General features: G+C 64.2%; 54 protein-coding genes and 1 tRNA gene (1 of these 55 running past the window's edge). 30 read left to right on the top strand and 25 right to left on the bottom strand.

Annotated elements, in window-relative coordinates; all coding sequences use genetic code 11:
• Positions 1–40: 40 nt before the first annotated feature.
• Positions 41–907 carry a branched-chain amino acid aminotransferase gene (locus AC5STI_RS14035; RefSeq protein WP_475048660.1) on the bottom strand — a complete coding sequence of 289 codons (867 nt, stop codon included), beginning with the start codon at positions 905–907 and terminating at the stop codon, positions 41–43.
• A 163-nt stretch (positions 908–1,070) separates the two neighbouring features.
• Here AC5STI_RS14035 and AC5STI_RS14030 point away from each other — a divergent pair, with 163 nt between their 5' ends.
• The 6 genes from AC5STI_RS14030 (at position 1,071) to dxs (ending at position 6,596) form a co-directional block, all read left to right on the top strand.
• Entirely contained in the window at positions 1,071–1,583 is a 513-nt protein-coding gene (locus AC5STI_RS14030; protein ID WP_495447111.1) for a MarR family winged helix-turn-helix transcriptional regulator, read from the top strand.
• The gene (locus AC5STI_RS14025; protein ID WP_495447110.1) at positions 1,580–2,281 is read left to right on the top strand and encodes a response regulator; all 702 of its coding nucleotides are present in this window, start codon (positions 1,580–1,582) and stop codon (positions 2,279–2,281) included. The genes AC5STI_RS14030 and AC5STI_RS14025 overlap by 4 nt, the downstream gene beginning before the upstream one ends.
• A 282-nt stretch (positions 2,282–2,563) precedes the next feature.
• Entirely contained in the window at positions 2,564–3,490 is a 927-nt protein-coding gene (locus tag AC5STI_RS14020) for a histone deacetylase family protein (protein WP_495447109.1), read from the top strand.
• Positions 3,487–3,729 carry an exodeoxyribonuclease VII small subunit gene (locus tag AC5STI_RS14015; protein ID WP_019297546.1) on the top strand — a complete coding sequence of 81 codons (243 nt, stop codon included), beginning with the start codon at positions 3,487–3,489 and terminating at the stop codon, positions 3,727–3,729. The genes AC5STI_RS14020 and AC5STI_RS14015 overlap by 4 nt, the downstream gene beginning before the upstream one ends.
• A 3-nt stretch (positions 3,730–3,732) precedes the next feature.
• Positions 3,733–4,617, top strand: coding sequence for a polyprenyl synthetase family protein (locus tag AC5STI_RS14010; protein WP_495447108.1), 885 nt, complete (start codon positions 3,733–3,735; stop codon positions 4,615–4,617).
• 50 nt (positions 4,618–4,667) lie between these two features.
• Complete coding sequence (dxs, locus tag AC5STI_RS14005; protein WP_495447107.1) at positions 4,668–6,596, top strand: 1-deoxy-D-xylulose-5-phosphate synthase; 1,929 nt, start codon at positions 4,668–4,670, stop codon at positions 6,594–6,596.
• A 74-nt stretch (positions 6,597–6,670) separates the two neighbouring features.
• Here dxs and AC5STI_RS14000 read toward each other — a convergent pair whose 3' ends face one another.
• Positions 6,671–6,991, bottom strand: a complete 321-nt coding sequence (locus AC5STI_RS14000) for a hypothetical protein (protein ID WP_495447106.1) — start codon at positions 6,989–6,991, stop codon at positions 6,671–6,673.
• A 3-nt stretch (positions 6,992–6,994) separates the two neighbouring features.
• Positions 6,995–7,864, bottom strand: coding sequence for an SDR family oxidoreductase (locus AC5STI_RS13995; protein WP_495447105.1), 870 nt, complete (start codon positions 7,862–7,864; stop codon positions 6,995–6,997).
• Positions 7,865–7,938: 74 nt separating this feature from the next.
• On the opposite strand from AC5STI_RS13995, the gene AC5STI_RS13990 reads away from it, so the two are divergent.
• On the top strand, positions 7,939–8,574 hold the full coding sequence (locus AC5STI_RS13990) for a class I SAM-dependent DNA methyltransferase (RefSeq protein ID WP_495447768.1): 636 nt from the start codon (positions 7,939–7,941) through the stop codon (positions 8,572–8,574).
• Positions 8,575–8,776: 202 nt separating this feature from the next.
• Here AC5STI_RS13990 and AC5STI_RS13985 read toward each other — a convergent pair whose 3' ends face one another.
• The 4 genes from AC5STI_RS13985 to AC5STI_RS13970 form a co-directional block, all read right to left on the bottom strand.
• Positions 8,777–9,574: a carnitinyl-CoA dehydratase gene (locus tag AC5STI_RS13985; protein ID WP_495447104.1), complete on the bottom strand. Its 798-nt coding sequence runs from the start codon at positions 9,572–9,574 to the stop codon at positions 8,777–8,779.
• Between the two features lie 50 nt (positions 9,575–9,624).
• A complete protein-coding gene (locus tag AC5STI_RS13980) occupies positions 9,625–11,655 on the bottom strand; it encodes an acetate--CoA ligase family protein (RefSeq protein ID WP_495447103.1) in 2,031 nt (676 codons plus the stop codon).
• Positions 11,656–11,898: 243 nt separating this feature from the next.
• Complete coding sequence (locus AC5STI_RS13975; RefSeq protein WP_495447102.1) at positions 11,899–12,195, bottom strand: Rdx family protein; 297 nt, start codon at positions 12,193–12,195, stop codon at positions 11,899–11,901.
• A gap of 3 nt (positions 12,196–12,198) precedes the next feature.
• Positions 12,199–13,362: an acyl-CoA dehydrogenase family protein gene (locus AC5STI_RS13970; protein ID WP_495447101.1), complete on the bottom strand. Its 1,164-nt coding sequence runs from the start codon at positions 13,360–13,362 to the stop codon at positions 12,199–12,201.
• 79 nt (positions 13,363–13,441) lie between these two features.
• Between AC5STI_RS13970 and AC5STI_RS13965 the strand changes: the two genes are divergently transcribed.
• Positions 13,442–14,401, top strand: a complete 960-nt coding sequence (locus AC5STI_RS13965) for a GlxA family transcriptional regulator (RefSeq protein ID WP_495447100.1) — start codon at positions 13,442–13,444, stop codon at positions 14,399–14,401.
• 21 nt (positions 14,402–14,422) lie between these two features.
• Here the strand turns inward: AC5STI_RS13965 and AC5STI_RS13960 are convergent, their stop codons facing one another.
• Positions 14,423–15,613, bottom strand: coding sequence for a hypothetical protein (locus tag AC5STI_RS13960; RefSeq protein ID WP_495447099.1), 1,191 nt, complete (start codon positions 15,611–15,613; stop codon positions 14,423–14,425).
• 83 nt (positions 15,614–15,696) lie between these two features.
• Positions 15,697–16,119 carry a VOC family protein gene (locus tag AC5STI_RS13955; protein WP_495447098.1) on the bottom strand — a complete coding sequence of 141 codons (423 nt, stop codon included), beginning with the start codon at positions 16,117–16,119 and terminating at the stop codon, positions 15,697–15,699.
• Positions 16,120–16,260: 141 nt separating this feature from the next.
• Here AC5STI_RS13955 and ade point away from each other — a divergent pair, with 141 nt between their 5' ends.
• The 7 genes from ade (at position 16,261) to msrA (ending at position 22,995) form a co-directional block, all read left to right on the top strand.
• Positions 16,261–18,063 (top strand): adenine deaminase, encoded by a 1,803-nt coding sequence (gene ade, locus AC5STI_RS13950; protein WP_495447097.1) that lies wholly within the window; start codon positions 16,261–16,263, stop codon positions 18,061–18,063.
• The gene (locus tag AC5STI_RS13945) at positions 18,060–19,526 is read left to right on the top strand and encodes an AMP nucleosidase (RefSeq protein ID WP_495447096.1); all 1,467 of its coding nucleotides are present in this window, start codon (positions 18,060–18,062) and stop codon (positions 19,524–19,526) included. The genes ade and AC5STI_RS13945 overlap by 4 nt, the downstream gene beginning before the upstream one ends.
• Positions 19,527–19,666: 140 nt before the next feature.
• Positions 19,667–19,954 (top strand): HU family DNA-binding protein, encoded by a 288-nt coding sequence (locus tag AC5STI_RS13940; RefSeq protein ID WP_008553440.1) that lies wholly within the window; start codon positions 19,667–19,669, stop codon positions 19,952–19,954.
• 385 nt (positions 19,955–20,339) lie between these two features.
• The gene (locus tag AC5STI_RS13935) at positions 20,340–21,245 is read left to right on the top strand and encodes a DMT family transporter (protein WP_495447095.1); all 906 of its coding nucleotides are present in this window, start codon (positions 20,340–20,342) and stop codon (positions 21,243–21,245) included.
• A gap of 110 nt (positions 21,246–21,355) precedes the next feature.
• Positions 21,356–21,919 (top strand): DUF4202 domain-containing protein, encoded by a 564-nt coding sequence (locus tag AC5STI_RS13930; protein ID WP_495447094.1) that lies wholly within the window; start codon positions 21,356–21,358, stop codon positions 21,917–21,919.
• A gap of 114 nt (positions 21,920–22,033) precedes the next feature.
• Positions 22,034–22,483 (top strand): peptide-methionine (R)-S-oxide reductase MsrB, encoded by a 450-nt coding sequence (gene msrB / locus AC5STI_RS13925; RefSeq protein WP_495447093.1) that lies wholly within the window; start codon positions 22,034–22,036, stop codon positions 22,481–22,483.
• On the top strand, positions 22,480–22,995 hold the full coding sequence (gene msrA / locus AC5STI_RS13920; protein WP_495447092.1) for a peptide-methionine (S)-S-oxide reductase MsrA: 516 nt from the start codon (positions 22,480–22,482) through the stop codon (positions 22,993–22,995). Before msrB ends, msrA begins: the two co-directional genes overlap by 4 nt.
• 151 nt (positions 22,996–23,146) lie before the next feature.
• Here the strand turns inward: msrA and AC5STI_RS13915 are convergent, their stop codons facing one another.
• From AC5STI_RS13915 to AC5STI_RS13885, 7 genes are all read right to left on the bottom strand, one after another.
• On the bottom strand, positions 23,147–25,153 hold the full coding sequence (locus tag AC5STI_RS13915; RefSeq protein ID WP_495447091.1) for a hydantoinase/oxoprolinase N-terminal domain-containing protein: 2,007 nt from the start codon (positions 25,151–25,153) through the stop codon (positions 23,147–23,149).
• 72 nt (positions 25,154–25,225) lie between these two features.
• Positions 25,226–26,269, bottom strand: a complete 1,044-nt coding sequence (queG, locus tag AC5STI_RS13910) for a tRNA epoxyqueuosine(34) reductase QueG (protein WP_495447090.1) — start codon at positions 26,267–26,269, stop codon at positions 25,226–25,228.
• A 71-nt stretch (positions 26,270–26,340) separates the two neighbouring features.
• Complete coding sequence (gene fzlA, locus AC5STI_RS13905) at positions 26,341–27,006, bottom strand: FtsZ-binding protein FzlA (protein WP_475048611.1); 666 nt, start codon at positions 27,004–27,006, stop codon at positions 26,341–26,343.
• A 65-nt stretch (positions 27,007–27,071) separates the two neighbouring features.
• Positions 27,072–27,809 (bottom strand): monofunctional biosynthetic peptidoglycan transglycosylase, encoded by a 738-nt coding sequence (gene mtgA / locus AC5STI_RS13900; protein WP_495447089.1) that lies wholly within the window; start codon positions 27,807–27,809, stop codon positions 27,072–27,074.
• Between the two features lie 242 nt (positions 27,810–28,051).
• A complete protein-coding gene (gene gltB / locus AC5STI_RS13895; RefSeq protein ID WP_495447088.1) occupies positions 28,052–32,584 on the bottom strand; it encodes a glutamate synthase large subunit in 4,533 nt (1,510 codons plus the stop codon).
• A complete protein-coding gene (locus AC5STI_RS13890) occupies positions 32,581–33,015 on the bottom strand; it encodes a GFA family protein (RefSeq protein WP_495447087.1) in 435 nt (144 codons plus the stop codon). The genes gltB and AC5STI_RS13890 overlap by 4 nt, the downstream gene beginning before the upstream one ends.
• Positions 33,016–33,122: 107 nt before the next feature.
• Entirely contained in the window at positions 33,123–34,562 is a 1,440-nt protein-coding gene (locus AC5STI_RS13885; protein ID WP_495447086.1) for an NAD(P)-dependent oxidoreductase, read from the bottom strand.
• Positions 34,563–34,803: 241 nt separating this feature from the next.
• Between AC5STI_RS13885 and AC5STI_RS13880 the strand changes: the two genes are divergently transcribed.
• A complete protein-coding gene (locus AC5STI_RS13880) occupies positions 34,804–35,610 on the top strand; it encodes an undecaprenyl-diphosphate phosphatase (RefSeq protein ID WP_495447085.1) in 807 nt (268 codons plus the stop codon).
• A 61-nt stretch (positions 35,611–35,671) separates the two neighbouring features.
• Here the strand turns inward: AC5STI_RS13880 and AC5STI_RS13875 are convergent, their stop codons facing one another.
• The gene (locus AC5STI_RS13875) at positions 35,672–36,661 is read right to left on the bottom strand and encodes a complex I NDUFA9 subunit family protein (protein ID WP_495447084.1); all 990 of its coding nucleotides are present in this window, start codon (positions 36,659–36,661) and stop codon (positions 35,672–35,674) included.
• 239 nt (positions 36,662–36,900) lie between these two features.
• Between AC5STI_RS13875 and AC5STI_RS13870 the strand changes: the two genes are divergently transcribed.
• On the top strand, positions 36,901–37,311 hold the full coding sequence (locus AC5STI_RS13870; RefSeq protein WP_495447083.1) for a globin domain-containing protein: 411 nt from the start codon (positions 36,901–36,903) through the stop codon (positions 37,309–37,311).
• 88 nt (positions 37,312–37,399) lie between these two features.
• Positions 37,400–37,486, top strand: a tRNA-Leu gene (locus AC5STI_RS13865).
• A gap of 144 nt (positions 37,487–37,630) precedes the next feature.
• On the opposite strand, the gene AC5STI_RS13860 is transcribed toward AC5STI_RS13865, so the two are convergent.
• From AC5STI_RS13860 to AC5STI_RS13850, 3 genes are read right to left on the bottom strand one after another with little or no spacing between them, the layout of a single operon-like run.
• Positions 37,631–39,127 (bottom strand): heme biosynthesis protein HemY, encoded by a 1,497-nt coding sequence (locus AC5STI_RS13860; protein ID WP_495447082.1) that lies wholly within the window; start codon positions 39,125–39,127, stop codon positions 37,631–37,633.
• Between the two features lie 10 nt (positions 39,128–39,137).
• Complete coding sequence (locus AC5STI_RS13855; protein WP_495447081.1) at positions 39,138–40,553, bottom strand: COG4223 family protein; 1,416 nt, start codon at positions 40,551–40,553, stop codon at positions 39,138–39,140.
• A 51-nt stretch (positions 40,554–40,604) separates the two neighbouring features.
• Positions 40,605–41,330 carry a uroporphyrinogen-III synthase gene (locus AC5STI_RS13850; protein WP_495447080.1) on the bottom strand — a complete coding sequence of 242 codons (726 nt, stop codon included), beginning with the start codon at positions 41,328–41,330 and terminating at the stop codon, positions 40,605–40,607.
• Between the two features lie 74 nt (positions 41,331–41,404).
• On the opposite strand from AC5STI_RS13850, the gene tsaD reads away from it, so the two are divergent.
• From tsaD to AC5STI_RS13825, 5 genes are read left to right on the top strand one after another with little or no spacing between them, the layout of a single operon-like run.
• Positions 41,405–42,502 carry a tRNA (adenosine(37)-N6)-threonylcarbamoyltransferase complex transferase subunit TsaD gene (tsaD, locus tag AC5STI_RS13845; protein WP_495447079.1) on the top strand — a complete coding sequence of 366 codons (1,098 nt, stop codon included), beginning with the start codon at positions 41,405–41,407 and terminating at the stop codon, positions 42,500–42,502.
• On the top strand, positions 42,499–43,461 hold the full coding sequence (locus AC5STI_RS13840) for an NAD(P)H-dependent glycerol-3-phosphate dehydrogenase (protein WP_495447078.1): 963 nt from the start codon (positions 42,499–42,501) through the stop codon (positions 43,459–43,461). The genes tsaD and AC5STI_RS13840 overlap by 4 nt, the downstream gene beginning before the upstream one ends.
• Before the next feature lies 1 nt (position 43,462).
• Positions 43,463–43,735, top strand: a complete 273-nt coding sequence (locus AC5STI_RS13835) for a YciI family protein (protein WP_495447077.1) — start codon at positions 43,463–43,465, stop codon at positions 43,733–43,735.
• Positions 43,735–44,157, top strand: a complete 423-nt coding sequence (locus tag AC5STI_RS13830) for an EVE domain-containing protein (RefSeq protein ID WP_259971312.1) — start codon at positions 43,735–43,737, stop codon at positions 44,155–44,157. The genes AC5STI_RS13835 and AC5STI_RS13830 overlap by 1 nt, the downstream gene beginning before the upstream one ends.
• Before the next feature lie 46 nt (positions 44,158–44,203).
• Positions 44,204–44,599, top strand: coding sequence for a DUF1761 domain-containing protein (locus AC5STI_RS13825; RefSeq protein ID WP_495447076.1), 396 nt, complete (start codon positions 44,204–44,206; stop codon positions 44,597–44,599).
• A gap of 388 nt (positions 44,600–44,987) precedes the next feature.
• On the opposite strand, the gene AC5STI_RS13820 is transcribed toward AC5STI_RS13825, so the two are convergent.
• From AC5STI_RS13820 to AC5STI_RS13810, 3 genes are all read right to left on the bottom strand, one after another.
• The gene (locus AC5STI_RS13820) at positions 44,988–45,386 is read right to left on the bottom strand and encodes a hypothetical protein (protein ID WP_495447075.1); all 399 of its coding nucleotides are present in this window, start codon (positions 45,384–45,386) and stop codon (positions 44,988–44,990) included.
• 214 nt (positions 45,387–45,600) lie between these two features.
• Positions 45,601–46,989, bottom strand: a complete 1,389-nt coding sequence (gene ahcY / locus AC5STI_RS13815; RefSeq protein ID WP_495447074.1) for an adenosylhomocysteinase — start codon at positions 46,987–46,989, stop codon at positions 45,601–45,603.
• 152 nt (positions 46,990–47,141) lie between these two features.
• Entirely contained in the window at positions 47,142–47,456 is a 315-nt protein-coding gene (locus AC5STI_RS13810) for a hypothetical protein (RefSeq protein WP_475048575.1), read from the bottom strand.
• A 234-nt stretch (positions 47,457–47,690) separates the two neighbouring features.
• On the opposite strand from AC5STI_RS13810, the gene AC5STI_RS13805 reads away from it, so the two are divergent.
• Positions 47,691–48,287: an HD domain-containing protein gene (locus AC5STI_RS13805; protein ID WP_495447073.1), complete on the top strand. Its 597-nt coding sequence runs from the start codon at positions 47,691–47,693 to the stop codon at positions 48,285–48,287.
• A gap of 3 nt (positions 48,288–48,290) precedes the next feature.
• On the opposite strand, the gene AC5STI_RS13800 is transcribed toward AC5STI_RS13805, so the two are convergent.
• Both AC5STI_RS13800 and AC5STI_RS13795 read right to left on the bottom strand, forming a co-directional pair.
• Complete coding sequence (locus AC5STI_RS13800; RefSeq protein ID WP_475048571.1) at positions 48,291–48,845, bottom strand: ActR/PrrA/RegA family redox response regulator transcription factor; 555 nt, start codon at positions 48,843–48,845, stop codon at positions 48,291–48,293.
• A gap of 78 nt (positions 48,846–48,923) precedes the next feature.
• Positions 48,924–49,544, bottom strand: coding sequence for an SCO family protein (locus AC5STI_RS13795; RefSeq protein WP_490397866.1), 621 nt, complete (start codon positions 49,542–49,544; stop codon positions 48,924–48,926).
• Positions 49,545–49,660: 116 nt separating this feature from the next.
• Between AC5STI_RS13795 and regB the strand changes: the two genes are divergently transcribed.
• The 6 genes from regB to addB form a co-directional block, all read left to right on the top strand.
• The gene (gene regB / locus AC5STI_RS13790) at positions 49,661–51,055 is read left to right on the top strand and encodes a sensor histidine kinase RegB (protein ID WP_490397865.1); all 1,395 of its coding nucleotides are present in this window, start codon (positions 49,661–49,663) and stop codon (positions 51,053–51,055) included.
• Positions 51,056–51,144: 89 nt separating this feature from the next.
• A complete protein-coding gene (locus AC5STI_RS13785) occupies positions 51,145–52,692 on the top strand; it encodes a PAS-domain containing protein (protein WP_495447072.1) in 1,548 nt (515 codons plus the stop codon).
• A gap of 50 nt (positions 52,693–52,742) precedes the next feature.
• On the top strand, positions 52,743–53,219 hold the full coding sequence (tsaE, locus tag AC5STI_RS13780; protein ID WP_475048563.1) for a tRNA (adenosine(37)-N6)-threonylcarbamoyltransferase complex ATPase subunit type 1 TsaE: 477 nt from the start codon (positions 52,743–52,745) through the stop codon (positions 53,217–53,219).
• Positions 53,216–54,214, top strand: a complete 999-nt coding sequence (locus AC5STI_RS13775; protein ID WP_495447071.1) for an aminoglycoside phosphotransferase family protein — start codon at positions 53,216–53,218, stop codon at positions 54,212–54,214. Before tsaE ends, AC5STI_RS13775 begins: the two co-directional genes overlap by 4 nt.
• The gene (locus AC5STI_RS13770) at positions 54,214–54,906 is read left to right on the top strand and encodes a nucleotidyltransferase family protein (RefSeq protein ID WP_495447070.1); all 693 of its coding nucleotides are present in this window, start codon (positions 54,214–54,216) and stop codon (positions 54,904–54,906) included. The genes AC5STI_RS13775 and AC5STI_RS13770 overlap by 1 nt, the downstream gene beginning before the upstream one ends.
• Positions 54,896–55,949: the 5' end (the start) of a double-strand break repair protein AddB gene (gene addB / locus AC5STI_RS13765; protein ID WP_495447069.1), read on the top strand. The gene runs 1,880 nt beyond the window's last position; 1,054 of the gene's 2,934 nt are visible here — the first part of the coding sequence; its start codon is at positions 54,896–54,898; the stop codon falls past the right edge of the window. Before AC5STI_RS13770 ends, addB begins: the two co-directional genes overlap by 11 nt.

Here is a 55,949-nt window from a genome sequence, read left to right as displayed (position 1 = left end):
GCACGCAGGCGGGGGTTTTCCGGTCTGTCCTGGCGGGCGCTTAAGCGCGGACCAGTTTCTCGTAGTCCTCGGCGATCTCGCGGGTCAGGTCGCCGACCTCGAACGTGTACTCACCGATCTGCCCGACCGGGGTCACCTCGGCGGCGGTGCCGGTCAGCCAGCACTGCTCAAAGCCTTCCATCTCTTCCGGCTTGATGCGGCGCTCGTGCACAGTAATGCCCTTGTCCTTGAGCATCTGGATCACGGTCTGGCGGGTAATGCCATTGAGGAAGCAATCCGCCAGCGGGGTGTGCACTTCGCCGTCTTTCACAAAGAACACGTTGGCGCCGGTGGCCTCGGCCACATAACCGCGCCAGTCCATGAACAGCGCGTCGGAGCAGCCCTTGGCCTCCGCCTTGTGCTTGGAGATGGTGCAGATCATGTAGAGGCCCGCCGCCTTGGCATGGACCGGAATGGTTTCCGGGCTCGGACGTTTCCACTCCGCAATGTCGAGCTTGGCGCCCTTCATCTTGGCATCGCCATAGTAGGCGCCCCAGCCCCAGACCGCGATCGCCATTCGGACCGGGTTCTTGGCCGACGCCACGCCCATGTCCTCACCCGAGCCGCGCCACACCAGCGCCCGCACATAAGCGTCCTGCAGGCCGGAGGCCTTGAGGGTTTCCTCCTTCGCCGCCTCGATCTGGTCGACGGTATAGGGCATCGGCATATCCAGCGCCTCGGCCGAGGCGATAAGGCGCTCGGAATGCTCCCTGCTCTTGAAGATCTTGCCGTTATAAGCGCGCTCGCCCTCGAAAACGGATGAGGCATAATGCATCGCATGGGTCAGGATATGCACCTTGGCATCCCGCCAGTCGACCAGCTCTCCATCCATCCAGATCACACCGTCGCGGTCGTCATAACCTGCCATGCCGCACCCTCCTGAAACTCTGCGGTGATTTTCAATAATTGCGCAATTTACGGCCGCAACGGACATAATATTGCGCCAAAGCTGGGATTCGATACATCTTCACCCTTGGAATGTCAACAACACTGACATAAACTGACCGGCAAGACAAATGAGGGGGCACCGAATGCCTGAAGGCCGGACAGGGCAGGGATACAGCGGCGAAAGCCTGCTGTTTCTGACAGATGAGCAGCTGCGCCAGGGGATCGAGGCGATGTTCTTTGCCTACCGCGGCTTTACTGCCGATCCGGACCGGATCCTCGCGGAAATGTCCTATGGCCGGGCGCACCACCGGGCGATCCATTTCATCAACCGCTCCCCCGGCACCACGGTGAACAACCTGCTCAGCATTCTGGGCGTCACCAAGCAATCGCTGAACCGGGTGCTGCGCACCCTAATCGGCGACGGCCTGGTCGAAAGCAAAGTGGGCGAGCTGGATAAGCGCGAACGCCACCTCTACCTGACGGAGCAGGGCGCAGCGCTGGAGGCCACCCTGTCGGACGCCCAGCGCGCCCGCATGCGCGCCGCCTACAAGGACGCAGGCCCCGAGGCGGTGCAGGGTTTCAAGAAGGTGCTTGAGGCAATGATGGACGCCGACATGCGCCGCGCCTATGCCAAGCTGCGGGAAACGGGTGCATGAGCATGAATGACGCCCATCTCCTGATCGTTGACGATGATGAGCGGATCCGCGGCCTGTTGAAGAAATTCCTGATGCGCTCGGGCTTCCTGGTCACCGCGGCGCGCGATGCGGCCCATGCCCGGCGGGTGCTGGCGGGGCTGGATTTCGACCTGATCATCATGGACGTGATGATGCCGGGCGAGGACGGCATCTCGCTGACCCAATCGCTGCGCGAGACCATGGCCACCCCAATCCTGCTGCTGACCGCCAAAGGCGAGACCGAAGACCGCATCGCGGGGCTGGAGGCTGGCGCGGACGACTACCTGCCGAAACCGTTCGAGCCCAAGGAGCTTTTGCTGCGGGTGAACGCCATCCTGCGGCGGATGCCGGACACGGTTGCGCAGGAGGCCGCCCCCAAGGTGCTGCATCTGGGCACGATCCGCTATGACATCGAGCGCGGCGAGATGTGGCAGGGTGACGAGCTGATCCGCCTCACCGGCACCGAAAGCCAGCTGATGAAAATTTTCTCGGCCCAGCCCGGCGAGCCGGTGAGCCGCACCAAGCTGGTCGAGGATCTGGGCCGCGACCGCGGCCAGGCGCAGGAGCGCGCGGTGGACGTCCAGATCACCCGCCTGCGCCGCAAGATCGAGCCGAACCCGAAACAGCCGCAATACCTGCAAACCGTGCGCGGCGCGGGCTACATGCTGGCGCCCGACTAGAACCGGCCCACCTCTTTTTCTGGCCGGAAATATCCCGGGGGGTGAGGCCCGTCCAGGAAACCGTCCAGGGGACGGTTTCAGGGCCGAACGGGGCAGATCCCCACTCCGCCAGGGCCGGGGCAGCGCGCCCTCCAGTCCGGTCAAGCAGCACCGCGCCGGTGCACAGGGGGTGCACAGGGGGTGCACGCCCGGTGCACGCATGCCACCCCCCGATTCCCCTTGCAGCCACAGCCCCCCGCCCCCTAGGGTCGCGCCAAGCCCCGCAGCCGGAGGAACGCGCCCATGACCACCGCCCTGATCACCCACGCGGATTGCCTCAATCACGTGACGCCCGAAGGCCACCCCGAACGGGTGGCGCGGCTGGAGCACATCCTGCACGCGCTGGAGCCGCTGGACCTGAAACGGGTCACCGCGCCGATGGCCGCCGAAGACGACATCCTGCGCATCCACCCGGCGTCCTATCTCTCGGACCTGCGCAAGGCCTCCCCGGCGGAGGGCTGGGCGCAGATCGACGGCGACACCTTCCTGTCCCCCGGGTCGCTGGACGCGGCTTTCCGCGCGGCGGGCGCCGTGGTGCGCGGCGTCGACATGGTGCTGGGCGGCGAGGTGCAGAACGCCTTTGCCGCGGTGCGTCCGCCAGGACATCACGCCGAAACAGACACTGCAATGGGCTTTTGCCTGTTCGGCAATGCCGCGCTCGCGGCCAAACATGCGCTGGACCATCACGGGCTCAGCCGCGTTGCGGTGGTGGATTTCGACGTCCATCACGGCAACGGCACCCAGGATCTCTTGTGGGACGAGCCGCGCGCGCTGGTGATCACCAGCCAGCAGATGCCGCTCTGGCCCGGCTCCGGCCGCCCGGACGAGGACGGCGCTGATGGCCAGATCCTCAACATGCCGCTGGCGCCGGGCTCCGGCCGGGCAGAGATGCAGGCCGCTTATGAGGGCCAGGCCTTCCCCCGCCTGCGCGCCTTCAAGCCGGAACTGATCATCATCTCCGCAGGCTTTGACGCCCATCAGGACGACCCGCTTGCCAATCTGAACTGGGCGACCGCGGATTTCGCCTGGCTCACCGCCGAACTCTGCAAACTCGCAAGCGAACTCTGCGGGGGCCGTATCGTCTCGACTTTGGAAGGCGGATATGATCTGAACGCGCTCGCAGCCGCAACCCGCGCGCATGTGGAAGAACTGATAAAGGCAACGGCATGACTGAAACCCCCGTAGACCAGATGAGCTTTGAACAGGCGATGCGTGAGCTGGAAGGCGTGGTGGACCAGCTGGAGCGCGGCGACGTGGCGCTGGATGCGTCGATCGCGCTGTATGAACGCGGCGCCGCGCTGAAGAAGCGCTGCGAAGATGAGCTCAAACGCGCCGAGGAAAAGGTCGCCGCCATCACCCTGGATGCCAACGGCACGCCCAAGGGCACCCAGCCGCTGGACGCCGGCTGACTCATGACCGCCGCCGCAGACACCCAGACGCGCCCCTTTACAGAGGCGCTGAAAGACGCACAGACCCGCATCACCGCGCATACGGAGCTGCGGCTGGCAGGAAGTGACGAACTGCACGCCGCCATGCGCTACGCCATCACCGGCGGCAAGATGCTGCGCGGCTTTCTGGTGCTGGAAAGCGCCCGTCTGCACGGCGTGCCGCAAGACGCAGCCATCGAGGCGGCGCTCGCCATAGAATGCATCCACGCCTATTCCCTGGTGCATGACGATCTGCCCTGCATGGACGACGATGACCTGCGCCGCGGCCAGCCGACCGTGCACCGGAAATGGAATGAGGCAATGGCGGTGCTGGCAGGCGATAGCCTGCAAACCTTCGCCTTTGAACTGCTGGCAAACCCCAAGGTTGGCCCCCATGCGCTGACCCTGATCCGCGATCTGGCGCAATCCTCCGGCAAGGACGGTATGGTGTCTGGCCAGATGCTTGATATTGCAGCGGAAAGTGCTGCCGAACCGCTGACGCTGGACCAGATCACCAGGCTGCAAGGCCGCAAGACCGGCTGCCTGATCGAATGGTCCGCCACGGCCGGCGCCGTTTTGGCGGGCGCCGACCCCGCACCGCTGCGGCAATACGCACTCGCCCTTGGCCTTGCCTTCCAGATCGCTGACGACATCTTGGATGTGGAAGGCGATGCCGCCAAGGTCGGCAAAGCCGTGCGCAAGGACGCCGACGCCGGCAAAGCAACGTTTGTCTCGCTGCTGGGTCTGGAAGAAGCAAAAGCCCGCGCAAACGCGCTGTGCGGCGAGGCTTGCGCCGCGTTGTCACATTATGGCGAAAACGCTGCAACCTTGAAGGAAGCTGCGCGTTTCGTTATTGCGCGCGACAGCTAACACCGCGTGCCACGCCCCGCACCCTGCCCGGCGCAGCCCAAGGAGACACCATGCCCGACCGGCCCAAGACCCCGCTTCTGGACCAGATCACGCGCCCCGCGGATCTGAAGGGGCTGACGGATGCCCAGCTGGTGCAGGTGGCCCACGAGCTGCGGCAGGAAACCATCTCTGCCGTCTCCGTCACTGGCGGCCATCTGGGCGCAGGCCTCGGCGTGGTGGAGCTGACCACCGCCCTGCACGCAGTGTTCGACACCCCGCGCGACAAGGTGATCTGGGACGTCTCCCACCAGTGCTACCCGCACAAGATCCTCACCGGGCGCCGCGACCGCATCCGCACCCTGCGGATGAAGGACGGCCTCAGCGGTTTCACCAAACGCTCCGAGTCGCCTTATGACCCCTTCGGCGCCGCCCACAGCTCCACCTCGATCAGCGCAGCGCTTGGCTTTGCCGTGGCGCGCGACCTCGGCGGCGTGATCCCCGAAGGCAACGGCGACGCCATCGCGGTGATCGGCGACGGTTCCATGTCGGCCGGCATGGCGTTTGAGGCGATGAACAACGCAGGCCACCTGGGCAAGCGTCTGTTCGTGATCCTGAACGACAACGAGATGTCGATCGCCCCGCCGGTGGGGGCGCTGTCCTCCTACCTCTCCCGCCTTTACGCGGGCGAGCCGTTCCAGGAGCTGAAGGCCGCCGCCAAGGGCGCGGTCTCGCTGCTGCCCGAACCCTTCCGCGAGGGCGCCAAACGCGCCAAGGACATGCTCAAGGGCATGGCCGTCGGCGGCACGATGTTCGAGGCGCTCGGGTTCTCCTACCTCGGCCCCATCGACGGCCATGATATGGACCAGCTCCTGCCGGTCCTGCGCACGGTCAAGGCGCGCGCCACCGGCCCGATCCTGATCCACGTGCTGACCAAGAAGGGCAAGGGCTACGGCCCGGCCGAGCGCGCCCGCGACAAGGGCCATGCCACCGCCAAGTTCGACATGGTGACCGGCGAGCAGAAGAAGGCGCCCTCCAACGCGCCCTCCTACACCTCGGTCTTCGGCAATGAGCTGGTGAAGCACGCCGCCAAGGACGACAAGATCTGTGCCGTCACTGCCGCCATGCCCGATGGCACCGGCCTCAGCCTGATGGCCGAACGCTACCCTTCGCGCTGCTTTGACGTCGGCATTGCCGAACAGCACGGCGTGACCTTTGCCGCAGCACTGGCGGCGGGGGGCATGAAGCCGTTCTGTGCAATGTACTCCACCTTTCTGCAGCGCGGCTATGACCAGGTGGTGCATGACGTGGCGATCCAGCGCCTGCCGGTGCGCTTTGCCATCGACCGCGCCGGTCTGGTCGGTGCCGACGGTGCAACCCATGCCGGCAGTTTCGACATTGGCTTCATGACCAACCTGCCGGGCATGGTGGTAATGGCCGCCGCCGACGAGGCTGAGCTGGTCCATATGGTCGCCACCGCTGCCGCCCATGACGACGGCCCCATCGCCTTCCGCTACCCACGCGGCGAGGGCGAAGGCGTCGAGATGCCCGACACGCCGGAGGTCCTGGAAATCGGCAAAGGCCGGATGATCCAATCCGGCAAACGCGTCGCACTCTTGTCCTTCGGCACACGTCTGGGCGAGGTCCGCAAAGCTGCCGAGGCACTTTCTGCCAAGGGCATCAGCCCGACCATTGCCGACGCTCGCTTTGCCAAACCGCTGGACCGGGACCTGATCCTGCAGCTGGCCGCGGACCACGAGGCGCTGATCACCATCGAGGAGGGCGCGGTGGGCGGCTTCGGCTCCCACGTGGCGCAGCTCCTGGCGGAGGAAGGCGTATTCGACGGCGGTCTCAAGTACCGCTCCATGGTGCTGCCCGACACCTTCATCGACCAGGCCAGCCCGGCGGATATGTATGAGATCGCGGCCATGAACGCGCCGCAGATCGAAGCCAAGGTGCTGGACGTGCTGGGCGTGGCGACGATTGGCGAGAAGCGGGCTTAACACCCAACCGCCTCTCCGAAAATTTTGAAGCTCCCGGAAATTGGCATGCGCTTCCGCGTTGGATTTACGTTGCGTTAGCTGTATCCGGTTGCGACACAGAAAAACCGGTAGACACCCGCTGACATGCCCCTGTTCAGCTTGCGGACCAGCGCTGCGACCTGATCATCGCCCAGCAGGTAAACAGGCAACTTGTCCGGATTCATTACGGCGAAATTCATCAGCATCGCCCGTTTGGCAAACACAGCAAAACCAAACACAACATCAAGCTTACGTGCAAATGAGTGCTGTTCCCAAAGCTGGTCAACGACACCAGGGAACTGCCGGTTGATCCGTGCATTAAGCCGCCCGAGCGTCCGGAAGTTCAACAGCACAAAGACGAGATGCAAAATGCCCAAACGCTACACCCCCGGCGGTTCCGCAGGCGGCACAAAGCTCTCCATATCCTCAGCCTCCAGCACCGCTCGCAAGCCCTCGCGGTAGGTGGGATAGAGCAGCTCCACCCCCAGTTCGTCCTGGATCAGGCGGTTCCTGACCCGCTTGTTCTCGCCATAGAAACTGCGCGCCATCGGGGTCATGCCAGCCTCATCAAACGGCACCTCCGCCGGCACCGGCAGGCCCAGCAGTTCCGCGGCATGGCCCAGCACATCCTGTGGCGGGGCCGGGTCATCGTCGCAGACGTTGTAGATGGCCCCCGGGCGGGGCTGCGCGATGGAGGCCGCAAGCACCTGGGCGATGTCGTCCACATGGATGCGGGAAAACACCTGCCCCGGCTTGATGATCCGCCGCGCCCTGCCCGCCATCAGCTTAGCAAAGGGGCCGCGGCCGGGGCCATAGATGCCGGCCAGGCGGAAGATGTGCAGCGGCAGGCCGGGGATGGCCTGCCATTGCGCTTCCGCCAAGGCGCGCCAGTCGCCGCGCTGGCTGGAAGGCGTTACAGGCGTATCCTCGTCCACCCAAGCGCCGTCGTGGTGGCCGTAGACAGCTGTGGTGGATAGGTAGCCTACCCATTCCAGATCGGGAGCCGCGGCAATCCTGCTCCCCATCGCCGCCATCACCGGATCGCCCTCTGCATTGGGGCCGATGGAATCCAGAATATGGGTCACGCCATCCAGCGGCACCTCCTGCCCTGGCCAGGTGATCATCTCCACCCCGTCAGCCTCGACCGGTTCGCGCGAGGTGCCGATGATCCGCCAGCCCTCAGCAGGCAGATGCCGTGCAAGCGCCCGTGCGGTATAGCCAAATCCAAGACAAAGCAGCGTTTTCTCCATGTCTCCTAGATGCGTTGGCCACGCCCGGGGCGCAAGGGTTGATTCGAATCTCCTTCCGCCTTTTCATGACCGCCATGGACAATCGGAAACCGGGACTTTCAGACGCCTACGCCCTGCACACACCTGCCGATTCCAAACGGCTGTACAGGGACTGGGCCGGCTCATACGATCAGGATTTCGCCGCCGGGCAGGACTACCTCCTGCCCGGATTGACTGCCAAGGCATTTACCGATGCCGGGGGAACCGGCCCGGTGCTGGACGTGGGTGCCGGTACCGGCCTCTGCGGGCAAGCTTTGCGGACGTATGGGGTAGAACCTGTCGACGCCACCGACATCAGCGCTGCCATGCTGGCCGAAGCCCTGCGCAAGGATGCCTACCGCGACTTGATCGAGGCCGACCTGCTGGAAGGAATCCCGGTTCCGCGCAGCTCGTACCGCGGGGTGGTCTCCTCCGGCACCTTCACCCATGGCCACCTCGGGCCTGAAGTGCTGCCCGCCTTGCTAAGGGTGGCCGCGCACGATGCCTGGTTTGCCCTTTCGGTGAATGCCAGGTTTTATGAGAAAGCCGGGTTTACAGACGCCTTCGACCGGCTGCTGCGCGGACAATGGATCAAGAACCTCACCCTGACTGAAGTGCCGATCTACGGCCCGGGCGCCGCCGGAGCGCACAAGAACGACACTGCACTGATAGCCCTGTTCCAGAAAGTGTAGCTGGCCAAACTCAGTCCGGTTCAAGGTCAGGCAGCCAGTTCGCCGGAAAGGGAGAGCGCCGCGCAGCGCGCGGCGCCGGGCCCAACTGTGCAGGGACATTTTCAGATGTTCCGGAGCAGGCGGGAGCTCCCGCGCCTTTGGGCGGCATCTTCGATGCCACCCGCAGCCTTGGGCCCGGCAGCCCGCCTGACGGCGTGCTGTGTCAGCGCCCCTTCCAGACCGGATCGCGTTTCTCGGCAAAGGCGCGGGCGCCTTCCAGGTTGTCCTCGGAACCATAAAGCACATCCACCGTCTTGAGCTGGCGCTGCGTGATCCGGTTCATCGCGTCCTGAAATTTGCTGTCCTCGGCGTCGCGCACGATCTCCTTGATCGCCGCGTAGACCAGTGGCGGGCCGGAGGCCAAGAGGCGCGCCAGCTCCCAGGCGCGGTCCATCAGCTGATCCGCCGCCACGATCTCATTGACCAGGCCCCAGCGGTTGGCCTCCTCGGCATCAAACCAGCGCCCCGTGAGCAACAGCTCCATGGCGATGTGATAGGGGATGCGCTTGGGCAGCTTGACGCTGGCTGCATCCGCCACAGTGCCGGAGCGGATTTCCGGCAGCGCAAAACTGGCGTGATCGGCGGCGATGATCATGTCCGCCGACAGCGCCAGCTCCAGGCCGCCGCCGCAGGCAATACCGTTCACGGCAGCAATCACCGGCTTGTTCATGCCGCGCAGTTCCTGCAGCCCGCCAAAACCGCCGACGCCATAGTCGCCGTCCACCGCGTCACCGTCCGCCGCTGCCTTCAGGTCCCATCCCGGGCAGAAGAATTTTTCGCCGCCGCCGGTCAGGATTGCCACCCGCAGTTCCGGGTCGTCGCGGAAATCACGGAACACCTCACCCATCACCCGGCTGGTGGCCAGATCAATGGCGTTGGCCTTGGGCCGGTCCAGCGTCACTTCCAGAATGGCGCCGTCGCGGCGGGTTTTCACGGGGCTGTTCTCGGGGCTGTCACTCATCTCATCTCCTCCTGGCTTGGGTCATGCCGTTCCTTTTCCGGGCCGAAGCCTCAGTATATCCGGCGCATCAGCGCATCCGCCGCCACCGCATCCGAAGGCGTGCAGAGCAGCGGGTTGATCTCGATCTCTTCCAGGCCCAGCGCGTTTTCCATCACGTAGGCTTCCACCGCGCGGATGGCGCGCAGGACCGCCTCCCGGTCCGCCGCCGGGGCGCCGCGGTAGCCATCCAGCAGCTTCGCCATGCGCAGAGACTTCAGTGCGGTTTCGATTTCCGAATCCGAAGCCGGCAGCAGGAAGGAGGCGCTGTCCTCCATCAGCTCGGTCAGGGTGCCGCCCGCTGCCAAGGTCATGACAAAGCCATGCGCCGGATCCTTGACCACGCCGATCAGCAGCTCCGCGACCGCACCGGTGACCATTTCCTCGACCAGAAAGCGCGAGGCGGGCATGTTGAAGGCGGCATCGCTCACCTCCTGCCCGGAGTTCAGGTTCAAAGCCACGGCGCCTGCCTCGGTCTTATGCGCAACGCCCTCGCCCTTCAGCACCACCGGGAAACCGACATCCACCGCCACCGCACGGGCGTTAGTGGCGGAGGCCGCCCGTTTGGAGCGCGGAACGCGCAGACCGTAACTTGCCAATTGCCACTTAGCCTCGGCCTCAGGCACCAGGTCAGGGTCCACGGCTGGTGTCGGCAGCAACAGCGGTGCAGGTGCATCCGGCAGCGCCAGGCTCGCGGCCTCGCAGGCGGCAACCGCTTCGCTGAGGCCGCAGAATGGCACGACACCTGCCTGCATCAACCGGGCCGCCACATCCTCCGGCAGCAATTCCGGCAATGTCGCCACCAGACCGACGTTGGCCCCCGTCCGCTGGTGCGAGCCGATGGCCGCCTGAATGGCGCATTCCCAGTCCGACGCATCGCAGCGGTCGCCACGCGGGAAATCGACGATCAGCAAGGTCATCGCCAGCTGCGGGTCCATCATCGCCGCAAACGCCCGGGTCATCGCCTCGGCATCGCGCCAGATATAAGTGTGGTAGTCGAGCGGATTGGCAAGCGCCACCATCGGACCCAGCGCCTCCCGCAGATCCGTCTTCTGGCGCGCATTCAAGGGTGGGAACTCCACCCCTCGCGTGTGGCCTGTATCCGCAGCCAGGCTTGCCTCCCCTCCGGAGCAGCTGATGCTTGCGATGCGGTTCGAGGGCAAACGCCCCGCCGCATGCAACAGCTTCAGCGTCTCCAGGAAGGAGGGCAGGTCATCAAGACGCGGAATGCCAAGGCGTGAGAGCAAAGCCCCGGCCCCCGCGTCGCCGCCTGCAAGCGAGGCGGTATGAGAAACAGTTGCGGCCCGGGCCTCGGCCGATTTTCCAACCTTTAGAGCAATGATCGGCTTGCCCAAATCACGGGCGCGGGCCGCCAGCGCCTCAAACGCACGCAGGTCGCCAAAGCCTTCGATATGCAGGCCCAGCGCGGTCACGCGGTCGTCTTCCAGCAGCGCCTCGCCAATTGCAGCAATACCCGATTGCGCCTGGTTGCCCGCGGTCACCACATAGGCCACTGGCAGTCCGCGTTTCTGCATGGTCAGGTTGATCGCAATGTTGGAACTTTGGGTGACCAGCGCCACGCCTTTTTCCGCCCGGACCCCGCCATGCTGATCCGGCCACAGCAGTGCGCCGTCCAGGTAGTTGATGAAGCCATAGCAGTTAGGGCCGAGGAAGGGCATGTCGCCTGCCGCTTCCAAGAGCTGCGTCTGAAGGTCCGCGCCCTCGGCATCCTCAGCGGCGGCCTCCAGGAAACCGGATGCAAAGCACACCGCCCCGCCGGCACCACGCGTTGAGAGCGCCCGCACCACCTCGATGGTGGCAAAGCGGTTCACCCCGATGAAGGCCGCATCCGGTGACTCCGGCAGGCTGTCCGCGTCCTTGAACGCCGGCAGGCCCGCGACCTCGCCGACCTTGGGGTGGACGGGCCAGATAGTGCCCTCAAACCCCATCTTCTGGCACTGCTCGATAACCAGACGGCACCATGCGCCGCCGCCGATCACGGCTATGGATTTGGGACGGAAAAGGCGGGAAAGGTCGCGTGTCATTTTCTAGCGGTTCCGCTGGTTGAGAGTTCGGGAGCCTCCGGCAGGGATATTTTCAGCCAGAAGAAGCGTAGGGTTTCATTAACCAGAATCGGCAACGCTGGTTGCGCGGTACAGGCGGGGACGCCGATGACCGCGCCAGGAGAAGGCCCCCGGTTGCGGCGCTGCCCTCCGGGGGCTGGATCTGGTTTCATTCTTCTTCTGGCCTTCAAATATCCTCGCCGAAGGCGAAAAAACTGCTGGGTTTCAAGGTGCCGGCCGGTCGAGATGGCCCAGATCCCGGTCCGGGTCAATCCGGTCTCGCACGCGGGTCTTCAGCTCTTTCACATCCGGAAAACCGCTGTCCCGTTTGCGTTCCCAGACCAGCTCCTCGTCAACATGGATCTCAAAGATCCCGCCCAAATCTCCGGGAACCAGTGTCACCCCGCCCAATTGGTCCTGGAAGGTTTGCAGCAGCTCCTGCGCCATCCAGCCCGCCCGCAGCAGCCAGTTGCAGCCGGTGCAGTAGGTAATGGTCACAACGGGTTTCCCGGATCGGGTCATGGATCAGCCTCCGACGGCGCGCAGCATCTCGCGGCTGATGATGTGCCGCTGGATTTCACTGGTGCCTTCCCAGATACGCTCCACCCGCGCGTCGCGCCAGATGCGTTCCAGCGGCAGCTCGTCCATCAGGCCCATGCCGCCGTGGATCTGGATCGCCTCGTCCGCGACAAAGGCCAGCATCTCGGTTGCCTTCAGCTTGGCCATCGACATGTCGCTCTCGGTAACGGTGCCCTGGTCGAACTTCCAGCCGGCCTCCCAGGTCAAAAGGTTCGCAGCCTTCAGCTCCAGCGCCATGTCGGCGAGCTTGAAAGAGATGCCCTGGAACTTGCCGATCTGCTGGCCGAACTGCTTGCGTTCGGCGGCGTATTCGATCGAGTGCTGCAACGCGCGCTCGGCGCGGCCCAGGCAGGTGGCGGCCACTTGCAGGCGGGTGGCGCCCAGCCAGGTGTTGGCAACCTCGAAGCCCTTGTCGACCTCGCCCAGAATGGCCGAGGACGGCAGGCGGCAATCGTCGAACTCCAGCACCGCGTTGGTGTAACCGCGGTGGCTGACGTTGCCGTAGCCGTCACGCACCTCGAAGCCCGGCGTACCCTTGTCGACAAAGAAGGCGGTAATCTTTTTCTTCGGCCCGCGCTGTGTGTCCTCGACCCCGGTCGCCATGAAGCAGATGGCAAAGTCGGCAATGTCCGCGTGGCTGATGAAATGCTTGGTGCCGTTCAGGATCCAGTCATCACCATCCTGGCGCGCGGTCGCCTTCATGCCGCGCAGGTCGGACCCCGCGTCTGGTTCGGTCATCGCCAGGCAATCCCACTTCTCGCCCTTCATGCAGGGGAACAGGTACTTTTCTTTCTGCTCCTCGGTGCCCGCCAGCAGGATGTTCGAGGGGCGCGCGACGCCGGTCCAGTGCAGCGCGTAGTTGGCGCGGCCCAGTTCCTTTTCGTACATCAGCCAGGTCAGGGTATCGAGGCCGGCACCGCCCACTTCTTCGGGCATGTTGGCGGCATAAAGCCCTGCTTCCATCGCCTTTTTCTGCACATCGCGGATCACATCCATGTCCAGATGGCCGGTACGCTCGATCTCCGCCTCATGCGGATACAGCTCCTTTTCCACAAAGGCGCGGGTGGTTTCGACGATCATCGACTGTTCTTCGGTCATCCCGAACTGCATGGCGGTGTTCCTTCGCAAATCTGTTGCGGATCAGAATACGCCGCTTGCCGGCACCTATCATGCAGGGATAGACAAGATCATGCGAAGTTGGACAAAAGATACCGCTGCAACGCAGCAATTGGATGTGCTGCTGTTTGATGCCTTCTCGGCCCATTGCCTGGCCAACACGGTAGAGCCGCTGCGCGCCGCCAACACTTTCGCCGGGCGGCGGGTCTATGCCTGGCGGTTCCTGACCTTGGATGGCGGGCCTGCTGTATCCTCCTCGGGCATGGAGGTTCGGGCGCATGGGACGCTGGGCGATTGCAGCGGCGATCTGCTGATTGCGATGCCCTCCTACGATTTTCTGCGCCATGCCACTGTGACAACCGCCCGGGCTCTGAAGTCCGCGGCGCGGCGGTATGAGGCTATGGCCGGTTTCGACACCGGTGCCTGGCTGCTGGCCGCAGCCGGGCTGCTGGACGGCAAACGCGCCACCATCCACTGGGAGGAGCTGGACCGCTTCACGGAGGCCTTTCCAGATGTGCAAGCCGAGCGCGCGCGGCAGGTCTGGGACGGCAACCGCTTCACCTGCACTGGCGCTCTTGCGGCCTTTGACACCATGATGGAGCTGATCGGCGAGCAGCACGGAGCAGCCCTGCGGCTGGAGGTTGCCACACTGTTCATGGCACCCGAGGCGACCGAAACCCAGGACCCGATATTGGTGCGCGGCAAATCCGTGGCCCGTGCGGTTGCGGTGATGCAGGCCAATCTGGAGGCGCCGTTGCCGATTGCTGCCGTGGCCAAGAAAGCGGGCCGCAGCCAGAAGGACCTAGAGGCGCGGATGAAAGCCGAACTCGGCGCGACACCGCAGGCGGTTTACCGGCGGCTGCGGCTGATACAGGCGAGAAAGCTTGTGTTAGAGACTGTTTTGAGCGTCTCGGAGATTGCCCTGCGCTGCGGCTATGACGACCCCAGCGCGCTGACCAGGGCCTTCAAGGCGGAGTTTGGTGTCACTCCGCGGACCTTGCGCGGTGGTGGGCAAATTGCCCACCCTACGTAGGGTGGGCGATTCCGCCCACCGTTAGCCCTGCTTGGCGGCCATCCACAAATTCAGCCGCCACAACCCCCAGGCCAGCGGGATCGCGGCCAGCCCGCCAATCACATAGGCCAGCGGCTCATCTGCGAAAGACTCGAACATCTGCGTGTAGGCATGAATCGCCGCAAAGGTCAGCGCCGCGTTGAACAGCCCGCGCTGGTGTTGCTGCGCCGCCCAAAAAATCACCGCCGCAAGCACAGCCGCCCACAGCACCGAATAGACATCCTCAGAAATGAACAGCGCACTGTCGCGGAAGGTATCGCGTGCGGCCGCATAGGCTTCCCAGTCCTCGTAGCCATCGCTGTACCGGCCCGGCCCCCAGACTGTTTCGCCCACCACGTCCCCCCACAAGGATCCGACCAGCGCGCAGAGGTTCGCGACCACAAAGCCCAGGATCGCCAGAATGCGCAGGTGCCGGGCGTCGCGCTCTGCCAGCCGGGACGCCCCCCGGACGCACACCACGATCAGCAGCACCATCTGCAGGATCGTCAGCGTCGATTCCGGCGAATAGAACACATAGGCCGCGTGGAAATAGCTGGTGCCGGTCTCCAGCATCTGGGCAAAGGGCGCGATAGCCAGCGCGGTGACAAAGCGCACATCCACCTGCCAGCCGGCCAGCGCCAGCGCCGCCGCGTAATAGAGCAGCGCCAGGTTCCGCAGCGGTGAGCCGATGCCGTATTGCTGCAGCAGCAGCTCGATCCCCGCCAGGTGCATCGCCAGCCCCATCAGCAGGACCGCCCCCAAAACGAACCCCGTGGACCAGGCCCCGTGCCGCCAGCGCCAGGTGCAGATCAGCGCCACCAGCGCACCGGCGGGCAGCATCACCCAGCCGGCGATGTCCTCGTATTTGTCGACCAGCTCAATCCCGGCGCCGCCCATCAGCATGCCTGCCCCGATCAGCGTGGCGGAGTTGCCGAACATCCGCAGCGTCTCGCTTCCGCGCGCCAGAACCGCCAGGCCGCCGCCCAGCATCAGGATGCCGGTGACCGCCACCGCCAGCGGATCGGCCAGCCAGAAGATGAAGCCGGCGGTGGCGGCGATGATCCCGAAACACAGGATCGCATTCACCGCCAGCGACACCATCACCTCGCGCGAGCGCGTCTCGATGGTGCGGGCCTGATCGGGGGTCAGCACTCCCTCCTCGACCAGGGCAGTTGTATCGGCAATGGCGTGCATCAGCGGTCCCTCGCGGCATCCAAATGGTTCGGCCCAGCATGGACCGGCCGGCGCCCCAGCGAAAGGGGAGGAATTTCCATAGCTTACCCCTTGGGCCGGCTGGGCACCCAGGCATAGCCGTTTTCACACAGGATATAGGCTTCGCGCAGGCCGTGCGGCTTGTCCGCGGGCGCTTGCATGACGGTAAAGCCCGCCGCCTTCGCACGCGCCGAAGCCGCATCCGGATCGGTGTCATAAAGCCGGACCTCAATCCCGGCACCGCGCGGCGGGTTTTCCGGCAGCAGCCCCAGCAGCGGATTTTCCGCATAGGTGCCGTCACTGTGCAGCTGAAACACATGACCGCCATAGGTGATGATGGCGAAATCCTTGCTCACCCGATGGCCCTTCATGGCAAAAACAGTCTCCAAAAAGTCAACTTCAGCCAGAACATCCCGCACCAGCAGGTTAATCCCGATCCCGCGCAGGGAGCGGCCCAAACTCTCCGCGTCTGTTGTGTCATAATCCATGCCCGCAGTCTTCTCCGGACGCCTTCCCGCGGCAACGCCAAATGCGTCGGCCTTCGGCGTCTTTCCACCGCTGGTGTGAAGCTTTGATGGCAATGCAAGCAATCCGCTTGCCTTCCCGCCCGCAATCGGAACAATTGGATTATGTCAGATACTATTTTCCCGAGCTGGCCCGACACCGCCCCGCAATTGATCGAAGTAGCCGCAGGCCGCGCGCCGGCCGATACGGTGATCCGCCAGGGCATTTGGGTCAACGTCCACACCCGCGAGCAACTGCCGGACCATGATATTGCGATCAAGGCGGGCCGCATCGCCTATGTCGGGCCGGATGCCTCCTATTGCACCGGTCCGGAGACGCAGATCATCGAGGCCAATGGCCGCTACATGATCCCCGGCCTGTGCGACGCGCATATGCATATTGAGTCCGGCATGCTCACGCCTGCGGAGTTCGCCCGCGCGGTGATCCCGCATGGCACCACCTCGATGTTCACCGATCCGCATGAGATCGCCAATGTGCTGGGTCTGGACGGCGTACGCTACATGCATGACGAAGCGCTGATGCAGCCGGTCAACATCTTCACCCAGATGCCGAGCTGCGCGCCCTCTGCACCGGGACTGGAAACCACCGGTTATGAAATCTCGGCCGAGGACGTCGCCGAGGCGATGAACTGGCCGGGCATCATCGGTCTGGGGGAGATGATGAACTTCCCCGGTGTCGCCAATGCCGACCCCAAGATGCTGGCGGAAATCGCCGCCACCCAGCGTGCGGGGAAAACCGTGGGCGGCCACTATGCCTCCCCCGACCTCGGCCCCGATTTCGCGGCTTATGTGGCGGGCGGCCCGGCGGACGACCACGAGGGCACCTGCGAGGCCGACGCCATCGCCCGGGTGCGCCAAGGGATGCGGTCGATGATGCGGCTGGGCTCTGCCTGGTATGACGTCGAAAGCCAGATCACCGCGGTGACCGAAAAAGGGCTGGATCCGCGCAACTTCATCCTTTGCACCGATGACTGCCACTCCGGCACCTTGGTCAACGACGGCCACATGAACCGGGTGGTGCGCCACGCCATTGCCTGCGGCTGCGACCCGGTGATCGCGCTGCAGATGGCGACGATCAACACCGCCACCCATTTCGGGCTGGAACGCGAGATCGGCTCCATCACCCCCGGCCGCCGCGCCGATGTGATCCTGACCTCGAACTTGCGCGAACTGCCCATCGAAGTGGTGGTTGCCCTCGGTCAGATCGTGGCGGAATCAGGCTCTATCAAGGTCGAATGCCCGCATTACGACTGGCCCGCCAGCGCCCGCGGCACTGTGCATCTGGGCCATGAGCTGACCGCCAGGGACTTCGAACTCGCCGCCCCCGAGGGCGCCAATGCAGTCACCGCCAATGTGATCGGCGTGGTCGAGAACCAGGCCCCGACCAAGGCGCTGCGGGCGGAACTGCCGGTGGTGGACGGGCTGGTCGAGGGCACTAGTGACGTCTGCCAGATCGCCCTGGTCGAGCGCCACCGCGCCACCGGCGGCGTCACCAACGCCTTTGTCTCCGGCTTCGGTTACACTGGCAGGATGGCGATGGCCTCCACCGTGGCGCACGACAGCCACCACATGATCGTCGTCGGCACCGACCGCGAACAGATGGCGCTGGCCGCCAACCGGCTGGCCGAGGTCGGCGGCGGCATCACACTCTACAAGGACGGCGAGGAGCTGGCCCTGGTCGAGCTGCCGATTGCAGGCCTGATGTCCGACAGCCCGGCCACCGAAGTGGCCGCCAAGGCGCAGGTGATGATGGAGGCGATGCAGGCCTGCGGCTGCAACCTCAACAACGCCTATATGCAGCATTCGCTTCTAGCGCTGGTGGTGATCCCGGAACTCAGGATCTCCGACCTGGGCCTTGTCGACGTCCGCACATTCCAGAAAATTCCGGTAATCGAGCCCGCGCAATGATAACAACAAAACATCCCGGCCACCCGCCGGACGAAAGCTTCAACGACGCAACCGAGGCCGTCGACCGGCTGGAGCTGCTCTACCGGCAGGCCACCGGTTTCATCTGCGAGGAATTCTCCCGCGCGATGGCGGACGGCGCGCCGGACAACCAGCGCATCCGCGCCTTCTACCCGGAGATCCGCTTTTCCACCCTGACCTTCGCCCAGGTGGACAGCCGCCTCAGCTTTGGCCATGTCTCTGCGCCCGGCACCTATGCCACCACAGTGACGCGGCCGGACCTGTTCCGCAATTACCTGATCCAGCAGATCGGCCTCTTGATCCGCAACCACGGCCAGCCGGTGATCATCGGCGTCTCTGACACCCCGATCCCGGTGCATTTTGCGGTCGCCTCGCGCCCGGACCTGACTGTGCCCCAGGACGGAGCCGCCGGCTTCACCCTGCGCGACGTCTTTGACGTGCCGGACCTGTCGACCACCAACGACGACATCGTCAACGGCACCCATCAGCCCGCCAACGGCACCGGCCCGCTGTCGCTGTTCACCGCCCAGCGCATCGACTACTCACTGGCCCGGCTGACCCACTACACCGCCACCAGCGCCGAGCATTTCCAGAACCACGTTCTGTTCACTAACTACCAGTTCTACGTGGCAGAGTTCGAGGCCTATGCCCGCGCCCAGCTGGCGGATCCCAGTTCCGGCTACACCAGCTTTGTCAGCACCGGCGATCATGAGATCACCGATCCCGCTGCTCAGATCCCGGAAATCGCCAAGCTGCCGCAGATGCCCACCTACCACCTCAAGCGGGAAGACGGGAACGGCATCACCTTGGTCAACATCGGTGTCGGCCCCTCCAACGCCAAGACCGCCACCGACCACATCGCGGTGCTGCGCCCGCATGCCTGGCTGATGGTCGGCCATTGCGCGGGGCTGCGGAACACCCAGGCGCTGGGTGACTTCGTCCTCGCCCACGGCTACCTGCGCGAGGATCACGTGCTGGACGACGACCTCCCGATCTGGACGCCGATCCCGGCGCTGGCGGAAATCCAGGTCGCGCTGGAGGAAGCGGTGGCGGAGATCACCGAATACGAGGGCTTCGACCTCAAGCGGATCATGCGCACCGGCACTGTCGCCACCATCGACAACCGCAACTGGGAACTCAGGGACCAGTCCGGCCCGGTGCAGCGCTTGTCCCAATCCCGCGCCATCGCGCTGGACATGGAAAGCGCCACCATCGCCGCCAACGGCTACCGCTTCCGGGTGCCCTACGGCACGCTGCTCTGCGTCTCAGACAAGCCGCTGCACGGCGAGCTGAAACTGCCAGGCATGGCGTCGGACTTTTACCGGACCCAGGTTGCACGCCACCTGCAAATCGGCATAAGAGCAATGGAGCGTTTGCGCGGCATGCCTCTGGAGCGGTTGCACAGCCGGAAATTGCGCTCGTTCGACGAAACCGCCTTCTTGTAAGGCTGATTTTCGCTGTTTTCCGGGAAAAAATGCCTGTTTTGCCTTATGTGGAGCACACAAGAAGTTGTGTTACCATACAACATAACGATAATGTCTCGCGATGAGGCCCCACAGTTCGGGCAGCTTTAAGGAGACGAAGAATGTCCAAACCGATGACCAAAACCCAGCTTGTAGCCGCACTGGCCGAGGAAATGGGCAGTGACAAGAAAACTGCAGGTTCTGCGCTGGAAGCGGTCTGCTCGCTGATCACCCGCGAAGTGTCGGGCGGCGGTGCCGTGACCCTGCCGGGCGTCGGCAAGATCTACTGCCGTGAGCGCCCCGAGCGCGAAGTGCGCAACCCGGCCACCGGTGAGAAGTTCACCAAGGAAGCCGACAAGGTGGTCAAGATGACCATCGCCAAAGCGCTGAAAGACAGCGTCAACGGCTGATACCGGACAACTTCCGGACGGTTTCAGGGCTGCCCCAGCGGGCGGCCCTTTTCTTTTGCCTATGAGTGGGCGCCGGCTGATTGTTCGCCCGCCGCCGCAGCGTTGCTGCTTGCCAACGCGGCACAGCGGGCGCACCCTCCGGTAAACGAGGGGGAGCGCTGCCGGATGACTGAAGTAAACCTTATACTGATCCTGAGCGCGGCGCTGCTGCCCGGCACCAGCCTCGGCCCTGCAACGCGGACCATTGCCGACACCTCTCTGCAGCGCGGCCGCGCCGCCAGCTAGGCGGGTCCTGATGGCCCGGCTCAGCTGACCCCGGGCTCTGTCCGGCTTGATCTCTACCCGCATTTCCCCGAAGGTCCGCCGCGGGAGAAAGGAACTCACGATGGATGCGCGCGCTATTGCCATGGGGCTGGCCTTTGCCCTGATGTGGTCCTCCGCCTTCACCTCGGCCCGGATCATTGTGCAGGACGCCTCGCCGCTGTTCTCGCTGGCGGTCCGCTTTCTGATTTCCGGCCTGATCGGTGTCGCCATCGCCCGCGCCATGGGGCAGACTTGGCGGCTGACGCCGGGCCAGTGGCGGGCCACGGTGATTTTCGGCATCTGCCAGAACGCACTCTACCTCGGCCTGAACTTCGTCGCCATGCAATGGATCGAGGCCTCTTTGGCCGCAATCATCGCCTCCACCATGCCGCTGCTGGTGGCGCTGGCCGGCTGGGCCCTGTTCGGCGAGCGGCTGCGCCCCTTGGGATACGCCGGGTTGGCGTCCGGCATCCTGGGTGTCGCGCTGATCATGGGCACACGGCTCAGCGCAGGTGTCGACCTCTTGGGCGTTGGCCTCTGCGTCATCGGTGTGCTGGCCCTCACTGCCGCAACCCTCGCCCTGCGCGGCGCCACCTCGGGCGGCAATTTCATGATGGTGGTCGGGCTGCAGATGCTGGTCGGCTCCGCCATCCTGTTCGTGACCGCGCCGCTGACCGAGGAGATTTTCGTGAACCCCACCTGGCCGTTGGCGCTAGCCTTCACCTATACCACCATCGTGCCCGGGCTGATGGCCACCTTCATCTGGGTGCTGCTGCTGAACCGCATCGGCCCGGTGCGCGCCGCCACCTTCCACTTCCTGAACCCAGTGTTCGGCGTGGCAATCGCCAGCGTGCTGCTCGGCGAAAAACTGGGACCGCTCGACCTGCTGGGCGTCGCCATCGTCACCGGCGGCATTCTGGCCGTCCAGCTGGCCCGCCAGGCCAACCGGCGCAAAACGGAGCTCTCCCGCGCGGCAAAGCCGGGCTGACGCCCGTCCCTGCCCCTTGGGCCCGGCGCCGCTGACGCGGCGCGGCCCGTTGCAACCCCTCGTGTTTACGGCTTAACCTGACCCTCAAGACCCCAACAGGAGGACGCCGCATGAGCGCGCAACTGACCCAGGTGCTGGAAGCGATCGACGCCGCCAACGCTTTGGACCCCACCCTGGAAGACGGCCAGCCTGCCGCGCTGCTCTATGGCCAGCGGATGAGCCAGGAGCAGGAACGCCTGTTCCCGGACGCCTCCGAGGTGCTGCAAATCGCCGCCCGCGGCCAGCATGTGGAACGCTGGAAACTCGCCCGCGATGCCTTCCCCGAAGGCCGGGCCGGCTATCTCGCCTGGCGCAAGGCCGAGGCTGTGCATCACGCTGATGTCGTCACCTCCCTGATGCAGGACGCAGGCTATGGCACCGGGGACACGGAGGCCGCCGCCAAGATGCTGCGCAAGGAAGGCATCAAGCGCGACGATCAGGTGCAGGCGCTGGAGGACATCATCTGCTTTGTCTTCCTCAAGTGGTATTTCGCCCCCTTCGCCGCCAAGCATCCGGCGGACAAGGTGCAGCGCATTGTCGAGAAGACCGCCCGGAAGATGTCGGAAGACGCCCGCGCCCGGGTGCTGCGGGAGTTTGACCTGCCCGGCGACCTGGCCGGCGCCTTCGCGGCCTGACGGCACACTGCTGCGCCCCAGCACACGGCTTTGCGAGCCGCCTGTAACAGGGCTTTGCATTTGCGCATCCAGACCCCATGTTCTGCACCAAACGCGAACAGGCGGGAGGACACCATGACCAAATACTTCAAGAACCCGGACGCCGTTGCCGCCCTCTCCGAGGAAGAGTTCTATGTGACCCAGAACGCGGGCACCGAACGCCCCGGCACCGGCAAACTGCTTTATAACAAGGAGCCGGGCATCTATGTCGACATCGTCTCGGGCGAGCCGCTGTTTGCCTCCTCCGACAAGTACGAGTCAGGCTGCGGCTGGCCCAGCTTCACCAAGCCGATCGAATCCGCACATATCCAGGAGCTGGAGGATCGCAGCCTCGGCATGATCCGCACCGAGGTCCGCTCCACCCACGGCGACAGCCACCTGGGCCATGTTTTCCCCGACGGCCCGATGGACCGGGGCGGCCTGCGCTATTGCATCAACTCGGCCTCCCTTCGGTTCGTCCACCTGGACGACATGGAGGCCGAGGGCTATGGCGCCTACATCAACCAAGTGGAGACCGTGAAATGAGCACCACCGAACGCGCCGTCTTAGCAGGCGGCTGTTTCTGGGGCATGCAGGAACTGATCCGCAAGCGCCCCGGCGTCATCAGCACCCGCGTCGGCTATACCGGCGGCGACGTGCCCAACGCCACCTACCAGAACCACGGCACCCACGCCGAAGGGATCGAGATCGTCTTCGACCCCGCCGTCACCTCCTACCGGGAGCTCTTGGAGTTCTTCTTCCAGATCCATGACCCGACCACCCTGAACCGCCAGGGCAATGACATCGGCATGAGCTACCGCTCGGCGATCTACTACGTGGACAAAACCCAGAAAGCCGTGGCCGAGGACACTATCGCCGACGTCGACGCCTCCGGCATTTGGCCCGGCAAGGTGGTGACAGAGGTCGAGCCGGTTGGCGATTTCTGGGAGGCAGAACCGGAGCATCAGGATTATCTGCAGCGGCTGCCCACCGGCTACACCTGCCATTTCCCGCGCCCTGACTGGGTGCTGCCCAAACGCGGCGCCGCCGCGGAATAGGATCTAACTAAGCGCTTTCAGCCCCGCCGCACTCCGGCGGGGCATTTCACTTGCCGGATCTCCAGCAAGCATCCGTGCTTCATCTGGCCTTAAATATCCCCGCCGGAGGCAGCGGGTTTTCCCGGAAAACCCGCTTTACAGCCCAAGACACCTAGGCGTGCGCCACCCGCGGCCGGCCGCTGGCCTCCACCGTCAGCGTGCCCTCGACGAACACCTCCCGCGATTCCACCTGCGCGGTGCGGATATCCCGCTCCACATGCACGTGGATGTCCTCGGCGCCGGCCGCCTCCGCCGCGCCGCGCGCCTCCTCCGCCAGGGCCGTTTCCAGCGCCGCCAGCGCGTCACCGGAGGCCGGGAAATCCACCGGGCCGCTCTCCAGATGCACCCGGTACTTGCCCTCCGCAGGGGACGTCACGGTGCCGCTGCGCCGCATGGTGACCCGGCCCACAACCGCGCCAATGGCATTGGCCACGCCCGCGTGTTCCGGCAGGATCATGTTGCAGCGCAGCCGCTCCCCCACCGCCGGGTAATAGCCGGGGGCAGAGGCGCCAAGCCCGACCACATCCACATTCATCGAGGCATCCAGCGCCAGCAGGCCGCGGTGCCGGGCAAGCCCCTTTTGCAGCAGCACGTGCCGCGCCAGCTCCTTCTCCGGCAGGCCAAAGCTCTCGGCCTCTTCGGCAAAGGCAGACTCCAACAGGGTCAGGGCGGTCTGTTCGGTCAGCTGATCAATGATCATCTGCGCCATCGTTTCCGCATCCTTCGCCGCCATGTCGCCGCTGCCCACCCGGCGGCGGGCAAAGAGGGTCAGCGCCTTCTCCGCCGCCTCCCGGTCCCAGGCAGCGACCCGGCCCAGCACATGGCTCGCGTCCGAAGGCGTCACCCCCGACACCTGCACCAGCCCGCGGTCCACCAGCCGGTTCAGCGAGCCGTGATCCATCCGGGTGCGCAGAATGCTTCCCAGCGGGTGCACCTGCATCCCGATCCGCGCCAGCAGCCCGGCCTCGCGCTCGCTCAGCCCCGCCACCGGCACCCCCGGCACCGCCCGCACGAAACGCCCGTCGAACTCGCCCACCGTTGTATTGCGCAGCTGTTCGTCCAGCGCCGCATGCACCACCTCCGGCGCATCCGTGGCTATCAGCGAGACCGGCACCACCCGTCGCGGCCCCAGGGTCAGCCCCCCAGACAGGCCGCTGGTGTTCAGATGCACTTGGCTGTCACCGCCGAGACCGGTGGTCCGCATCGCCACCGCCTCGACCATGGTGCGGAACTCGCCGACCCGGGCACCGGCCGGGTCAATCGCCGGCTTGCCGTCCCGGATCAGCGCCACATCGGTGGTGGTGCCGCCGATGTCGCTGACCAGCGCATGCTCCACACCGGTCATCCAGCGCGCTCCCACGATCGAGGCCGCCGGCCCCGACAGAATGGTCTCGATCGGCCGCTCCCGCGCCTGCTCGCCGCTCATCAGCGCCCCGTCGCCGCGCACCACCATCATCGGCGCCTCAATCCCAAGGTCGCGCAGCGTGTCCTGCGCCCGGCCGATCAGCCGGTCGATCATCCCGATCAGACGCGCATTCAAAACCGCCGTCACCGCCCGCTTGGGCCCGTTCAGCTTGGCCGACAGCTGGTGCGAGCAGGTGACCGGCGCGCTGGTCAGCTCATGAATGATCCTCGCGGCCTCCATCTCATGCGCCGGGTTCCGGGTGGCAAAGACACCGGCAACGGCAAAACCCGTCACCCCCTGCCCCTCGGTGCGCAGAAACATCTCCAGCGCCTCCACGTCCAGCGGCGCCGCCTCGCTGCCCGCATGGGTATGGCCGCCCGGCAGCACCAGCGACGGATCGCCCTTCAGCGCGTCCCGCAGCCCGTGCCGGTCCAAATCGTCCTCTTTAAAGCCGATATAGATCAGCGCCACCCGGCCGCCCTGCCCCTCGACCAGCGCATTAGTGGCCAAAGTAGTGGACAGCGCCGCCAGCGACACGTCCTCGGACTTGACACCGGATTGCTCCAGCACCGCCCGGATCGCGCCGCCAACACCAATCGCCAGATCCTGGCGCGTGGTCAGCGACTTGGCTGAAGCGATCACCTCCTTCTCGTCGCGGATCAGCACCGCATCGGTATAGGTTCCGCCCGTGTCCACTCCCAGCAACAGCGCCATGCCCAGCCCTCTCAAACTCTGTTCGCCGGACCGGGTGTAACGCCTATTTGCGCCGCGTCCATCCTGTTTGCGTCACGAAAGCTTTTGAACCGCCCAAGCCGCCGCATCCGCCACCGCCGGGTCCGGATCCCCCGCCAGCCGCTGCGCCGCCTGCCGCAGCTCCGGCAGACCGGAATTGCCAATGGCATAAAGCACATTGCGCACAAAGCGGTCGCGCCCGATCCGCTTGATCGGCGAGCCGGAGAACATCGTCCGGAACGCCGCATCGTCCAAGGCAGCAAGTTCCGCCAGCCTCGGCGCCTTCAGCTCCTCGCGCGCGGCATAGCGCATGTCGCTGGCCGCCACCGCAAACTTGTTCCACGGGCAGGCCGCCAGGCAATCGTCGCAGCCATAGATCCGGTTGCCCATCTTCTCGCGCAGTTCCTCCGCCACCTCCCCCTTGTGCTCGATGGTCAGGTAGGAAATGCAGCGCCGCGCATCGACCTGGTAGGGCGCCGGAAAGGCATCCGTCGGGCAGCTGTCCAGACAGGCCCGGCAGGACCCGCAGCGGTCCCGTTCTGCCGCATCCGCAGGCAGCTCCAGCGTGGTGAAAACAGAGCCTAAAAAGGCCCAATTGCCCCAATCCCGGCTCACCAGATTGCTGTGCTTGCCCTGCCAGCCCAAGCCCGCCGCCTGGCCCAGCGCCTTTTCCGGTACCGGCGCGGTATCGACAAAGACCTTCACCTCGCAGCCCTCACCGGCCTCGGCAATCAGCCAGCGCGCCAGCCGCTTCAGACGCTTCTTGACCAGGTCGTGATAATCCTTGCCCCGGGCATAGACCGACACCGCGCCGCGATCCGCCTGCCCCACCACCGCCATCGGGTCCTCATCAGGCGTATAGCTTTCCGCCAGCATGATCACCGACCGCGCCTCGGGCCACAGCTGCGCCGGATCACCCCGCCAATGGGTGCGCTCCGCCATCCAGCCCATCTGCCCGTGATAGCCCGCCTCCAGAAAGGCCTGCAGCCGTCCCGGCACCTCCGTCACGTCCCACGGGCGGCAGACCCGGCAGGCGACAAACCCCTCCGCCAGCGCCTGCGCAACCAGTCTTTGCTTGATGCCGGATCCGTCTTTCATCTTTCCCCAAATACTCCGGGGTGAATTGGGCCTAAGGCCCAAGAGGGGCAGCGCCCCTCAACCCGTTGATATCAGAAATCCAGATCAGTGTAATGCGGCGGCGGCCGGAAGCCCGGCACCTGATCGGCCAGGATCGACCGGAACGCGGGCCGCGACTTGATCTTGGCGTACCAGTCCTTGACCACCGCCGACCGGTTCCAGTCCACATCCGAGATGTAATCCAGCGATGACAGATGCGCCGCGGCGGCGAAATCCGCCAGCGTCATCATGTCCCCGGCCAGCCAGCGCCGGTGGTCCAGCAGCCAGGCCATGTAATCCAGATGGTATTTGATCGCCTTGGCGCCGGCCTTCACGTTGCGGCTGTCGGGATAGCCCTCGCCGGTGATCTTCTTGTTCACCCGCTCATACAGCAGCTTGGAGGTCACCTCGTGGTGGAACTTGTCATCAAACCAGCTCACTAGCCGCCGCACCTCATAGCGGCCCGCGGCATCCTTGGGCATCAAGGGCGGCTCCGGCCTGGTGTCCTCCAGGTATTCGCAGACCGCCGCGCTTTCGGCCATCATCTGGCCGTCCAGCCGGATCACCGGAACCTTGGCGGCCGGGTTGCGGCGCAGGAAATCGGGATCCTGCTCCCAATAGCGCTCCTCGACCAGCTCAACCTCGATCTTCTTCTCCGCCAGCGACAGCCGAACCTTGCGGCAAAAGGGGGACAGGGGAACGTGGTACAGGCGCGCCATGGCTACAGGGGATCTCCAGAAACGTGACTACGGATACCCAGCAATGCCTTGGCCGGGAGAAAGATTCAATCCTCGAAACAATCCGCCCGCCCGTCTGCGCGAATCGTGGCCGCCCCGTCCTGAATCTGCCGCGCCCGGCGCTGCACGAAGTTCGAGGGTTTGCGGGCCGAACGTTCCTTGGGATTGGGCAGAACCGCGGCGATCAGCGCCGCCTGGCGGGCGCTCAGCTGATCCGGGCCGACACCGAAATACTTGCGCGCCGCGGCCTCGGCGCCGAACACGCCTTCGTCCATCTCGGCAACGTTCAGATAGACCTCCAGGATCCGCCGCTTGCTCCAGACGATTTCCACCACCGGGGTCAGCAGTGTCTCCAGCACCTTGCGCGGCCAGCTGCGGCCCTGCCACAGGAACACGTTCTTCACCACCTGCTGCGAAATCGTCGAGCCGCCGCGGCTGCCGCCCGCCTCGATCGCGGCCTGAATGGCGCGGGCATCAAAGCCCCAATGGCGGCAGAACTGCGCATCCTCCGCCGCCACGACGGAACGCGCCAGCACCGGTGCCATCTCCTCCAGCGGCACCCACATCCGGTCGACCTCGCCCAGGCGGCGCTGCTCAGCCCAGATGGTGTGGGTGATAGGCGGATTCACCACTGAAAACAGCAGGATGAGGAAAAGGAAGACCGCCGCAACCGCAAGCACCGCGCGCAAGATCCAGCGCCGCAGCCAGCGCAGCGGCTGAATCTGCCGCTTCGCCGTCTTCTTGCTGCTCTTGGTTTTCTTCTTCTTTGCAACTGCCTTGGCCATGCCCCTCTATAGGACGGCAGCAGGGCATTCACAAAGGGTCAGTTGCCTTGTGCCGTATTTCGCCGGCCGTGAGTCTCCGGAGGCAAGGCAAGGGGCACCGCCCCTCTTGAGCCTGCGGCTCAATTCACCCCAGGATATTTTTGGCAAGAGGAAGCCGGTATCCACGGACGAGGCGGCCCGAGGGCAATGAAAAACCCCGCAAGCCTGCGCCTGCGGGGTCCGGTTTCAGTCTCTGGCCCGGCTTACTCCGCCGGAACCGCAGCCTGTTCCTGCATCACCGGATGCGCCAGCTTGTCGAGCATCTCCTTGGGGCAAACCTGCAGGAAGTTCGCCTTCTCGATATCCCAATGCTGCAGGATCTCCGCGGCCTTGCGGCTGCCGGTTTCCTGCTGATGGCGTTCGATCAGGCTTTTCAGCTCCGCTTCCCAATGCGCCACGGTGACCGGGCAGGTGACCAGCGACTCCATGTTCATCAGGGTCGCGGCCTTGCCCTCGGGGTCATAGAGATAAGCCATGCCGCCGGTCATGCCCGCGCCGAAGTTGGCACCGATCGAGCCGAGGATCACCGCAACGCCGCCGGTCATGTATTCGCAGCCGTTGGAGCCGCAGCCCTCGATCACCACCTTGGCGCCGGAGTTGCGGACCGCAAAGCGCTCGCCCGCGCGCCCCGCAGCAAACAGGTAGCCGTCGGTGGCGCCGTACAGCACGGTGTTGCCGATGATGGTGTTTTCCGAGGCCACCAGCGGGCTCACCTGCGGCGGGCGCACCACGATGGTGCCGCCCGACAGGCCCTTGCCGACATAGTCGTTGGCGTCGCCCGACACTTCCAGCTTCAGGCCCGGGGCCGCAAAGGCGCCCAGCGCCTGGCCGGCAGAACCCTGCAGCTTCACGGTCAGGTGATCCGGCTGGAACGAGTTCCGCATGCCGAAGTTGCGCACGATATGGCTGGACGTGCGGGTGCCCACGGTGCGGTGGGTATTCTGGATTGCATAGGACAGCTGCATCTTCTCGCCGTCCTGCAGGAAGCGGGCAGCGTCGCGCACGATCTCCGCATCCAGCGTATCCGGCACCGCGTTGCGCTCCTTGTCGCGGTTGTAGACGATGCTGGCAGAGCCATCGACGGTGATCAGCAGCGGGTTCAGGTCCAGGTCGTCCAGGTGGGCGGAGCCGCGCGACACCTGCGCCAGGAGGTCGGCCCGGCCGATCACCTCGTCCAGCGACCGGGCGCCGATGGAGGCGAGGATTTCCCGCACTTCCTGGGCGTAGAAGGTGATCAGGTTCACCACCTTGTCGGCGTTGCCGGTGAACTTGGCGCGCAAGGATTCGTCCTGGGTGCAGACGCCCACCGGGCAGGTGTTGGACTGGCACTGGCGCACCATGATGCAGCCCATCGCAATCAGTGCCGCGGTGCCAATGCCGTATTCCTCGGCGCCCAGCATTGCTGCCATCACGATATCGCGGCCGGTCCGCAGGCCGCCGTCGGTGCGCAGCGTCACCCGCTCGCGCAGGTTGTTCATCGCCAGCACCTGATGCGCTTCCGTCAGGCCCATCTCCCACGGCAGGCCCGCGTATTTGATCGAGGTCGCCGGAGACGCCCCGGTGCCGCCGTTGTGGCCCGAGATCAGGATGATGTCAGCCTTCGCCTTGGCCACGCCCGCGGCGATGGTGCCAACGCCCGAAGACGCCACCAGCTTCACAGTCACCTTGCAGCGCGGGTTGATCTGCTTGAGGTCATAGATCAGCTGCGCCAGGTCCTCGATCGAGTAGATGTCGTGGTGCGGCGGCGGCGAGATCAGGGTCACGCCCTTGGTCGAGTGGCGCAGGCGGGCGATCAGGTCGGTGACCTTCATGCCCGGCAGCTGGCCGCCCTCACCGGGCTTGGCGCCCTGGGCCACCTTGATTTCCAGCTCTTCGCACTGGTTCAAGTATTCCGCGGTCACACCAAAGCGGCCCGATGCCACCTGCTTGATCTTGGCAGAGGGGTTGTCGCCGTTCGGCTCCGGCACGAAGTGTGCCGGATCCTCGCCGCCCTCGCCGGAATCGGACTTGGCGCCGATGCGGTTCATTGCCACGTTCAGGGTCTTGTGCGCCTCGGGGCTCAGCGCGCCCAGGGACATGCCCGGGGTCACGAACCGCTTGCGGATCGCGGTGATGCTCTCCACTTCCTCCAGCGGGATCGGCTTGCCCAGCGGCTTGATCTGCAGCAGGTCGCGCAGGTGGATCGGCGGGTTCGACTGCATCTTCGCCGAATACTGCTTCCACAGCTCATAAGACGCGCGGTTGCAGGCCATCTGCATCATATGCATCGAGGTCGCTTCCCAAGCGTGCGTCTCACCCGACTTGCGCGCCTTGTAGAAACCGCCGATGGGCAGCACGCCCTCCGGCGCCTTCCAGGCCTTGGCGTGGATTTCCTCTGCCTTGGTCTGGATACCGGTCACACCGATGCCGGAAATGCGCGAGGTCATGCCCGGGAAATACTCGGCACACATGGCGCGGGACAGACCCACAGCTTCGAAGTTCAGGCCGCCACGGTAGGAGGACACGACCGAGATCCCCATCTTGGCCATGATCTTGAGCAGACCCTGGTCGATGGCCTCGCGGTAGCGGGCGACGTTCTCGGTCAGGGTGCCGTCCAGCAGGCCGCGCTCGATGCGGTCGGCCAGCGAATCCTCTGCCAGATAGGCGTTCACCACGGTGGCGCCGCAGCCGATCAGCACCGCAAAGTAATGCGGATCGATACACTCGGCAGAGCGCACATTCAGCGAGCAGAAGGTGCGCAGCCCCTTGCGGGTCAGATGCGAATGCACGGCAGAGGTCGCCAGGATCATCGGCATCGCCACCTTGCTGGCGTCCGAATACTGGTCGGTCAGCACGATATGGCCCGCGCCAGAGCGCACTGCTTCTTCGGCTTCGGCCCGGATCCGCTCCAGCGCCGCGTTCAGCGCGCCGCGGCCCGGTGCAAAGGTACAGTCGATCTCGGCCAGCGGCGCGTTGAACTGCTGCACCAGCTTGTCCCATTGGGCGTTGCCGACAAAGGGGCTTTCCAGAACGATGATCTCGGTCTGGGAGCTGTCCTCGTCCAGCACGTTCTTGAGGTTGCCGAAGCGGGTCTTCAGCGACATCACCCGGTATTCGCGCAAGCTGTCGATCGGCGGGTTGGTCACCTGGCTGAAGTTCTGGCGGAAGAAGTGGCTCAGCGGGCGGTACATCTTGGACAGCACGGCAGAGGGCGTGTCATCACCCATCGACGCCAGCGTTTCCTTGCCGTCCTCGGCCATCGGCGCCAGGATCTGTTCCAGCTCCTCGATTGTATACCCGGCCGCCACCTGACGGCGCCGCAGCTCCTCGCCGCTGAACAGCGGCTGTTCGGTGACGCTGGCGAGGGTTGTGTCCAGATCGTTGATCCGCTTTACCCAGTCGCCGAACGGCAGCGCGCGCGCCAGCTTGTCCTTGATCTCGGTGTCGCGGAACAGCTTGCCCTTTTCCATGTCGACGGCAAGCATCTGGCCTGGGCCCAGCGCGCCCTTCTCAACCACGGTGGCTTCGTCAATCGGCACCATGCCAGCCTCGGACCCCGCGATCACCAGCCCGTCGCCGGTCACCACATAACGCATCGGGCGCAGGCCGTTGCGGTCCAGGCCCGCGCAAACCCAGCGGCCGTCGGTCATCGCCAGCGCGGCGGGGCCGTCCCAGGGCTCCATCACAGAGTTGCAGTAGGAGTACATGTCGCGCCAGGACTGCGGCAGCTCTACCGCCTGCTTGGACCAGCTTTCCGGCACCAGCATGGTTTTCGCCATCGGCGCCGAACGGCCCGCGCGCACCAGAACCTCGAACACGCCGTCCAGCGCGGCGGAGTCGGAAGCGCCGCCCGGCACGATCGGCTTGATGTCTTCGGCATAGTCGCCAAAGGTCGAAGATGCCATGCGGATCTCATGGCTCTTCATCCAGTTCAGGTTGCCCTTCAGCGTGTTGATTTCGCCGTTGTGCGCCAGCATCCGGAACGGCTGCGCCAGCCACCACTGCGGGAAGGTGTTGGTGGAATACCGCTGGTGATAGATCGCAAAGGCACTCTCGAACCGCTCATCCATCAGGTCCGGGTAGAACACCGCAACTTGCTCGGCCAGCATCATTCCCTTGTAGATGATCGAGCGGCAGGACAGCGACGCGATATAGAGGCCGGAGATACCGGCCGACGACGACGCCTTCTCGATCCGGCGGCGGATCACATAAAGCTCGCGTTCAAAGGTTTCCTCGTCCACGCCCTTGGAGTTGGAGATCAGGATCTGCTCGATCTCCGGGCGGGTGGCATTGGCCTTTTCCCCCAGGCAGGACACATCCACCGGCACATGGCGCCAGCCATAGATGGAATAGCCCATGCGCAGCACTTCGGTTTCCACGATGGTCCGGCAGCGCTCCTGGGCGCCGAAATCGGTGCGCGGCAGGAACACCTGGCCCACCGCCATCAGCTCATCCTGGCGCGGCTCGTGGCCGGTGCGGCGGATCTGGTCATAGAAGAACGGCACCGGGATCTGCACATGGATGCCCGCGCCGTCGCCGGTCTTGCCGTCGGCGTCCACCGCGCCGCGGTGCCAGATCGCCTTCAGCGCGTCGATGCCGGCCTCAACCACCTTGCGGCTCTTCTTGCCGTCAACCGAGACAACCAGCCCCACACCGCAGGACGAATGCTCCTCTTCCTCGGAATAGAGACCGTTTTCAGCCATCCATTTGCGCTTGGCTTCCTCGGCGCGCACCCAATCGGCATCATATTTGGTCATTGGCTGTTTCCTTCTACGGCGGGGGCAAACATCTCCATCACGTCAGCGCTGGTCAGTTTCCGGCAGCTGCTGCTGAAGGCGTAGCCCGCGGGCTTCTTGTCGATGTAAAGTTCCAGGCGCAATTCATTGCCGCCTGCGTTTTCAAACAGGCCAGCCGACATTTGCGTCTGGCCCTTATGTTCTCCTGCGGTCATCCGGTACCACAGCGCCGATCCGCACTCGCCGCAGAACGCGCGCTCCGCCCACTGCGAGGACTGATAGGTCCGCACCGGACCCAGCGCAGCGTAGCCGGTTCCGGCCTGAAAGCTCAGGAACGGGCCGCTGGCCCAGCGCTGGCACATCTCGCAATGGCAGGCGGAAATAGAGGCGCGCGCGGGCGTCGCGGTGACGCTCACTGCGCCGCACATGCACTGTCCCTGCAATTCGCTCATGTCCATTGTCCTTTGCTGGCTGGGTCAGCAGTGCTGACCTTGGCGCTGCTCTGTTGCTGCCCGCCGGTGCACAGGGGGTGCACAAGCGGTGTACGGGGGGTGCCGGGTTATTCCGCGGCCACCGCGGCCTTGCTGTTCAGCTTTTCGATGATCGCCTCGGCGCAATCGCGGCCGTCCTTGATCGCCCAAACCACCAGCGACGCGCCGCGCACGATGTCACCCACGGCATAGACACCGTCCAGCTCGGTGGCGCCGGTCTGGAACGCGGCCTTGATGGTGCCCCAGCGGGTCACCGGCAGCTCCGGCTGGTTCCACAGTGTGGGCAGTTCTTCCGGCTCAAAGCCCAGCGCCTTGATAACCAGGTCGGCTTCTTCAATGTAATCCGCGCCTTCGATCACTTCCGGCGCCTGACGGCCCGAAGCATCCGGCTGGCCCAGGCGCATCTTCTGGACCATCACGCCGGCAACCTTGCCTCCATCGTCGGTGAAGCCCTTGGGTGCCGACAGCCATTCAAAGATCACGCCTTCTTCCTCGGCGTTCTGGGTCTCGCGCTGCGAGCCCGGCATGTTGGCGCGGTCGCGGCGGTACAGGCATTTGACCGAGGTCGCTCCCTGGCGGATCGAGGTCCGCACGCAGTCCATCGCGGTATCGCCGCCGCCGATCACGACGACCTTCTTGCCCTCGGCGTTCAGCGACCCGTTGTCGAATTCTTCAACCGCATCGCCAAAGCTCTTCTTGTTCGAGGCACACAGGAAATCGATCGCCTTGACGATCCCTTCGGAACCGCTGCCCGGCATCGCCAGATCGCGCGATTTATAGACGCCGGTGGCAATGATCACCGCATCATGCTTGGCGCGGATGTCCTCAAACGAGATGTCTTCGCCCACGTTGCAGTTCAGCTTGAACGTCACGCCGCCATCGGCCAGCAGCTTGTTGCGGCGCTCGACCACGTCCTTTTCCAGCTTGAAGCTGGGGATGCCGTACATCAGCAGCCCGCCAGCGCGGTCATAGCGGTCATAGACGGTCACCTGGATACCGGCCTTGCGCAGCATGTCCGCCGCCGCCAGGCCGCCGGGGCCGGCGCCGATGATGCCAACGCTCTCGCTGCGCTCAGCGAGCGGCGCTGCGGGCTTGACCCAGCCTTTTTCCCAGGCGGTGTCGGTGATGTACTTCTCGACCGATCCGATAGTGACGGTACCGTGGCCGGACTGTTCGATCACGCAGTTGCCTTCGCACAGGCGGTCCTGCGGGCAAATGCGGCCGCAGATCTCCGGGAAGGTGTTGGTGGCCTGCGAGGTGGCATAAGCCTCTTCCAGGCGGCCGGTTGCGGTCAGGCGCAGCCAGTCGGGGATGTTGTTGTGCAGCGGGCAGTGGCTCTGGCAATACGGCACGCCGCACTGGCTGCAGCGGCTGGCCTGCTCCTCAGCCTTGGCAGCAGCGTACTCCGCGTAAATCTCATTGAAGTCTTCCTTGCGTACACTCGCGTCACGCTTTTGAGGCATGTCGCGTTCGATCTGCACAAATTTCAGCATCGGTTGCTTGGCCACGGGCTGGACTCCATCGTTTGTCTGGCTGCGAGGGCACCTTTGCAGGTACTGGAACGCTTTATGTCAACTATGCTGACCTATTTTGTCAGCGCTTTTCCTCTGATACCGTGTTCGGCGGAAATGTACAGAAATTTTAGGTCCGGATCGGACCATAATATCCGCTTCCCAATTCAGAGGCGGGAATTATACAGGGTCGCGACAGTTTACGGCCCGTTCGCGGCCAGCAAAGGACGTTTTTAGTATGCCTCTTTTCCAGCTTGTCCTGGTAGCGCTGATCCAGGGCATTACCGAATTCCTGCCCATCTCCTCCTCCGGCCATCTGATTCTGCTGCCCGGACTGACCGGGCTGAATGATCAAGGGCAGGTGATCGACGTCGCCGTGCATGTGGGCACCCTGGCCGCGGTGATGATCTATTTCTGGAGCGATGTGCGCGAGGGCCTTATCGGCCTGCCCCGCGCCCTTACGGGCCGCACGGACACGCCCGGCGCCCGGCTCGCCATGGGGCTGATCATCGCCACCATCCCAACCGTTCTGTTCGGCGCGGTGCTGCATTTCACCGGCCTCAGCGATGCGCTGCGGTCGATGGCGGTGATCGGCTGGACAATGCTGGGCTTTGGCCTCGTGCTGTACTGGGCCGACCAGAAAGGCGCCGAGGTGAAACAAACCGGAGACTGGGGCCGACGCGACGCGCTGATTATGGGGCTGTGGCAAATGCTGGCGCTGATCCCCGGCACCTCGCGCTCCGGCATCACCATCACCGGCGCGCGCCATCTGGGCTACACCCGCGAGGACGGCGCCCGCATTGCCATGCTGATGTCGATCCCCACCATCATCGCTTCGGGCGTGCTCCTGGGCACCGAGGTGGCGCTGGAGGCCAACACCGCCCTGATGCGCGATGCAGGGATCGCCGCAGTGCTGGCGATGCTGTCGGCGCTGGCCGCACTCAGCCTGATGATGCGGCTGCTGCGCTCTGTCAGTTTCACGCCTTACGTGATCTACCGGGTGATCCTGGGCAGCATTCTGCTGGCTATCGCCTACAGCAGCTGAGCCGGAAACGAAAAGCGCGGGGAAATCCCCGCGCTTTCAAATCCTTGGACCGTAGCGGCAATCAGGTGCCGTTGCGCAGGTTGCGGGCCGATTTTGTCATCTCGTCATACTGGCCGGAGGGGCGGAATTTCCACAGGTAGTCCGGCAGAACCGCCTCCAGGCTGACCGGGCTGATACCCAGATCGCCAAACCCCTTGGCGCCTTCGGACACCACATTGTCCGACTTCAGGCTGCGCAGCTGGTCGCGGGTCAGCGTCTTGTTTTCGATCAGCTGGAAGCTGGCCGCCTGCAGCATGTCAAAACCAAAAGCTACCAGCCAGGCGGCAGGGCGGGGCAGCGACAGGATCAGGCGGCGGCGGTGAATCACCTCCAGCATCTGCTCCATCAGCTCGCGGAAGGTCTTGGCCTCAGGGCCGCCCAGTTCATAGATGCCGCCCTCCGCCGCGCCAGTTGCGCCCTTGACCGCGGCCTTAGCCACGTCATCAACGTAGACCGGCTGGAACCGGGTGGCGCCGCTTGCAATCGGCAGAACCGGCGACAGGCGGGTCATGCCCGCAAAGCGGTTGAAAAATTCGTCCTCGGCCCCGAAGATCACCGAGGGGCGCAGGATCACGGCACCCGGGAAGTGCTGCAGAACAGCAGTTTCACCCGCGGCCTTGGTGCGGGAGTATTCGCTGGCAGCATCCGCATCAGCGCCAATCGCTGAGATATGCACCAGGCTCGCGACACCTTCTTGCGACGCGATGCGGGCTATGCGGCCCGCGCCTTCGGCGTGAACGGCGCCAAAGGTGTTCTTGCCCAGCTCGTTCAGGACGCCCACGCAGTTCACCACTGCATCCGCACCCTGCATCACTGCGGCCACGGACATGTCATCGCGGACGTTGCAGAACACCGGCTCCACCTGGCCCGGAACACCGTAGGGTTTCACATGCATGGCTTCATTGGGGCGGCGCACCGCCACCCGCACACGCCAGCCTTCCTTGGCCATGCGCCGCGCAATGTAGCGGCCCACGAAACCGGATCCGCCATAGATCGTGACCAGTTTGGACATCTTTTGGCTCCTGAACTTAGCTGCCCCTATGCCTTAGCGCCGCAACGGGCGTCAAACAAGGCGCAAAACGAGGGATTACGGCCACAATGGCTGCCGAAGACGCAAGCCGAGTTAACAGCTTCCCCGGAATTGCCTTATTTGGTTAACGCCACCTTCAGCCCCTCAGGGTTAAGGCAATTTGGTGTACCCGAAACACCTGTTTTGGCGGTTTAATTGTCGGTTTAAAGAGGTCAGCTCATATGATCAGTGAAAATGACAAATCCCTGGTCCGCAAAAGTTTCGAGAGCGAGCGAATGGATCTTGATACCTTCGCCACCGCCTTCTACGCCAAGTTCTTTGCCGCCTGCCCCGAAGTCCGCCCCCTGTTTTCCCGCGATATGACTAGGCAGGAGGAAAAGCTGCTGGCCATCCTGACCCATATTGCAGAAGCGCTGGACGATTCCGCGCGGTTGAATGAAATCCTCAGGCAGCAGGGGGAAAAGCACCGCGAGCGGGAAGTGTCAGATGCGCATTTCAAGGGCTTTATCCTCGGCTTCACAGGCGCCCTTTCGGAAACACTTGGTCCGGACTGGAGTACCGAAGCGGAGCTGGCGTGGACCAGATTCCTGACATTTGTAGCGGCCAAAATGAATTTCACGGTGCAGCGCTAAGCAGCTCCAGGCAGCGGCCCTGCATGTGCTGCCGTTTTCCATTTGACGCCCCTTGCGAACCGCCTTATACGCCGGTCACACGACACCTGCCCAGGTGGCGGAATTGGTAGACGCGCTAGCTTCAGGTGCTAGTGTCCGTATGGACGTGGAGGTTCGAGTCCTCTCCTGGGCACCATCCCCCTGCATCAGTCACAAAATCTGCAGAACCGCACGGCGCCTTTCCGGTCCGGCAACGCTGTTTATAATGCTTATTGGTCTATGCCGGTAAACGGGCAGAACGGCAGGGAAGCCCCCGCCGTTCGCAGTCTTTCCAAAATTATCAGTTCGGCTCTTTTACCGCGTCCTGCCGCTCCGCTTCCGGCTCCCCTTCAGAGTCCAGGCCGGTTTCCGCGAAGTCTGCTTCTTCCGCATCTTCCGCTGTGTCAGTCTGCTTGTTGTCCAGCGCACCGGTGATCAGCGGCAGCATATGTGCCGCCGCATGGCTGGCAACCTCCGGTGTCTCCGGGCGCTTCCAAGACAGGGTGTCAAAGCTGGTGCAATGCTCACAGACCGGCTCCCATTCCGCATGGATATGGTTGCAATTGGTGCAAACCCACTGCGGCCCGCGCGGAGCCGTCAGCGCCTTGGCCAGCCAGCCCTGCACCACCTTGTCATCCGCGCCTTCGCCGCGCTCGATCGCTGCCATCAGCGTCAGCGCCCGCGCGTCCGGGGCCCGCTCCGTCAAATCGCTCAGCCAGCGGCGGGCTTCGGGGAAGTCCTCCGCCACGATGTTCAGCTCCGCCATAACCAGACGGGTCTCGTCATCCTGAGGGTTGAGCCGGGCCAGCTGGTCGAAACGCGCGACGCGCTCGGCAGCGCTTTCGTCCGGCTCGACCTCGGCAAAGGCGTGGGCCAGATCCGGGTGCGGCTGGCTTTGCCAGGTTTTTTTCAGCAGCCGGACCGCCGGGCGCTTCTTGCCCTTGGCGAGGTAGGCACGGGCCGCCATCGCCGCGGCGGGCACCAGGTCAGGCGACAGACGGTTGGCCTCGATCGCCTGCTCCCGCTGCTCGATCGTGGCGTTTTCGTCGATCACCCCTTTGGAGGCCGATAGTGCCAGCACCGCATCGCGGCGCTTGTAGACATCGCGCGGCAGGGTGCCCGTCTTGAGCTTGGTCGACAGCGTCTTGCGGGCACCGGCCCAATCCTCGGCCTGGGCCTGCAGGCGCAGAAGGGTGTCCTGCACCTCTTCATGCTTGGGCCGCAGCGCCAGCGCCTTCTCGGCCAGCTGGCGGGCGGTGTCGGTATCGCCCTCGGACAGTTTCTGCTTCATGATCCCGCGCACCCCGACAAAGCGGGTCTGCTGGTTCGACAGCAGCCGTTTGTAGGCCTCCGCCGCCTTGTGAGAGTCGCCGCTCATTTCCGCAGCCTGCGCCACCAGCAGGTCCGTCAGCTCAGGGTTCTGCAGGTATTTTTCCGCGCGCGCCGCCTTGGCCAGGGCCAGCCGTCCTTCACCGGAGGCCAGCGCCATCAGGCCTTCGGACAGGGCCCGGTAGCCTTTGCGCTCACGCCCCTTGTCCCAATAGCGCGACAGGGCGGTCTCGTCACCGTTCAGGAAGCGCAGCGTGGCCACCAAGAGCGACAGCAGCTTGAGAAACAGCCAGACCGCAACCACAAGCACGCCCAGCGCGATCACCGATTGCAGCGCGCTGAGGGTGTACTCGGTGCCGGCAACGGTGATTTGCACCCCGCCGGCGGTTTCCATCAACAGGCCCGCGCCAAATGCCAGAAGCGCGACAATCGCGACAAATACGAGGATCTTCAACAACGACCAGAGCATGGCGGCTTCCTTATTTGGCTTGCAGGCTTTGGGCCAGATCAGCGGCAGCGTTCACCGCTGCCACCCGCGCGTTTGCCGCCGCTTCCCAGCCGGTCAGAGCAGCGCGGGCGGTTTCCGGCAGCGCGGAGAGTTCGGCCAGCGCCTCCTCGATGCGGCCTGCGGCCACGGCGGCCTCGGCCCGGGACAGGATGGCATCCGGATCATCGCCGTCGCGCGGCGCTACGGAACGGGCGCCAAGATGGCGGTTCACATAATCCATCAGGCTGCCGCCGCCTTTTGCCTCTTCGCGGGCGGCGGCCAGCGCCTCGCGGGCGGCCGGGGCGAACCCGTCGCGCAGGGCGGTCAGGGTGGCCACACCGGTTTCCGCCGGTCCGGCAAGTTCTGGCGGCACTTCGACGCCCAAAAGTTCAAGCTGCTGCACGCTGGAGTCATAGCTGTTGCCGCTGTCCAAGGCGGACCGCAGCTGCGCCAGCTGGGTCTGGGCGCTGGCGATGCGGGCGGCTTCGGCGCTGGCCGTCTCCATTTCCTCTGCTTCGGCCAGCTTCTGATCGACTATGGCCCGCTGCGCCGCGAGGCTCTCCTGCAGCTTGCCCAGCTCTGCCTCAAACGCCGCAACCGCTTCAGGCGATGCGCCTTCCAGCGGGCGGGTTTCCAATGCTGACACGCGTTCGGCCAGGGCCTCCAGATCCGCGCGCAGCGTCTCATCCGGGGACTCAGCGGTTTGCGCCTCTTTCAGCGCTGCAACCTCTGCGGCGAGGGTACCGGTGCGTTCGGCGAGCGGAGCAAGGTCAGGGGCGCGGTTGTCCTCAACCTGCTGCTTCAGCGCGGCAAGCGCCGCCTGCATCTCCGCCTGGCTGGTTTCCAGCGCGGTCAGATCCACGCTGCTGCCTTTCAGCGATTGCGGCAGCACGGAGTCGAGCCAGCCGCTCTGTCCGGCCACAAAGCCGATCCCCGCAGCCACCACACCGCCCAAGAGGGCTGCGCCGAAGCCGCCGCGCTTTTCCACCACCCGCTCGATTTCGCGCGGCTGTGCCTCTGCCGCGGCGGCAGGTTCCGCAGGCTCAGCCGGGGTGTCCTCTTGCGGCGTCTCCCGTTCGAAGGGAGACACAAATGCGGTCTCGGTCTCGGTCTCGGTCTCGGTCTCGGTCTCGGTCTCGGTCTCGGTCTCGGTCTCGGTCTCGGTCTCGGTCTCGGTCTCGGTCTCGGTCTCGGTCTCGGTCTCGGTCTCGGTCTCGGTCTCGGTCTCGGTCTCGGTCTCGGTCTCGGTCTCGGAAAGCGGGGAATCTGAGTCCGCCGGCGTGTCAACCGCCTCGCCGGCACGCTCCTCGGTCACATCCACCTCGGACGCTTCCGTGATTTCGTCAGCCGGCTTTGATTCACCGGGGCCAGGCTCAGTAACGTCTTCCGGAGTTTTCTTGTCAGCCACGCCGGCCTCCCCCTCGATTCCTAAAATACATTCCTGCGAACACGCTGGACACTACTCTGCGCGCCGGTCCCCCTCAAGCTGCGACAGCTGCGCTGCGGCAACAAGGACAGCAGCAGCCAATGCCGCAGCGTCCGGCGTCTTACTGACCCGCAACGTCTTGCAATTCAAGCCTTTCAGCGGCTCTGCCACCGCCGGACTGAGGGCAATCAGATGCAAATGCGAGGCATTCCCGCACAGATTGGCAAAATGACGCGCAGTTCTGGGAGAGAAAAGCGGCACGATCACATCGGTTTGCGCAGCAAGCGCGGCCGTGGCCTCTTCGGTCAGCGGCAGAAGCACCTGATCATACAGGATTTGCTCCCGGCAGGGGATGCCGCCGCTGGTGAGCCGCCCGGCAATGTCGCCACGTGCATGTGCGCCGCGCAGATGCAGCAGCGGCGCCTTGGGGCGCTGGCTGAGCAACGCCTGAACCAGTTCCTCAGCGCACTGCCCCAAGCAGGACGCCTGCCAGCCCGCCTTGGCTGCGGCACGGGCCGTGCGCTCCCCCACGCAATAGGCCGGCAGGCGCGCGGCGGTTTCACGTGAAGCGATCTCGACCCCGTTGGCGGAGGTGAAAATTACACCTTCCATAGCGTCCAACTGCACAGGTACCTTCGCCGCCTGGATCTCCATCAGCGGCGCATAGATCACCCGCAGCCCGGCACGCGCCGCTTCGGGCAGGCTGGTCACGAACCGCTCTGCCGCCGCCAGCGGGCGTGTCATCAGCAAAGGCACCATCGCGGGGCTCCCGGGATTGTTTGCAGGCCTCATAGGTGGTAGCCCCGGCGGCAATTCGATGCAACGGTAAGGCCATGACAAAAACCCTGACCATTCTGGGGCTGGAAAGCAGCTGTGACGACACGGCCGCCGCGGTGGTGCGGCGGGCAGAGGGCGCGCAACCCGAGGTGCTGTCGTCAGTCGTCTTCGGCCAGACCGAGCTGCACAGCGCCTTTGGCGGCGTGGTGCCGGAGATCGCCGCGCGCGCGCATGCCGAGAAGCTGGACATCTGCGTGCGGGATGCGCTGACAGAGGCCGGGCTGACCCTGAAGGACATGGATGCCGTCGCCGTGACCGCAGGCCCGGGGCTGATCGGCGGGGTGATGTCGGGCGTGATGTGCGCCAAGGGGATTGCCGCCGCGACAGGCCTGCCGCTGATCGGGGTGAACCATCTGGCAGGCCATGCGCTGACCCCGCGGCTGACCGATGGGGTTGCCTATCCGTACCTGATGCTGCTGGTCTCTGGCGGGCATTGCCAGTACCTGCTGGTACGCGGGGCGGAGGATTTCACCCGCCTGGGCGGTACAATCGACGACGCCCCCGGCGAAGCCTTCGACAAGACCGCCCGCCTGCTGGGCCTGCCGCAGCCGGGCGGCCCATCCGTGCAGGCTGAGGCGGACAACGGTGATCCCAAGCGGTTCCGCTTTCCGCGGCCTTTGCTGGACCGGCCGGACTGCAACCTGTCGTTTTCCGGACTGAAGACCGCCCTGATGCGGATGCGCGATCAGATCGTGGCTGAGAAAGGCGGCCTGACCCGCCAGGACCGGGCTGACCTGTGTGCGGGGTTCCAGGCCGCCGTCGTGGACACCCTGGCGGAGAAGACCCGCCGCGCCATCCGCCTGTATCTGAAAGAACAGCCCCCGGCGCCAACCGTCGCCGTCGCCGGCGGTGTCGCGGCAAACACCGCTATTCGCGCTGCATTAGAGACTGTTTGCGCTGAGGCCGGCGCCGCCTTCACCGCGCCGCCGCTACGCCTGTGCACAGACAACGCCGCGATGATTGCCTATGCCGGGCTCGAGCGTTTCAAAACCGGGGCACGCGATGGTCTGGACCTGACCGCCCGCCCCCGCTGGCCGCTGGACCAAAGCAGCCCGGCGCTGATCGGATCCGGCCGTAAAGGAGCCAAAGCATGAAAGTTTCGGTTCTTGGATCCGGTGCCTTTGGCACTGCGCTCGCGATTTCGCTGGCCGGCAACGGGCCGGTGACCCTGTGGGCGCGCGATGGGGATCACGCCAAAGCAATGCAGGACAGCCGCCGGAACGAGGCCCGCCTGCCCGGTGTTGACCTGCCTGCCCCCCTCACCGCTACTGGGGATATCACCCAGGCTTGCAGTTCAGAGGTGCTGTTGCTGGCGGTCCCCATGCAGAAGCTGCGCAGCGTCCTGCAAGAGCATCGGGCGCATTTGACCGCAAAGACCCTGGTGGCCTGCTGCAAGGGTATTGAGCTGCACACCGGGCTTGGTCCGGTCGCAGTCATTCAGGAAACGCTCCCGGAGTCGCCGGCGGCGCTGCTGACCGGCCCGAGCTTTGCCGCGGATATCGCCCGCGGCCTGCCGACCGCGCTGACGCTTGCCTGCGGCGACGCAGCCCTGTGTAAAGCGCTGCAAGAGCAGCTGACCACCGCAAACCTGCGCCTTTACCGTACCAATGACACCACAGGTGCCGAACTGGGCGGGGCGCTGAAAAACGTGATGGCGATCGCCTGCGGTGCGGTGATTGGCGCCGGGCTGGGCGACAGCGCCCGCGCCGCGCTGATGACCCGCGGGTATGCGGAAATGCAGCGCATGGCGCTGGCCTGCGGCGCCAAGTCCGAAACGATGGCCGGGCTTTCGGGGTTTGGCGATCTGGCGCTGACCTGCACCTCCGACCTGTCCCGCAACTACCGGCTGGGCCTGTCGATCGGGCGCGGCGAGGCCTTTGATTCCAGTATCACGGTCGAAGGTGCCGCAACTGCGCATGCGGTGGCTGAACAAGCGCAGAAGATGCAGCTGGATATGCCGATCACGCAGACGGTAACCAATTTGCTCGATCAGCGCTTGACCATTGCCGAAGCGGCGGCTCAATTGCTTAAAAGACCGCTAAAAGAGGAATAAAATGCTCATCGCATTGATCGCCCGCGACAAACCCGGCTATTTGCAGACCCGTCTGGACAACCGCGACGCCCATCTGGCCTATATTAACGACACCGGCGCCGTGGCGCAGGCGGGTCCGCTGCTGGATCAGGATGGTAATATGGCCGGCTCTCTGATTATCCTGGACGTCGAAGACATGGCAGCAGGCAAGGAATGGGCGGCAAATGATCCCTATAACAAGGCCGGACTGTTTGAAGCTGTCGAACTGATCACCTGGAAGAAAGTTATCGGCTGATGCGCTACTGGCTGTTTAAATCCGAACCTTCCACCTGGAGCTGGGATGACCAGGTCTCCAAAGGTGACGCGGGTGAGGAATGGGACGGCGTGCGCAACTACCAGGCACGCAACTTTATGCGCGAAATGAACATTGGCGACCGCGGGTTCTTCTATCACTCGCAGAAGGAAAAATCCGTGGTCGGCATCGTCGAGGTCTGTGCCGAGGCGCACCCGGACAGCACCACCGAGGACGACCGCTGGGAGTGCGTCGACATCAAGGCGGTGCGCCCCTTTGCCAAGCCGGTTAGCCTGGATCAGATCAAAGCCGATCCGCGGCTGGAAGAGATGGTGCTGGTGAAAAACTCACGCCTGTCGGTGCAGCCGGTGAGCGAGGCGGAATGGGCCGCTGTCTGCGCGCTGGGGGAGACAGATCCCGGCTGATCTGCCACTCTGCTCTCAAGTGGCTGAAACCATTGAGGGGAGCATCATGGAATTTCTGAGTGTGATTGCGGCGGCAGCGGCAGCATTTGTGCTGGGGGCAGTATATTACGGCGCCCTGGCCAAGCCTTGGGTCGAGGCTTCCGGCGTTGAATGCGACGAAACCGGCAAGCCTAATGGTGGCCAAAGCCCGATGATCTTTGCGATGGCCTTCGTCCTGCAGTTGATCGTCGCGGGCATGATGCGCCATGTATTCAGCCTGTCCGGCATTGAGACCTTGGGCGCCGGGCTGATCGGCGGCGCCGGCATCGGCCTGTTCTTCATCAGCCCCTGGATTGCGCTGAACAACATGTACGGCATGCGGCCGGTGAAGCTGACGCTGATTGACGGCGGTTATGCGACGCTCGCCTGCGCGGCCGCGGGTTTGGTTCTGACGCTGTTCTAAAATGAAAAAGGGAAGGACCTGCGGACAAACAGGACCTTCCCTTCCACCCCGCGTGCTCCACTATCCACCACACGCGTATGAAAAAATCTGGTTCCTGGCCGTCCTGGCCGGTGACTCCTGTATAGCGGGTGAAATCGCGATTCCGCAAAGCAATAACCCGGACAATGTGAGCTAAATAACATGTAGCCGCGAACAAGCTATTTCAACTTCAACCTTAAGCTTGATCTCCGCCGACTGTAGTGATCTGGCCTCCGGCGACGCAAAAGGGGCGTCTTTGCTAAAGACGCCCCAGCCTGTGGTTTTTGATACATCTTCCGGGCGTGACTGCGCTGTTACTCAGACGTTCCCGGCAACTGACACTGCAAGCGCCTTCTTTTGTGACGCCGTCTTAGTCGCTTGCGGCCGGAAGTTCAGGATTGTTCGTGGTCTCCGCTGTTTCACTGATGTTCGAACCCGCAACAGGTTCGGTCCCTTCGACACCGTCACGCGTGCGCGAACGGTCCACGCCGGCGGAGGCGCCGGCAGGGTCGCTATCGCTGGTTTCAGTCACGGTATCAGCATCGCCGGTCTCTTCCAGCACAGTACCTTCGCCTTCATTGCCGAAGGTGCGGGAGCGATCGGCGCCAGCGGACGCGCCCGGAGCATCGTCTTCATTGGCAGCCAGAATAATCGGGGCGTCCGCAGTCGCAAAGGTATCATTGCCCGCCGCGTAACCGGCACCTGCGACCAGCGCAGCAGCCGCAGCAGTCACCAGCACACGGACATTCGATTTCATTTGGGTCATCATGATTTTTCTCCTCAGCCAAAAGTTGTTGATGCTGAGGCAACGCGGCACCCGCTAAGCACGTTCCATCACGAAATTGATACCCTGAATCACGCACCGCTACGGAACCTTTTGCCCGCAAGCTGTTTTGCCGTTTCCAATTCGGTCCGGACGGCCCGGTGAAACGAAAAAGCCCCGCCAAATGGCGGGGCCTTTGGTTGGAGCGCGATAAGCACAATTAGTAGCGGTAATGCTCCGGCTTGAACGGGCCCTCCGGCTTGACGCCGATGTAGGCGGCCTGTTCAGCGCTCAGCTCAGTCAGCTTGACGCCGATACGGCCGAGGTGCAGGCGCGCGACCTTCTCGTCCAGGTGCTTGGGCAGGATATAGACCTGGTTTTCGTAGTTGTCGCCGCGGGTCCACAGTTCGATCTGGGCCAGAACCTGGTTTGTGAAGGAAGCCGACATCACAAAGGACGGGTGGCCGGTGGCGTTGCCGAGGTTCAGCAGGCGGCCTTCGGACAGGAGGATGATACGGTTGCCCGAGGCCATCTCGATCATGTCCACCTGGTCCTTGATGTTGGTCCATTTGTGGTTGCGCAGGCTGGCGACCTGGATTTCGTTATCGAAGTGGCCAATGTTGCCAACAATCGCCATGTCCTTCATCTCGCGCATGTGCTCGATGCGGATCACGTCCTTGTTGCCGGTGGTGGTGATGAAGATATCGGCGGAAGACACGACATCCTCGAGCAGCACCACTTCAAAACCGTCCATTGCTGCCTGCAGGGCGCAGATCGGGTCAGCCTCGGTGACTTTCACCCGGGCGCCGGCGCCGCGCAGGGAGGCAGCGGAGCCTTTGCCCACGTCGCCGTAACCGCAAACCACGGCGACCTTGCCGGCCATCATGGTGTCGGTCGCGCGGCGGATGCCGTCGACCAGCGATTCCTTGCAGCCGTATTTGTTGTCGAACTTGGACTTGGTGACCGAGTCGTTGACGTTGATCGCCGGGAACGGCAGCTGGCCGTTCTTCTGCAGATCATACAGGCGGTGGACGCCGGTGGTGGTTTCCTCGGACACGCCCAGGATCGCGTCGCGGGTTTTGGTGAACCAGCCGGGCGACGCTTCCATGCGCTTCAAGATCTGCGCCTTGATGACGGCCTCTTCCTCGGACTGCGGCACCGGGATGATGTCTTCGCCCGCTTCGGCACGCGCGCCCAGCAGCACATACAGGGTGGCATCGCCGCCGTCATCGAGGATCAGGTTGGCGCCTTCAGGGAACATGAAGGATTTATCCAGGTAGTCCCAATGCTCTTCCAGCGTCTGGCCTTTGATCGCAAAGACCGGGATGCCGGCTTCGGCAATCGCCGCGGCAGCGTGGTCCTGGGTCGAGAAGATGTTGCAGGACGCCCAGCGCACATCTGCGCCCAGCGCCACGAGGGTTTCGATCAGAACCGCGGTCTGAATAGTCATGTGCAGCGAGCCGACAATACGCGCGCCCTTAAGCGGTTTGCTTTCGCCGTACTCTTCGCGCAAGGCCATCAGCCCCGGCATTTCGGTTTCGGCGATATCCAGCTCTTTGCGGCCGAATCCGGCCAGCGCGATGTCCTTGACGATATAATCCCCGGCCATAGTCTGCTCCATTCCGGTTACGTGTACACTAGCTGCAGGGCCTAACACTGCATGTGTTGATATTCAACGAAGATACCCGCAACCGGAGCCGAAGGCTCTGGCTTTTTGCAAATGGTCAGGCTGTAGGGGGGAGAGCCTGTCAAACCGCTAATTCAGCTTGGCGTGCCCGGATCCGGCTCTGTTTCCGGGAGGTGGAAGAATGAGGATCCGGTCGCGACAACGCAGCTGATCCCGTTTGCGTGTGTCACCAGAACGGTAAAAGTTCCGGTTTCATCCGACGCCCAGACCTCAATCACAGTGGCCTCGGTGCGGCCTTTCTGCAATCCGCCGGCGGTCAGCCGTTCGGAATATCCGCTTGCCAGCTTCTCGGTCATCATCGTGCGGTCGCCGCAGCTGGCAGCCAAGGCAGGCGGCGCAGTCGCGGCCATGCCAAAAAGCAGAGAAATACCAAGCAGTCTTTTGAACATGACAAACTCCTTTCCATTCTGTGTCACGTCACGAAAGGGGTTTGCCGCGTGAGGGGGCGGTGCCCCTTGTACCCTTATAATATTGGGTCAGAACGCACTGGTTTCAAATTCACGGCGCATAAACACCTGGTTCTCATCCGTGTCCGGACCGTGAACATCCGGAAGTTCGAGGCATTGCCCGGGTGCCGCTCAACAGGTAGTCAATGGGGCGAATTCTGCGACAGGACACCTTCGATGCCCGCCAAACCCGCCCGCGCCTGGCAGCGCATGCTCTCCGGCCGCCGCCTGGACCTGCTGGATCCGACCCCTGTGGACATCGAGATCGAGGACATCGCCCACGGGCTGGCCTTCGTGGCGCGCTGGAACGGTCAGACACAGGGGGATTTCGCCTATTCGGTGGCGGAGCATTCGCTGCTGGTCGAAGATATCTTTGCCCGTCTGAACCCCAAGGCGCCGGTCAAATGGCGGCTGGCAGCGCTGCTGCATGATGCGCCTGAATATGTGATCGGCGACATGATCTCACCGGTCAAAGCCGCGGTGGGTCCCGGTTATGGCGATCTGGACCAGCGGCTGACGGCCGCCATTCATCTGCGGTTCGGCTTGCCGGCAGCTTTGCCCAAGACAGTGAAGGCGCAAATCAAACGCGCCGACAAGGTCAGCGCCTGGATGGAGGCGGTGCAGATCGCAGGGTTTTCGGAGCAGGAGGCCAGCCGGTTTTTCGGCCGTCCGAAGCCTGAGATCGTGGATGGATTGAAGATTATGCTGCGGCCGCCGGTGGAAACCCGCATGGCGTTCATGCGCCGCCATACGGAGTTAATGGGCCGGCTGTGAGGCTCAGCGCGGGCTGCGCTTGGCCAGGATCCGCTGCAGAGTGCGGCGGTGCATGTTAAGGCGCCGGGCGGTCTCTGAAACGTTGCGGTCGCACAGCTCATAGATCCGCTGGATATGCTCCCAGCGCACCCGGTCCGCGCTCATCGGGTTGTCCGGCGGCGGCGGCAGCTCATCCTCGGTAGTGAGAAGCGCGTTCATGATGTCGGTGGCATCGGCCGGCTTGGACAGATAATCCGTCGCGCCGATCTTGACCGCAGCCACCGCCGTTGCGATGGCGCCATAGCCGGTCAGTACCACTACCCGGCTGTCCGGGCGTTTTTCGCGCAGCACCTCGACCACATCCAGCCCATTGCCGTCTTCCAGCCGCAGGTCGACAACCGCATAGGCCGGCGGGCGGGCGGTTGCGATGGCACTGCCGGCAGCGACAGAGCCTGCGGTTTCCACCTCAAAGCCGCGTTTCTCCATTGCCTTGGCCAGACGCCGCAGGAACGGCTCGTCATCATCGACCAGCAGCAGCGATTTATCGGGTCCAATGTCCTGCAGAGCAGTTTCGGCCATGCCCGGTCCTCCGCGAAGTATTTCAGTTCACGCAAGAATATGTCCGGGCAAGGGGAAAGGTCAAACAGCTATCCTGCTTTAGATTTTTTCAATGAAACAGGCGGCCTTGTCGGCCATCTGCTCTGCGGTTTCGTCGCGGCGGAAGAATTCCACGAAACCTTCCTCGGGCAGCACCAGATAGGAGAAGGTGGAATGGTCGACCAGGTAGTAGTCCTCGTCGCCTTCGTTCTTCTTGAAATAGGTCTTGTAAGCCTTGCTGGCGGCCTTCACCTGCTCCAGCGAGCCGGTCAGCCCGATCATCTTTTCATGCAGGTTCGCGGCAAAATCGCCAACCGCTTCAGGGGTATCGCGGTCCGGATCGATGGAAATGAATACCGGCGTCGCGCTGATGCCACGCTCGGCCAGAACGTCGACGGCATCGGCATTGCGGGCCGAATCCATCGGGCAGACATCCGGGCAGAAGGTGTATCCGAAGTAGACGATCGACGGTTCGGTGATTACGTCTTTGTCAGTAACCGTCTCACCCTTGGCATTGACCAGTTCGAATGCCCCTCCGATGGTGTCCGCCCCGCCCGCAATCTGGCTGCTGCGGCACTGTGCGAATTTGTCACCCCCGCTGCCCCCGCGCGTCAGGAACCAGGCGCCGCCAACCAAGGCAGCAACAAAGGCAACGGCAAGAAGAGCATATACGCGGGTCATGAGATCACACTTTTCGTCAGGGAAGGGTTGTTGATCGTTTGCGGCGCCAGACCTATCAAGAAATACAGCCGATGCAACTGGCGCACGGCGTCACATCTGCGGGAGCAGCGGACCAAATGAGCGATCGCATCTTCAGGCTGGCGGGCAGCCATGAACACAGCCACTGGATCCGTTTGCGGACTTTGATCCTGTTGCGCTGGGTAGCAATTGCCGGGCAGATCACCGCCATTGCCGTGGCGCAGCACCGCTTCAACCTGCAGCTGGAGCTGGGCCTGTGCTATTTGGCAATCGGCGTCTCGGCGGCCGGCAACCTGATCGCTATCATTGCCTTTCCAGAAAACAAGCGCCTGACCGAGTTCGAGAATTTCCTCATGGTGCTGTTCGACCTGCTGCAGCTGGCCTTTCTGCTGTATCTCACCGGCGGCCTGAATAATCCCTTTGCGCTGCTGGTGCTGGGTCCGGTGACAATCTCCGCCGCGGTAATGGGGCTGCGATCTACGCTGATCATCGGTGCTACGGCCATCATCCTGGTCACGCTGCTGGCAGAATTCCACCTGCCGCTGCGCACCGAGTTGGGCTTCATTCTGCGCATCCCCGATGTGTTCATCTTCGGCAACTGGATTGCCATCGTCATCGCCATCCTGTTCATCGGCGCCTATTCCTTCCGCGTCAGCAATGAAATGCGCTCGATGTCCGACGCGCTGAGCGCCACCCAATTGGCACTGTCACGCGAACAGAAGCTGACCGATCTGGGCGGCGTGGTTGCCGCTGCCGCGCATGAACTGGGCACGCCCCTGGCCACTATTAAACTAGCCAGCGCCGAGCTGATCGAGGAATTGGACGACCGCCCCGACCTGCGCGAGGACGCCGCATTGATCCGTGAGCAGGCCGACCGCTGCCGCGACATCCTGCGCAGTATGGGCCGCGCCGGAAAAGACGACCTGCATTTGCGCCAGGCACCGTTTTCGACCCTGGTGACCGAGGCCGCTGAGCCGCATATGAACCGGGGCAAGACTGTCGTTTATCACGAAGAACCGCTGGAGGGCGGCGATTTCCAGCAGCCGACCGTGCTGCGCAAGCCTGAGATCATCCACGGGCTGCGCAACCTGGTGCAGAACGCCGTCGACTTTGCCCAGTCCACCGTCTGGATTGATGCCGCCTGGAATGACGACCGGATCATCCTGCGCATTTGCGATGACGGACAGGGCTTCCCGCCGCAGTTGCTGGGCCGGATCGGCGACCCCTTCGTGCGCCGCCGCCGCGGCGAGAGCGAATTGAAGCAACGGCCGGAGTATGAGGGCATGGGGCTGGGCCTGTTCATTGCCAAAACCCTGCTGCAGCGCACTGGCGCCCAACTGAGATTCGCCAATGGGTCGGACCCGTTCCAGACCCTGAGCCCCTTCCGCGAACGGCGCGGCGCCATTGTCGAGGTGGCCTGGCCGCGTGAAAAAATCGACGCTATGGAGGACGGCGGCCCTGTCATCGGGAAAAATATACCTTTAGAAATTTAACTATTCACTTTTGGGCAACCAATTAAACTTCATTTAACCATTATTGCGGAACCATGCGGGTAAACGAGAGCTGAACTGGGCAGAACGAGATGCAGAACTTCGCTTCGATCGAATGGTTTGTACTGGTAGCGCTGTGCGCTGCAACGGCTGCTGCCGCGGTCTGGTGGCTGTCGCCCACACACCGCCGCCGCGGCATGGAGCATGACCTGCTGGCCGCCGATGGCCGCACCGATGCGGTGTTCCTGTTCGATGACAACAGCCTGATCGGCTGGTCCTCGGGCGCGCGCAAATTCATCGGCGACCAGGCTGAAAACTTTGACTGGGGCATGCTGCGCGACCAGCTCGCCCGCAGCTACCCGGGCCTGCCGCAATCACCCGGTTTCCTCAAGGATGTCGGCCCGCTGGTTCTGTCCGGCACTGCCGCCGCTGAAAGCCGCGAAGCGCATTGCGAATGGATTGACGGGGTGACCCGGGTGCAGCTGCGCCGCAGCACCTTGGAGGAACAGAACAAATCCCTCGATCAGGAACTGACCACCCTGCGCGCCGCCGTGCATCAGGCGCCCTATCCGGTCTGGCTGCAATCGGAAGATGGCAATGTCACCTGGTCCAACCTCGCCTACGATGATCTCAGCCAGAAGATTCGTGGACGCAACACGGATTTTGCCGCGCCCCTGTTCACCGATCTCCATGACCCGATGACCAGCGGCAAGCCGGAACGGATCTCAATCCCTCTGCCGGAAAGCAAGAAGAAACTTTGGTATAACGTCTCGACCACCGAAACAGAGGCCGGCTGGCTGTGCCACGCTGTCGACGTGAACGCCGTGGTCGATGCGGAAGTGGCCCAGCGCAATTTTGTGCAAACCCTGGCCAAGACCTTTGCCCAGCTGTCGATTGGCCTCGCGATCTTTGACCGCAACCGCCAGCTGGTGCTGTTCAACCCGGTGCTGATCGACCTCACCGCCCTGCCCGCCAATTTCCTCAGCTCGCGGCCCAATCTGCTCACCTTCTTTGACCGGTTGCGCGATCAGAGGATGATGCCCGAACCCAAAAGCTATTCCAGCTGGCGCCACCAGATGGCCGACCTGCTGGAAGCCGCCGCCGAAGGCCGGTACCAGGAAACCTGGTCGCTGCCGTCGGGTTCCGTCTACAAGGTGTCAGGCCGCCCGCATCCGGACGGCGCCATCGCCTTCCTGTTCGAGGACATCACCGCCGAGGTGACCCTCACCCGCCAGTTCCGCTCGGAGCTGGAAATGGGCCAGTCGATCCTGGACCAGATGGACGAAGCGATCGCGGTCTTTGCCAGCGACGGCACGATGACCTTCTCCAACACCGCCTATGGCAGTCTGTGGCAGATGGATCCGGAAACGAGCTTTGCCAAAGTCTCGATCATGGATGCCAGCAGGGTTTGGCAGAACACCAGCGCCCCGACCCCGGTCTGGGGAGAGATCCGCGACTTTGTCGCCGGCTACGAAGGGCGGGAGGAATGGTGGTCCCGCGTCCAGCTGCGCGATGGCACCCCTCTGGTCTGCAAGGTCTCGGCGATCCAGAACGGCGCCACAATGGTAAGCTTCCGCCCGCCGGAAACCACTGCCCTGCCGGCAAGCCAGGAGCGTTTCCCCGCCATCACCCAGGGCTGATCAGGGGAAACCCGCTTGCAGCAGTCCGGCGGCGGCGGCATTGTACCGCCATGACCACGCACACCGCGGCCTGCACGCTGAACTCACCGGATGAAACGGCCCGCTTGGCCGCACAAATCGCCGGGGCCCTGCGCCCCGGCGATTGCCTGCTGCTGGAGGGGGTGATCGGTGCCGGTAAGACCCACTTCGCCCGCCACTTGATACAATCTCTGATGGAAGTCCCGGAGGATGTGCCCTCCCCCACCTTCACTCTGGTGCAGACCTATGACGTGCCCGCCGGCGAGCTGTGGCACACCGATCTCTACCGGCTGTCCTCGCTGGATGAACTGGAGGAGCTGGGCTTGACCGAAGCGTTTGAAACCGCGATCTGCCTGGTCGAATGGCCCGACCGGCTAGCTGAGCTGACCCCTCCCCATGCCATGCACCTGACGCTGGCGCTGGACCCCGATCATGAAGACCGCCGCCATCTGACACTCCGCTGGAGCGATCCGAAATGGCAGCCCCTGATGGAGCGCATCTGCGCATGACCGACCGCAGTAAACTTTGCGAATCCTTCCTGTCCGCAACACCTTATGCCGGCTGGCAGCGCGGCCCGCTCGCCGGCGACGCCTCCAACCGGCGCTACGAGCGGCTGACCGCCGCCGGCGGCGAAACCGTGGTGCTGATGGACGCCCCGCCGGAGAAGGGCGAGGACGTCCGCCCCTTCATCAGCGTCGCCCGATATCTGCGGGACCAGGGCCTCAGCGCCCCGGAAATCCTGGCCGAGGACATTGAACACGGCTTCTTGCTGCTGGAGGACTTGGGTGACGATCTGTACGCCCGGGTCATCCTGCGCGAACCGGCGCTGGAAAAGGAGCTATACGAAGCGGCAACCGATGCGCTGGTGGCGTTGCACCAGGCGCCGATGCCGGATCTTGAGCCCTATGGCCCGCGGATGATGGCAGAGATGTCCGGACTGGCGCTGTCGAAATACCGCGCCGGTATCCTCGGCAGCCAGGATGAGGATCTGCAGGCCCGGTTCGAGGACTTGTTCGAAGACATTCTGCGAGAGACCGTCAAAGGCGATCCGGTGCTGGTGCAGCGCGACTATCACGCCGAGAACTTGCTGTGGCTGCCGGACCGCGAGGGCGTCGCCCGCGTTGGCCTGTTGGATTTCCAGGACGCCCGCGCCGGCCACCCGGCCTATGATCTGGTGTCGCTGCTGCAGGATGCCCGCCGCGACGTGCCCGCCGGCATCGAAATGCAGATGATCGCCCGCTATATCGCGGCAGCCGGCACCGATGAGTCCGGCTTCCGCACCGCGTATACCGTCCTCGGCGTGCAGCGGAACCTGCGCATTCTCGGCGTCTTTGCCCGGCTCAGCATGGATTACGGCAAACCCCATTACGTGGATCTGATCCCGCGGGTCTGGGACCATTTCATCCGCGGGCTGGAGCACCCGGCGCTGGCCCGGATCGGCGCTTTGCTGCGCGAGAGCCTGCCCGCCCCCACCCCGGAAAACCTGGACAAACTGAGGCCCTGATGCAGCGCTCCCCCGATGCCGTCATGCTGTTTGCCGCCGGCTTTGGCACCCGGATGCGGGAGCTGACCCGCGACAAGCCGAAACCGATGATCGAGGTGGCGGGCCGCCCGCTGATCTCCCACGCGCTGGAGCTCGTGCGCGAAGCAGGCCCGGCCCGGATCGCCGCCAACTTGCATTACAAGCCGGAGCCGCTGAAAGCCCTGTTAGAGCCTGAAAACGTGCTCCTCAGCCTGGAAATACCTGACATCCTCGACACCGGCGGCGGGCTGCGCCAGGCCCTGCCGCTGCTGGGGGACGGCCCGGTCTTCACCATGAACACCGACGCCATCTGGAAAGGCCCGAATCCGCTGCAGCTGGCGCAGAAGGCCTGGGATCCGAAGCGCATGGATGCGCTGCTGGTTTGCGTGCCGCTGGCCCGTGCCGTTGGCCGCACCGGGAGCGGAGACTTCTCGGCGGACGCCGAGGGGCGTATCAGCCGCGGCGGTGATCTGGTCTATGGCGGCGTGCAGATCCTGAAAACGGAAGGGCTGCACCAGGTTGAAGACAAGGTTTTCTCCCTCAACGTACTCTGGAACCAGATGGCCGCAGCGGACCGCCTGTTTGCGCTGGAATATCCCGGCCGCTGGTGCGATGTGGGCCATCCCGAAGGGATCACACTGGCCGAGGACCTGATTGCCGCAGATGATGTTTGAACCGTCCGCCAAACCGCGTCTGTTTGCCGTACCCTGCGGCGTTGATTTCCCGCGAGCGCTGGTCAAAGGCCTGCGCAACCGCAGCCAGGGCCTGCCACCTGAGGCGCTGGCCAGGGCGGAGCTGATTGTCAACACCGCCCGCATGGCCCGCCGGGTGCGCGGCCTGTTCGATGCCGGCCCTGCCATGCTGCTGCCGCGGATGCTCTTGCTGACCGACTTGGCCCAGCGCGCCACGCTGGACGGCCTGCCGCCTGCCCTGCCCCCTTTGCGGCGCCGTCTGGAGCTGTCGCAACTGATTGCGAAACTGCTGGACGCCCAGCCTGATCTGGCTTCCCGCGCCTCGCTTTATGATCTGTCCGACAGCCTGGCTGCGCTGATCGACGAAATGCAGGGCGAAGGCGTCAGCACCGATACGATCCGCGGGCTTGATGTCTCCGACATGTCCGGCCATTGGGCCCGCGCCCAGGCCTTCATTGGCATTGCCGATGAATTCACCGGCCTGCATGAGGGCGCGATGGACGCCCAGGCCCGGCAGCGCCAAGTGGTGCTGAACCTGATCGGCCAGTGGCAGGTAAATCCCCCGCAGCATCCGGTGATCCTGGCCGGCTCCACCGGTTCACGCGGGACCACGCTGATGCTGATGCAAGCCATCGCGCGGCTGCCGCAAGGGGCGGTGGTGCTGCCCGGCTTCGACTTTGACCAACCGGAGCATGTCTGGTCCGGGCTGGATGATCCGCTGATCTCGGAGGATCACCCGCAGTACCGGTTCCACAAGCTGATGAAGGATCTGGAGCTGTCACCGGGCGACGTGCAGCCCTGGACAGAGATCCCGCCGGTCTCTCCAGAACGCAACCGGCTGGTCTCGCTGGCCTTGCGCCCTGCCCCGGTCACCGACGCCTGGATGAGCGAAGGCCCGCTGCTGACCGGTTTGGACACCGCCACCGATAACGTCACCCTGGTCGAGGCCCCGAGCCCCCGCGCCGAGGCGCTGGCCATCGCGCTTCGCCTGCGACAGGCGGCAGAGGACGGACAGACCGCGGCGC

Source organism: Leisingera sp. CC-HEC096, assembly GCF_059429235.1.
The sequence above is the reverse complement of the archived record's forward strand: the minus strand, read 5'-3'. Positions and strand labels throughout refer to the sequence as shown.

Coding starts and splice junctions, on each gene's coding strand:
- AC5STI_RS13980 (WP_495447103.1), bottom strand. CDS start 11,655: ATGACACGCGACCTTTCCCGCCTTTTCCGTCCCAAATCCATAGCCGTG.
- msrB (WP_495447093.1), top strand. CDS start 22,034: ATGACCAAATACTTCAAGAACCCGGACGCCGTTGCCGCCCTCTCCGAG.
- AC5STI_RS13795 (WP_490397866.1), bottom strand. CDS start 49,544: ATGACCCGCGTATATGCTCTTCTTGCCGTTGCCTTTGTTGCTGCCTTG.
- ahcY (WP_495447074.1), bottom strand. CDS start 46,989: ATGGCCGGGGATTATATCGTCAAGGACATCGCGCTGGCCGGATTCGGC.
- queG (WP_495447090.1), bottom strand. CDS start 26,269: ATGAAAGACGGATCCGGCATCAAGCAAAGACTGGTTGCGCAGGCGCTG.
- AC5STI_RS13805 (WP_495447073.1), top strand. CDS start 47,691: ATGCCCGCCAAACCCGCCCGCGCCTGGCAGCGCATGCTCTCCGGCCGC.
- AC5STI_RS14025 (WP_495447110.1), top strand. CDS start 1,580: ATGAGCATGAATGACGCCCATCTCCTGATCGTTGACGATGATGAGCGG.
- AC5STI_RS13990 (WP_495447768.1), top strand. CDS start 7,939: ATGGACAATCGGAAACCGGGACTTTCAGACGCCTACGCCCTGCACACA.
- regB (WP_490397865.1), top strand. CDS start 49,661: ATGAGCGATCGCATCTTCAGGCTGGCGGGCAGCCATGAACACAGCCAC.
- AC5STI_RS13820 (WP_495447075.1), bottom strand. CDS start 45,386: ATGATGACCCAAATGAAATCGAATGTCCGTGTGCTGGTGACTGCTGCG.
- AC5STI_RS13775 (WP_495447071.1), top strand. CDS start 53,216: ATGACCGACCGCAGTAAACTTTGCGAATCCTTCCTGTCCGCAACACCT.
- AC5STI_RS13835 (WP_495447077.1), top strand. CDS start 43,463: ATGCTCATCGCATTGATCGCCCGCGACAAACCCGGCTATTTGCAGACC.
- AC5STI_RS13965 (WP_495447100.1), top strand. CDS start 13,442: ATGCGAAGTTGGACAAAAGATACCGCTGCAACGCAGCAATTGGATGTG.
- ade (WP_495447097.1), top strand. CDS start 16,261: ATGTCAGATACTATTTTCCCGAGCTGGCCCGACACCGCCCCGCAATTG.
- AC5STI_RS13890 (WP_495447087.1), bottom strand. CDS start 33,015: ATGAGCGAATTGCAGGGACAGTGCATGTGCGGCGCAGTGAGCGTCACC.
- AC5STI_RS13850 (WP_495447080.1), bottom strand. CDS start 41,330: ATGGTGCCTTTGCTGATGACACGCCCGCTGGCGGCGGCAGAGCGGTTC.
- msrA (WP_495447092.1), top strand. CDS start 22,480: ATGAGCACCACCGAACGCGCCGTCTTAGCAGGCGGCTGTTTCTGGGGC.
- AC5STI_RS14015 (WP_019297546.1), top strand. CDS start 3,487: ATGACTGAAACCCCCGTAGACCAGATGAGCTTTGAACAGGCGATGCGT.
- AC5STI_RS13830 (WP_259971312.1), top strand. CDS start 43,735: ATGCGCTACTGGCTGTTTAAATCCGAACCTTCCACCTGGAGCTGGGAT.
- AC5STI_RS13970 (WP_495447101.1), bottom strand. CDS start 13,362: ATGCAGTTCGGGATGACCGAAGAACAGTCGATGATCGTCGAAACCACC.
- AC5STI_RS13945 (WP_495447096.1), top strand. CDS start 18,060: ATGATAACAACAAAACATCCCGGCCACCCGCCGGACGAAAGCTTCAAC.
- AC5STI_RS13985 (WP_495447104.1), bottom strand. CDS start 9,574: ATGAGTGACAGCCCCGAGAACAGCCCCGTGAAAACCCGCCGCGACGGC.
- AC5STI_RS14030 (WP_495447111.1), top strand. CDS start 1,071: ATGCCTGAAGGCCGGACAGGGCAGGGATACAGCGGCGAAAGCCTGCTG.
- AC5STI_RS14010 (WP_495447108.1), top strand. CDS start 3,733: ATGACCGCCGCCGCAGACACCCAGACGCGCCCCTTTACAGAGGCGCTG.
- AC5STI_RS13935 (WP_495447095.1), top strand. CDS start 20,340: ATGGATGCGCGCGCTATTGCCATGGGGCTGGCCTTTGCCCTGATGTGG.
- AC5STI_RS13810 (WP_475048575.1), bottom strand. CDS start 47,456: ATGTTCAAAAGACTGCTTGGTATTTCTCTGCTTTTTGGCATGGCCGCG.
- AC5STI_RS13800 (WP_475048571.1), bottom strand. CDS start 48,845: ATGGCCGAAACTGCTCTGCAGGACATTGGACCCGATAAATCGCTGCTG.
- AC5STI_RS13860 (WP_495447082.1), bottom strand. CDS start 39,127: ATGCTCTGGTCGTTGTTGAAGATCCTCGTATTTGTCGCGATTGTCGCG.
- AC5STI_RS13840 (WP_495447078.1), top strand. CDS start 42,499: ATGAAAGTTTCGGTTCTTGGATCCGGTGCCTTTGGCACTGCGCTCGCG.
- AC5STI_RS13880 (WP_495447085.1), top strand. CDS start 34,804: ATGCCTCTTTTCCAGCTTGTCCTGGTAGCGCTGATCCAGGGCATTACC.
- AC5STI_RS13785 (WP_495447072.1), top strand. CDS start 51,145: ATGCAGAACTTCGCTTCGATCGAATGGTTTGTACTGGTAGCGCTGTGC.
- AC5STI_RS13955 (WP_495447098.1), bottom strand. CDS start 16,119: ATGGATTATGACACAACAGACGCGGAGAGTTTGGGCCGCTCCCTGCGC.
- gltB (WP_495447088.1), bottom strand. CDS start 32,584: ATGACCAAATATGATGCCGATTGGGTGCGCGCCGAGGAAGCCAAGCGC.
- AC5STI_RS14035 (WP_475048660.1), bottom strand. CDS start 907: ATGGCAGGTTATGACGACCGCGACGGTGTGATCTGGATGGATGGAGAG.
- AC5STI_RS13930 (WP_495447094.1), top strand. CDS start 21,356: ATGAGCGCGCAACTGACCCAGGTGCTGGAAGCGATCGACGCCGCCAAC.
- AC5STI_RS13975 (WP_495447102.1), bottom strand. CDS start 12,195: ATGACCCGATCCGGGAAACCCGTTGTGACCATTACCTACTGCACCGGC.
- AC5STI_RS13960 (WP_495447099.1), bottom strand. CDS start 15,613: ATGCACGCCATTGCCGATACAACTGCCCTGGTCGAGGAGGGAGTGCTG.
- tsaE (WP_475048563.1), top strand. CDS start 52,743: ATGACCACGCACACCGCGGCCTGCACGCTGAACTCACCGGATGAAACG.
- AC5STI_RS13875 (WP_495447084.1), bottom strand. CDS start 36,661: ATGTCCAAACTGGTCACGATCTATGGCGGATCCGGTTTCGTGGGCCGC.
- tsaD (WP_495447079.1), top strand. CDS start 41,405: ATGACAAAAACCCTGACCATTCTGGGGCTGGAAAGCAGCTGTGACGAC.
- AC5STI_RS14020 (WP_495447109.1), top strand. CDS start 2,564: ATGACCACCGCCCTGATCACCCACGCGGATTGCCTCAATCACGTGACG.
- AC5STI_RS13825 (WP_495447076.1), top strand. CDS start 44,204: ATGGAATTTCTGAGTGTGATTGCGGCGGCAGCGGCAGCATTTGTGCTG.
- fzlA (WP_475048611.1), bottom strand. CDS start 27,006: ATGGCGCGCCTGTACCACGTTCCCCTGTCCCCCTTTTGCCGCAAGGTT.
- AC5STI_RS13770 (WP_495447070.1), top strand. CDS start 54,214: ATGCAGCGCTCCCCCGATGCCGTCATGCTGTTTGCCGCCGGCTTTGGC.
- dxs (WP_495447107.1), top strand. CDS start 4,668: ATGCCCGACCGGCCCAAGACCCCGCTTCTGGACCAGATCACGCGCCCC.
- AC5STI_RS13870 (WP_495447083.1), top strand. CDS start 36,901: ATGATCAGTGAAAATGACAAATCCCTGGTCCGCAAAAGTTTCGAGAGC.
- AC5STI_RS13940 (WP_008553440.1), top strand. CDS start 19,667: ATGTCCAAACCGATGACCAAAACCCAGCTTGTAGCCGCACTGGCCGAG.
- AC5STI_RS13995 (WP_495447105.1), bottom strand. CDS start 7,864: ATGGAGAAAACGCTGCTTTGTCTTGGATTTGGCTATACCGCACGGGCG.
- mtgA (WP_495447089.1), bottom strand. CDS start 27,809: ATGGCCAAGGCAGTTGCAAAGAAGAAGAAAACCAAGAGCAGCAAGAAG.
- AC5STI_RS13915 (WP_495447091.1), bottom strand. CDS start 25,153: ATGGCGCTGTTGCTGGGAGTGGACACGGGCGGAACCTATACCGATGCG.